Annotated in this window: 58 protein-coding genes, 1 tRNA gene and 1 pseudogene (2 of these 60 only partly in view); 38 read left to right on the top strand and 22 right to left on the bottom strand. The window is 62.9% G+C overall.

The window, feature by feature from the left end:
• Positions 1 to 81, top strand: the 3' portion of a protein-coding gene (nadC, locus tag D8W71_RS18510; RefSeq protein WP_121115463.1) for a carboxylating nicotinate-nucleotide diphosphorylase. The gene continues 786 nt to the left of window position 1, outside the view; 81 of the gene's 867 nt are visible here — the last part of the coding sequence; the start codon falls outside the window, past its left edge; it ends in the stop codon at positions 79 to 81.
• 28 nt (positions 82 to 109) lie between these two features.
• Positions 110 to 487: an RNA-binding S4 domain-containing protein gene (locus D8W71_RS18505; protein WP_121115460.1), complete on the top strand. Its 378-nt coding sequence runs from the start codon at positions 110 to 112 to the stop codon at positions 485 to 487.
• A gap of 8 nt (positions 488 to 495) precedes the next feature.
• Here the strand turns inward: D8W71_RS18505 and D8W71_RS18500 are convergent, their stop codons facing one another.
• Entirely contained in the window at positions 496 to 1524 is a 1029-nt protein-coding gene (locus tag D8W71_RS18500; protein ID WP_121115458.1) for a LysR family transcriptional regulator, read from the bottom strand.
• 80 nt (positions 1525 to 1604) lie between these two features.
• Here D8W71_RS18500 and D8W71_RS18495 point away from each other — a divergent pair, with 80 nt between their 5' ends.
• Complete coding sequence (locus tag D8W71_RS18495; protein ID WP_121115456.1) at positions 1605 to 2015, top strand: DUF5997 family protein; 411 nt, start codon at positions 1605 to 1607, stop codon at positions 2013 to 2015.
• A gap of 69 nt (positions 2016 to 2084) precedes the next feature.
• Here D8W71_RS18495 and D8W71_RS18490 read toward each other — a convergent pair whose 3' ends face one another.
• The 3 genes from D8W71_RS18490 to rhtB are packed head-to-tail and all read right to left on the bottom strand — an operon-like array spanning position 2085 to position 3288.
• Positions 2085 to 2471 carry a YchJ family protein gene (locus tag D8W71_RS18490; RefSeq protein WP_121115454.1) on the bottom strand — a complete coding sequence of 129 codons (387 nt, stop codon included), beginning with the start codon at positions 2469 to 2471 and terminating at the stop codon, positions 2085 to 2087.
• Positions 2468 to 2629, bottom strand: coding sequence for a hypothetical protein (locus D8W71_RS27650; RefSeq protein WP_201265122.1), 162 nt, complete (start codon positions 2627 to 2629; stop codon positions 2468 to 2470). The genes D8W71_RS18490 and D8W71_RS27650 overlap by 4 nt, the downstream gene beginning before the upstream one ends.
• A 29-nt stretch (positions 2630 to 2658) precedes the next feature.
• Positions 2659 to 3288: a homoserine/homoserine lactone efflux protein gene (rhtB, locus tag D8W71_RS18485; protein WP_121115452.1), complete on the bottom strand. Its 630-nt coding sequence runs from the start codon at positions 3286 to 3288 to the stop codon at positions 2659 to 2661.
• A gap of 69 nt (positions 3289 to 3357) precedes the next feature.
• Here rhtB and D8W71_RS18480 point away from each other — a divergent pair, with 69 nt between their 5' ends.
• From D8W71_RS18480 to hisI, 11 genes are all read left to right on the top strand, one after another.
• Entirely contained in the window at positions 3358 to 3825 is a 468-nt protein-coding gene (locus D8W71_RS18480; protein WP_121115450.1) for an SRPBCC family protein, read from the top strand.
• 116 nt (positions 3826 to 3941) lie between these two features.
• Positions 3942 to 5282: a histidinol dehydrogenase gene (gene hisD, locus D8W71_RS18475; protein ID WP_121115448.1), complete on the top strand. Its 1341-nt coding sequence runs from the start codon at positions 3942 to 3944 to the stop codon at positions 5280 to 5282.
• Positions 5279 to 6421 (top strand): histidinol-phosphate transaminase, encoded by a 1143-nt coding sequence (locus D8W71_RS18470; RefSeq protein WP_121115446.1) that lies wholly within the window; start codon positions 5279 to 5281, stop codon positions 6419 to 6421. Before hisD ends, D8W71_RS18470 begins: the two co-directional genes overlap by 4 nt.
• Complete coding sequence (hisB, locus tag D8W71_RS18465; protein WP_121115444.1) at positions 6418 to 7041, top strand: imidazoleglycerol-phosphate dehydratase HisB; 624 nt, start codon at positions 6418 to 6420, stop codon at positions 7039 to 7041. Before D8W71_RS18470 ends, hisB begins: the two co-directional genes overlap by 4 nt.
• A gap of 55 nt (positions 7042 to 7096) precedes the next feature.
• The gene (locus tag D8W71_RS18460) at positions 7097 to 8209 is read left to right on the top strand and encodes an MFS transporter (RefSeq protein WP_121115442.1); all 1113 of its coding nucleotides are present in this window, start codon (positions 7097 to 7099) and stop codon (positions 8207 to 8209) included.
• A 10-nt stretch (positions 8210 to 8219) separates the two neighbouring features.
• Positions 8220 to 8849, top strand: a complete 630-nt coding sequence (hisH, locus tag D8W71_RS18455; RefSeq protein WP_121115440.1) for an imidazole glycerol phosphate synthase subunit HisH — start codon at positions 8220 to 8222, stop codon at positions 8847 to 8849.
• A gap of 10 nt (positions 8850 to 8859) precedes the next feature.
• Positions 8860 to 9096 carry a hypothetical protein gene (locus D8W71_RS18450; RefSeq protein ID WP_121115438.1) on the top strand — a complete coding sequence of 79 codons (237 nt, stop codon included), beginning with the start codon at positions 8860 to 8862 and terminating at the stop codon, positions 9094 to 9096.
• A gap of 39 nt (positions 9097 to 9135) precedes the next feature.
• The gene (priA, locus tag D8W71_RS18445) at positions 9136 to 9870 is read left to right on the top strand and encodes a bifunctional 1-(5-phosphoribosyl)-5-((5-phosphoribosylamino)methylideneamino)imidazole-4-carboxamide isomerase/phosphoribosylanthranilate isomerase PriA (protein ID WP_121115436.1); all 735 of its coding nucleotides are present in this window, start codon (positions 9136 to 9138) and stop codon (positions 9868 to 9870) included.
• Positions 9871 to 9877: 7 nt separating this feature from the next.
• A complete protein-coding gene (locus tag D8W71_RS18440; RefSeq protein ID WP_121115434.1) occupies positions 9878 to 10708 on the top strand; it encodes an inositol monophosphatase family protein in 831 nt (276 codons plus the stop codon).
• Positions 10705 to 11478, top strand: coding sequence for an imidazole glycerol phosphate synthase subunit HisF (gene hisF / locus D8W71_RS18435; RefSeq protein WP_121115432.1), 774 nt, complete (start codon positions 10705 to 10707; stop codon positions 11476 to 11478). The genes D8W71_RS18440 and hisF overlap by 4 nt, the downstream gene beginning before the upstream one ends.
• Before the next feature lie 38 nt (positions 11479 to 11516).
• Complete coding sequence (hisI, locus tag D8W71_RS18430) at positions 11517 to 11855, top strand: phosphoribosyl-AMP cyclohydrolase (protein ID WP_121115430.1); 339 nt, start codon at positions 11517 to 11519, stop codon at positions 11853 to 11855.
• Between the two features lie 37 nt (positions 11856 to 11892).
• Here hisI and D8W71_RS18425 read toward each other — a convergent pair whose 3' ends face one another.
• Both D8W71_RS18425 and D8W71_RS18420 read right to left on the bottom strand, forming a co-directional pair.
• Positions 11893 to 12390, bottom strand: coding sequence for a MarR family winged helix-turn-helix transcriptional regulator (locus D8W71_RS18425; RefSeq protein ID WP_121115428.1), 498 nt, complete (start codon positions 12388 to 12390; stop codon positions 11893 to 11895).
• 111 nt (positions 12391 to 12501) lie between these two features.
• The gene (locus tag D8W71_RS18420; RefSeq protein ID WP_121115426.1) at positions 12502 to 12966 is read right to left on the bottom strand and encodes a peroxiredoxin; all 465 of its coding nucleotides are present in this window, start codon (positions 12964 to 12966) and stop codon (positions 12502 to 12504) included.
• 79 nt (positions 12967 to 13045) lie between these two features.
• Between D8W71_RS18420 and D8W71_RS18415 the strand changes: the two genes are divergently transcribed.
• The 12 genes from D8W71_RS18415 to D8W71_RS18360 all read left to right on the top strand — a co-directional run bounded on the left by D8W71_RS18415 (position 13046) and on the right by D8W71_RS18360 (position 29995).
• Complete coding sequence (locus D8W71_RS18415) at positions 13046 to 14611, top strand: anthranilate synthase component I (RefSeq protein WP_121115424.1); 1566 nt, start codon at positions 13046 to 13048, stop codon at positions 14609 to 14611.
• A 95-nt stretch (positions 14612 to 14706) separates the two neighbouring features.
• The gene (locus D8W71_RS18410; RefSeq protein WP_236077498.1) at positions 14707 to 15282 is read left to right on the top strand and encodes a TIGR02234 family membrane protein; all 576 of its coding nucleotides are present in this window, start codon (positions 14707 to 14709) and stop codon (positions 15280 to 15282) included.
• 79 nt (positions 15283 to 15361) lie between these two features.
• Complete coding sequence (gene trpC, locus D8W71_RS18405) at positions 15362 to 16171, top strand: indole-3-glycerol phosphate synthase TrpC (protein WP_121115420.1); 810 nt, start codon at positions 15362 to 15364, stop codon at positions 16169 to 16171.
• 76 nt (positions 16172 to 16247) lie between these two features.
• Positions 16248 to 17606, top strand: a complete 1359-nt coding sequence (trpB, locus tag D8W71_RS18400; protein ID WP_121115418.1) for a tryptophan synthase subunit beta — start codon at positions 16248 to 16250, stop codon at positions 17604 to 17606.
• A complete protein-coding gene (gene trpA, locus D8W71_RS18395) occupies positions 17603 to 18406 on the top strand; it encodes a tryptophan synthase subunit alpha (protein ID WP_121115416.1) in 804 nt (267 codons plus the stop codon). Before trpB ends, trpA begins: the two co-directional genes overlap by 4 nt.
• Positions 18406 to 19470: a prolipoprotein diacylglyceryl transferase gene (gene lgt / locus D8W71_RS18390; protein WP_236078072.1), complete on the top strand. Its 1065-nt coding sequence runs from the start codon at positions 18406 to 18408 to the stop codon at positions 19468 to 19470. Before trpA ends, lgt begins: the two co-directional genes overlap by 1 nt.
• A complete protein-coding gene (locus D8W71_RS18385; protein ID WP_236077497.1) occupies positions 19463 to 20221 on the top strand; it encodes a TM2 domain-containing protein in 759 nt (252 codons plus the stop codon). Before lgt ends, D8W71_RS18385 begins: the two co-directional genes overlap by 8 nt.
• Before the next feature lie 69 nt (positions 20222 to 20290).
• Positions 20291 to 21166 carry a TM2 domain-containing protein gene (locus D8W71_RS18380; protein ID WP_121115413.1) on the top strand — a complete coding sequence of 292 codons (876 nt, stop codon included), beginning with the start codon at positions 20291 to 20293 and terminating at the stop codon, positions 21164 to 21166.
• Between the two features lie 273 nt (positions 21167 to 21439).
• On the top strand, positions 21440 to 26023 hold the full coding sequence (gene gltB / locus D8W71_RS18375) for a glutamate synthase large subunit (RefSeq protein WP_121119509.1): 4584 nt from the start codon (positions 21440 to 21442) through the stop codon (positions 26021 to 26023).
• The gene (locus D8W71_RS18370; RefSeq protein WP_121115411.1) at positions 26016 to 27521 is read left to right on the top strand and encodes a glutamate synthase subunit beta; all 1506 of its coding nucleotides are present in this window, start codon (positions 26016 to 26018) and stop codon (positions 27519 to 27521) included. The genes gltB and D8W71_RS18370 overlap by 8 nt, the downstream gene beginning before the upstream one ends.
• Before the next feature lie 137 nt (positions 27522 to 27658).
• The gene (pyk, locus tag D8W71_RS18365; RefSeq protein ID WP_121115409.1) at positions 27659 to 29077 is read left to right on the top strand and encodes a pyruvate kinase; all 1419 of its coding nucleotides are present in this window, start codon (positions 27659 to 27661) and stop codon (positions 29075 to 29077) included.
• Positions 29078 to 29995, top strand: a complete 918-nt coding sequence (locus D8W71_RS18360) for an acyl-CoA thioesterase (protein WP_121115407.1) — start codon at positions 29078 to 29080, stop codon at positions 29993 to 29995. It begins immediately after the preceding gene.
• A gap of 82 nt (positions 29996 to 30077) precedes the next feature.
• On the opposite strand, the gene D8W71_RS18355 is transcribed toward D8W71_RS18360, so the two are convergent.
• The gene (locus D8W71_RS18355) at positions 30078 to 31034 is read right to left on the bottom strand and encodes an alpha/beta hydrolase (RefSeq protein WP_236077496.1); all 957 of its coding nucleotides are present in this window, start codon (positions 31032 to 31034) and stop codon (positions 30078 to 30080) included.
• 128 nt (positions 31035 to 31162) lie between these two features.
• Here D8W71_RS18355 and D8W71_RS18350 point away from each other — a divergent pair.
• Positions 31163 to 32116 (top strand): annotated as a pseudogene (locus tag D8W71_RS18350) (glycosyltransferase 87 family protein); the annotation flags it as partial.
• A gap of 285 nt (positions 32117 to 32401) precedes the next feature.
• Here the strand turns inward: D8W71_RS18350 and D8W71_RS18345 are convergent.
• Positions 32402 to 32842, bottom strand: a complete 441-nt coding sequence (locus tag D8W71_RS18345; RefSeq protein WP_328588833.1) for a DNA-deoxyinosine glycosylase — start codon at positions 32840 to 32842, stop codon at positions 32402 to 32404.
• 153 nt (positions 32843 to 32995) lie between these two features.
• Here D8W71_RS18345 and D8W71_RS18340 point away from each other — a divergent pair, with 153 nt between their 5' ends.
• Positions 32996 to 33181: a hypothetical protein gene (locus tag D8W71_RS18340; RefSeq protein WP_153275396.1), complete on the top strand. Its 186-nt coding sequence runs from the start codon at positions 32996 to 32998 to the stop codon at positions 33179 to 33181.
• On the opposite strand, the gene D8W71_RS18335 is transcribed toward D8W71_RS18340, so the two are convergent.
• Complete coding sequence (locus D8W71_RS18335; RefSeq protein ID WP_121115399.1) at positions 33178 to 33657, bottom strand: anthrone oxygenase family protein; 480 nt, start codon at positions 33655 to 33657, stop codon at positions 33178 to 33180. The genes D8W71_RS18340 and D8W71_RS18335 overlap by 4 nt on opposite strands.
• Positions 33654 to 34541 carry an NAD(P)H-binding protein gene (locus tag D8W71_RS18330; protein ID WP_121115397.1) on the bottom strand — a complete coding sequence of 296 codons (888 nt, stop codon included), beginning with the start codon at positions 34539 to 34541 and terminating at the stop codon, positions 33654 to 33656. The genes D8W71_RS18335 and D8W71_RS18330 overlap by 4 nt, the downstream gene beginning before the upstream one ends.
• Positions 34542 to 34655: 114 nt before the next feature.
• Here D8W71_RS18330 and D8W71_RS18325 point away from each other — a divergent pair, with 114 nt between their 5' ends.
• A complete protein-coding gene (locus D8W71_RS18325) occupies positions 34656 to 35630 on the top strand; it encodes an AraC family transcriptional regulator (protein WP_121115395.1) in 975 nt (324 codons plus the stop codon).
• Between the two features lie 5 nt (positions 35631 to 35635).
• On the opposite strand, the gene D8W71_RS18320 is transcribed toward D8W71_RS18325, so the two are convergent.
• The 3 genes from D8W71_RS18320 to D8W71_RS18310 all read right to left on the bottom strand — a co-directional run bounded on the left by D8W71_RS18320 (position 35636) and on the right by D8W71_RS18310 (position 36691).
• Positions 35636 to 36364: an AAA family ATPase gene (locus D8W71_RS18320; RefSeq protein WP_121115393.1), complete on the bottom strand. Its 729-nt coding sequence runs from the start codon at positions 36362 to 36364 to the stop codon at positions 35636 to 35638.
• Between the two features lie 4 nt (positions 36365 to 36368).
• The gene (locus D8W71_RS18315; protein WP_121119507.1) at positions 36369 to 36548 is read right to left on the bottom strand and encodes a hypothetical protein; all 180 of its coding nucleotides are present in this window, start codon (positions 36546 to 36548) and stop codon (positions 36369 to 36371) included.
• A 66-nt stretch (positions 36549 to 36614) separates the two neighbouring features.
• Positions 36615 to 36691: transfer RNA gene (locus tag D8W71_RS18310), tRNA-Leu, on the bottom strand.
• 158 nt (positions 36692 to 36849) lie between these two features.
• On the opposite strand from D8W71_RS18310, the gene D8W71_RS18305 reads away from it, so the two are divergent.
• Together D8W71_RS18305 and D8W71_RS18300 are read left to right on the top strand one after the other, a co-directional pair.
• Complete coding sequence (locus D8W71_RS18305) at positions 36850 to 37467, top strand: ANTAR domain-containing response regulator (RefSeq protein ID WP_121115391.1); 618 nt, start codon at positions 36850 to 36852, stop codon at positions 37465 to 37467.
• A gap of 172 nt (positions 37468 to 37639) precedes the next feature.
• Positions 37640 to 38980, top strand: a complete 1341-nt coding sequence (locus D8W71_RS18300; protein WP_121115389.1) for an ABC transporter substrate-binding protein — start codon at positions 37640 to 37642, stop codon at positions 38978 to 38980.
• A 327-nt stretch (positions 38981 to 39307) separates the two neighbouring features.
• Here the strand turns inward: D8W71_RS18300 and D8W71_RS18295 are convergent, their stop codons facing one another.
• From D8W71_RS18295 to D8W71_RS18280, 4 genes are read right to left on the bottom strand one after another with little or no spacing between them, the layout of a single operon-like run.
• Positions 39308 to 40117: an ABC transporter ATP-binding protein gene (locus D8W71_RS18295; protein WP_121115386.1), complete on the bottom strand. Its 810-nt coding sequence runs from the start codon at positions 40115 to 40117 to the stop codon at positions 39308 to 39310.
• Positions 40114 to 41166, bottom strand: a complete 1053-nt coding sequence (locus tag D8W71_RS18290) for an ABC transporter ATP-binding protein (protein WP_121115384.1) — start codon at positions 41164 to 41166, stop codon at positions 40114 to 40116. Before D8W71_RS18290 ends, D8W71_RS18295 begins: the two co-directional genes overlap by 4 nt.
• Positions 41159 to 42148: a branched-chain amino acid ABC transporter permease gene (locus D8W71_RS18285; protein ID WP_121119505.1), complete on the bottom strand. Its 990-nt coding sequence runs from the start codon at positions 42146 to 42148 to the stop codon at positions 41159 to 41161. Before D8W71_RS18285 ends, D8W71_RS18290 begins: the two co-directional genes overlap by 8 nt.
• 5 nt (positions 42149 to 42153) lie before the next feature.
• Positions 42154 to 43446: an ABC transporter permease subunit gene (locus D8W71_RS18280; RefSeq protein ID WP_121115382.1), complete on the bottom strand. Its 1293-nt coding sequence runs from the start codon at positions 43444 to 43446 to the stop codon at positions 42154 to 42156.
• A 296-nt stretch (positions 43447 to 43742) separates the two neighbouring features.
• Between D8W71_RS18280 and polA the strand changes: the two genes are divergently transcribed.
• Positions 43743 to 46484 carry a DNA polymerase I gene (polA, locus tag D8W71_RS18275; protein WP_121119503.1) on the top strand — a complete coding sequence of 914 codons (2742 nt, stop codon included), beginning with the start codon at positions 43743 to 43745 and terminating at the stop codon, positions 46482 to 46484.
• A gap of 63 nt (positions 46485 to 46547) precedes the next feature.
• On the opposite strand, the gene trxA is transcribed toward polA, so the two are convergent.
• The 3 genes from trxA to D8W71_RS18260 form a co-directional block, all read right to left on the bottom strand.
• On the bottom strand, positions 46548 to 46925 hold the full coding sequence (gene trxA, locus D8W71_RS18270) for a thioredoxin (RefSeq protein ID WP_121115380.1): 378 nt from the start codon (positions 46923 to 46925) through the stop codon (positions 46548 to 46550).
• 71 nt (positions 46926 to 46996) lie between these two features.
• Positions 46997 to 47995, bottom strand: coding sequence for a helix-turn-helix domain-containing protein (locus D8W71_RS18265; protein ID WP_121115378.1), 999 nt, complete (start codon positions 47993 to 47995; stop codon positions 46997 to 46999).
• 203 nt (positions 47996 to 48198) lie between these two features.
• Positions 48199 to 48714 carry a 2'-5' RNA ligase family protein gene (locus tag D8W71_RS18260; RefSeq protein ID WP_121115376.1) on the bottom strand — a complete coding sequence of 172 codons (516 nt, stop codon included), beginning with the start codon at positions 48712 to 48714 and terminating at the stop codon, positions 48199 to 48201.
• Positions 48715 to 48722: 8 nt separating this feature from the next.
• Here D8W71_RS18260 and D8W71_RS18255 point away from each other — a divergent pair, with 8 nt between their 5' ends.
• The 4 genes from D8W71_RS18255 to D8W71_RS18240 all read left to right on the top strand — a co-directional run bounded on the left by D8W71_RS18255 (position 48723) and on the right by D8W71_RS18240 (position 52664).
• A complete protein-coding gene (locus D8W71_RS18255) occupies positions 48723 to 49823 on the top strand; it encodes an isocitrate/isopropylmalate dehydrogenase family protein (protein WP_201265121.1) in 1101 nt (366 codons plus the stop codon).
• 165 nt (positions 49824 to 49988) lie between these two features.
• The gene (locus D8W71_RS18250; RefSeq protein WP_121115374.1) at positions 49989 to 50912 is read left to right on the top strand and encodes an ABC transporter substrate-binding protein; all 924 of its coding nucleotides are present in this window, start codon (positions 49989 to 49991) and stop codon (positions 50910 to 50912) included.
• A gap of 37 nt (positions 50913 to 50949) precedes the next feature.
• Complete coding sequence (locus D8W71_RS18245; RefSeq protein WP_121115372.1) at positions 50950 to 51906, top strand: amino acid ABC transporter permease; 957 nt, start codon at positions 50950 to 50952, stop codon at positions 51904 to 51906.
• Positions 51907 to 51911: 5 nt separating this feature from the next.
• The gene (locus tag D8W71_RS18240; RefSeq protein WP_121115370.1) at positions 51912 to 52664 is read left to right on the top strand and encodes an amino acid ABC transporter ATP-binding protein; all 753 of its coding nucleotides are present in this window, start codon (positions 51912 to 51914) and stop codon (positions 52662 to 52664) included.
• Here the strand turns inward: D8W71_RS18240 and D8W71_RS18235 are convergent.
• Positions 52661 to 53506 (bottom strand): class I SAM-dependent methyltransferase, encoded by an 846-nt coding sequence (locus D8W71_RS18235; protein ID WP_236077495.1) that lies wholly within the window; start codon positions 53504 to 53506, stop codon positions 52661 to 52663. The two genes, D8W71_RS18240 and D8W71_RS18235, sit on opposite strands and share 4 nt — an antisense overlap.
• Positions 53507 to 53814: 308 nt before the next feature.
• Between D8W71_RS18235 and rpsA the strand changes: the two genes are divergently transcribed.
• Positions 53815 to 55293, top strand: a complete 1479-nt coding sequence (gene rpsA / locus D8W71_RS18230; protein WP_121115366.1) for a 30S ribosomal protein S1 — start codon at positions 53815 to 53817, stop codon at positions 55291 to 55293.
• Positions 55294 to 55608: 315 nt separating this feature from the next.
• Here the strand turns inward: rpsA and D8W71_RS18225 are convergent, their stop codons facing one another.
• Complete coding sequence (locus D8W71_RS18225) at positions 55609 to 55776, bottom strand: hypothetical protein (protein ID WP_442971984.1); 168 nt, start codon at positions 55774 to 55776, stop codon at positions 55609 to 55611.
• 171 nt (positions 55777 to 55947) lie between these two features.
• Between D8W71_RS18225 and coaE the strand changes: the two genes are divergently transcribed.
• Positions 55948 to 56467: the beginning of a dephospho-CoA kinase gene (coaE, locus tag D8W71_RS18220; protein ID WP_121115362.1), read on the top strand. Its footprint extends 698 nt past the window's final position; 520 of the gene's 1218 nt are visible here — the first part of the coding sequence; the start codon lies at positions 55948 to 55950; its stop codon lies off the right edge, out of view.

Here is a 56467-nt window from a genome sequence, read left to right as displayed (position 1 = left end):
GCGAAGACCGGGGTCGACTTTCTAGCGGTGGGTGGTCTCACCCACTCCGTGACCGTCCTCGACCTCGGTCTGGACATGTAGCTACCTCGTTCTTGTAGATTCGTTGACGATGTCCGAAATACAGAGCGTTCGACTCGACAGCTGGATCTGGGCCGTTCGGCTGTTCAAGACCCGCTCCGCAGCCGCAGCCGCGTGCCGAGCGGGGCACGTTCGCGTCAACGGCACTCCGTCGAAGGCAGGTCAGCGGATCGGGTCGGACGACGAGATCAGGTTGAGGGTCGACGGGCTCGAGAAGATCGTCGTCGTCACCCGTGTCGTCGCAAAGCGCGTGGGGGCCCCGGTTGCTGCCGAGTGCATGATCGACCGAAGTCCACCGCCACCTCCGAAGGAAGTCCTCGCATCTGCGCCTCGTCGAGACCGCGGTGCGGGCAGACCGACGAAACGCGAGCGCCGCGATCTCGACAAACTCCGGGGGCTCGGAATCTGAACGACCGATCAGCGTTTCGGTCTCTTGCCGCGGGCGGGTGCGGCTCGCCGTGACTTTGCGGCGGGGGCGCCTTGTCGAGCTTTCGTCGCTGCGGGCTTCTTGACGGTGGGCTTCTTGACGGTGGGTTTCTTTGCGGTGGCTGCCTTCTCCGTTCCGGACCCTCGCGAGCTTCGGACCGAGCGGCCACGGACTATACCGACGAACTCCTCGACGTTCTCGGTCGTCGCGCCGGTGGGCCACGCGATGGCGACGGGGGATCCCGCAACACCGTCGACCGGACGGTAGACGAGATCCTTGCGCGCGTGGAGGCGCGCTATCGACTGCGGAACGATGGCGAGCCCGAGGCCTGCCGCAACGTACTCGATCAACTCGTCGTTCGTCGCGATCGGCGGTACGGGAAGCCGAGTGCCATCGGCCACTTCGGTGGCGATCTCGAACCATTCGGGGACTGTGTCTGCGTCGTTGAGAAGGTGCTCGTCGGCGAGATCCGCGATGGAAATTCGTTCGAACGCTGCGACCGCGTGGTCTTTCGGAACGACGACGACCGGAACCTCCTCGTACAGACCGATCACGCTGAGTCCGTTCGGGTCCACCGGCATGCGGACGAACGCGACGTCGACGATCCCGTCGTCCAAGATCGTCGATTGTGAGTCGATCGTGGACGGAACGAGCTCCAGTGCAACGTCGGGAAATCGCTCGGCCCAAATCCTCGTCCACTTGGTCGGCGTGACGCCTTCGGTGTATCCCACGGTCAACGTTGCCTGCTTCGACGCGAGCAGGGCCGCCTCCTCGGCGCGCAGGCGATCGTCCTCGTCGACGAGTTCGCGTGCGGTGACGAGGAAAACGGCGCCCTCCTGCGTCAGCCGAGTCGGCGAGGCCCCCGGAACGAACAACGAATGTCCGAGTCGATCCTCGAGGTCGATGACTGCAGCGCTCAACTTCGTGCGCGCAATGTTCAAGGACTTGGCGGCCCGTGCGAAGTGCAGTTCCTCCGCCACAGCGATGTACCAGCGGAGGGTCTGTACGTCGAAGTTCACGAGATCAACAGTAGGGGACGCTGCCGATCGCCTCACGACGGTGGCATCGGGTGTCCGGAGGGGACGATAGGGTGTGAAGAGTGAGCCCGGAGAATAAGCAGCAGAACATGAAGCCCCTGACCGCGGCGAACAAGCTCGGTATCTACCTTCCCGCAGCTCCCGACGAGTTCCAGACCGGCTCGGTGAGCAGGGCCGAGCTCGACGCCCTGCGCAGCGACCCACCTGCGTGGTTGGTGGAGCTGCAGACAGACGGGCCCTTCCCCAAGGACGTCATCGCCCGCAAGCTCGGGGTGTCCATTGCGGGCCTGGCGCGAGCAGGTGTTACCGACGCTTTGACGACGGAGCAGATCGAGGCCCTGCTCGCGGACATGCCCGAGTGGCTGACGAAGGAACGCCGCACTCAGGAGGAGGTCCGCGCCGAAGCCGAGCGAATCAAGGCAAAGGACGAGGCACGGCGCGCCGCGACCAACCGGCCGCAGAAGCTTCGATAGATCACCGACTTCGAGAAGTCACCGAAGTCGAGAAGTCACCGAAGTCGAGAAGTCACCGAAGTCGAGAGGTCACCGAAGTCCGACGACACCGTCGACGTAGAACCACTTGCCGTCGTCTCGGACGAACCGGCTGCGCTCGCGAAGCGAACCGTTACCGTCCGGGTGGCGGTAGAACGCGCTGAATTCCACGATGCCTTCCCTGTCCAGCAAACCCCCGGCGCTGCTGTAGTGGAAATCGAGGCGATACCACCGTTGGTCAGGGTCGAGTTCGACCACCTCCGGCGCGGTTGTCCGATGCCAGCTTGCGAGAAGATGGGCCGCGTTGCCTACGCTGAACGCACTGTATCGCGATCGCATGAGGTGTTCGGCGGTCGGTGCGATCACTCGGCCTTCGATGACGGGTTCGCAGCAGACCTCGAAGGGAACGCCTCGCAGGCACGGGCACGCCACGCTCATTCGTCGACGACCTCGACGTCGTACGTTCCGAGTTCGTGCTCGTCGCGATGGCCTTCGTCGCGGATCCAGGTGTTGGCCTCGAGCAGCGTGTCGAAGGTCCCCAGCGCGACGCTTTCGGTCGCGTCTTCCGGTTTCATCAGCACTCGATACTTCCTCATCTGCACGTCCTCATGGTCTCGTGGCTTCGTCAGATCGGCTGGGCGCGGCGAACGGTCGCCAGGAAGGCAGCGGCGAAGAAGAACAGGCCCGCGAACGTCCTGTTCATCACTACCTGTTGCCTGTGAGACCGCATCACCTTCAGCACGCGCGAGGCGAGAGAGGTGTATCCGGTCATCACCAGCATGTCCACGGCCACCATGGTCGCAGCAATGATCAGGTATTGCGGCAGAAGCGCGGTGGACGGATCGACGAACTGGGGAAGTATCGCGAGCATGAAGACGACTGCCTTCGGATTGCTCGCGTTCACCAAGAACCCCCGACCGAGCATCGCCAGGCCCCGATCGGCTACCGGCGGGGTCTGCGCCACCTCTGTCGGCGCTGCGCGCCACTGCCGGATTCCGAGGTACACCAGGTACGCGACGCCGAACCACTTGATCACCGAGAATGCGACCGAGGACTGCGCGAGCACCGCTCCCAGACCGACTGCGACGATACCGATTTGCAGCAGTAGGCCGATCTGCAGACCGAAGATGTTCCAGTATCCGCGCCGGAGACCGTAGCGGAGACCGGTCGACATCGACGCGATGGCACCTGCCCCGGGCGACAAACTGATGACGACGGCCGCACCGACGAAGGCCAACCACACATGCACGTTCACGTCGTTATTGAACAACGAGCGACCGGTTGCGCGCGAATGGTTACCGCCGATGCGGGTATAGGACCTCCTATGACTTCGATCAGATCAATAGACAAGGGCGACCGGATCGTCGCACGACAGACCGAGGTCGAGGCACCTGCGGACGAACTGTTCGCCATGGTCTCGGACCCCCATCGCCATGGCGAGCTGGATGGGTCCGGCACGGTCAAGGACACGGTGAAGGGTCCGAAGCGGCTGGAGAAGGGGTCGAAGTTCTCGGTCGGCATGAAGCAGTACGGAGTTCCGTACCGCATTACCAGCACGGTCACCGAATTCATCGACAGCGACACAACCAAGATCATCGAGTGGCAGCACCCGATGGGACACACGTGGCGATGGGAGCTGGAAGAAAAGGAGCCCGGCCGAACCACCGTGACCGAGATGTTTCAGTACGGCACGGCCAAGGTGCCCAAGATACTCGAGGTGCTGAAGATGCCGCAGCAGAACGCCAGGGGAATCTCGTCGACTTTGGAGAAACTGGCGCGCAGGTATTCGTAAGGGCGCCGTGGGCTCGATTCGGCGCCGGTGGGACGTGCGGTGAAATCCGATTGTCGTCCCCACTATCCTGGTGTTTCGAGAAGTAGACCGCTGTTCGCTCTGCCGAAGGGAAAACTATGCCTGCCCGTATCGAGCTCGCCCGCGTGGATCTGCGTGGTCGAACTCCATCCACCGCCGAACTTCGCGGCGCGCTCCCACGAGGTGGAGTGGATGTCGATGCGGTGCTGCATCAGGTTCGACCGGTTGTCGATGCGGTTCGAGACCGCGGAGTCGCGGCGGCGCAGGAGTTCTCCGAGAAGTTCGACGGAGTACGCCCCGAGCGAGTTCGGGTGCCGGCCGAGGCGCTGGTCCAGGCGCTCGACGAGCTGGATCCCGCGGTTCGCGTCGCGCTCGAGGTGGCTATCGAAAGAACCAGGCTCGTGCACGCTGACCAACGACGCACGGACACCACCACAGAGGTCGTGCCCGGTGGCGTCGTCACCGAGAGATGGGTTCCGGTCGAGCGCGTCGGGTTGTACGTACCGGGCGGAAATGCGGTGTATCCGTCCTCTGTAGTGATGAACGTCGTTCCGGCGCAGACTGCAGGCGTGGGGTCCCTCGTGGTCGCGTCGCCGCCGCAGAAGGCGTTCGGCGGACTTCCTCACCCGACCATTCTCGCCGCTGCAGAGCTGCTGGGGGTCGAGGAAGTGTGGGCGGTCGGCGGCGGCCAGGGTATTGCGTTGCTCACATACGGCGGAACCGACACCGACGGCGCCTTGCTCGAACCGGTCGATCTCATCACCGGTCCGGGGAACATCTACGTGACGGCGGCCAAGCGGCTGTGTCGTTCGCTGATCGGGATCGATTCCGAAGCCGGACCCACCGAGATCGCCATCCTGGCCGACTCGACGGCCGATCCGATCCATGTTGCGGCCGACATGATCAGCCAGGCCGAGCACGACGTCATGGCCGCCAGTGTTCTCGTGACGACTAGCGAGGATCTCGCGAATTCGGTCGAGCTCGCGCTGGAGGCCCAACTCGGCTTCACCAAACACGCGGATCGCGTCCGCGCAGCGTTGTCCGGGCAGCAGTCCGGCGTCGTACTCGTCGACGACGTCGATCAGGGGCTCGCGGTGGTCAACGCCTACGCAGCGGAGCACCTCGAGATCCAGACCGCCGACGCGTCCGCTGTAGCAGCTCGAGTCCGAAGTGCGGGAGCGGTATTCGTTGGCGCCTGGTCGCCTGTGAGCCTGGGCGATTACTGCGCCGGCTCGAACCATGTTCTGCCCACGGCGGGGTGTGCACGCCACTCGTCGGGTCTCAGTGTGCAGACGTTCCTCCGTGGGATCCACGTAGTCGACTACTCGGAGGCGGCGCTGAAAGACGTCGCCGGTCACGTGATCGCGCTGGCCAACGCCGAGGATCTTCCGGCGCACGGTGAAGCCGTTCGCCTTCGATTCGAAGGATTGAGTTCGTGAGCAAGGTTGTCGGGCAAGAGGTTTCCTTGGATTCTCTCCCGCTCCGGGACAGCTTGCGCGGAAAGTCCGCGTACGGCGCACCTCAGCTGACCGTCCCGGTGCAGCTCAACACCAACGAGAATCCGCACCCGCCGACGCAGGCTCTCATCGACGATGTCGCCGAGTCCGTCCGACGTGCGGCCGTACAGCTCCATCGGTATCCAGATCGCGACGCAGTCGAACTGCGAACTGCTCTGGCGCAGTACCTCACCGGCCAGACGGGATTCGCGGTCGACGTCAGCAACGTGTGGGCGGCCAACGGCTCCAACGAGATTCTGCAACAGCTGTTGCAGGCGTTCGGAGGTCCGGGACGAACATCGCTCGGCTTCGTCCCTTCCTATTCGATGCACCCGATCATTTCCTCGGGAACACAGACGGAATGGATCGACGCGCAGCGACGCGAGGATTTTTCGCTCGACATCGAGTACGCGGTCGAGTCGATCTCGCGTAGTGCACCCGACGTCGTATTCGTGACGAGTCCCAACAACCCGACCGGACACAGCATCGCGACCGAGGACCTGCGACGGATCCTGGACGTGGCGCCGGGCATCGTCGTACTCGACGAGGCCTACGCCGAGTTCTCTGCGCTCCCGAGTGCGATCGGCCTGATCGGGGAGTACCCGACCAAATTGGTGGTCAGCCGCACGATGAGCAAGGCGTTCGCGTTTGCAGGTGGTCGCCTCGGATATCTCGTGGCCGCGCCGGCGGTCGTCGACGCAATGTTCCTGGTGCGCTTGCCTTATCACCTCTCCGTCGTCACACAGGCAGCCGCGCTGGCGGCGCTTCGGCACGCGCCGGAGACGCTGGCAAGCGTCGCACAGCTCGCGGCCGAACGCGATCGCGTCAGTGCAGCACTGATCGAACTCGGATTCGACGTCATCCCCAGCGACGCCAATTTCGTTCTGTTCGGCAGATTTTCGAACGCAGCCGCGGCGTGGAAACGGTACCTCGACCACGGGGTGTTGATCCGAGACGTCGGCATCGACGGGTACCTGCGGACCACCATCGGCCTGACCGCCGAGAACGACAGATTTCTCGAAGTCAGTGCAGTGCTCGTGAACGACGAACTCGCAATTACGGAAGAACAGGCACAACGATGACGACCAACGCACCTCGTATCGCCCGCATCGAGCGCGCAACCAAGGAATCCGACATCACCGTCGAGCTCAACCTCGACGGCACCGGCGTCGTGGACATCTCGACGGGTGTGCCGTTCTACGACCATATGCTCACTGCTCTCGGCACGCATGCTCGTTTCGACCTGACGGTTCATGCGAAGGGCGACATCGAGATCGACGCGCACCACACGGTCGAGGACACCGCGATCGTGCTCGGGCAGGCACTCGGACAGGCCCTCGGAGACAAGTCGGGTATCACCAGGTTCGGTGATGCGTTCATTCCGATGGACGAGACCCAAGTACACGCGTCGGTCGACGTCTCGGGCCGTCCGTACTGCGTGCACACAGGAGAGCCGGACTACATGGTGCATTCCATCATCGGCGGCTATCCGGGCGTGCCCTACGCGACGGTCATCAATCGCCACGTCTTCGAGTCGCTGGCGATGAACGCACGTATCGCGCTGCATGTTCGGGTGTTGTACGGACGCGATCAACACCACATCACCGAAGCGGAGTTCAAAGCGGTCGCGCGGGCTCTTCGGCAGGCTGTCGAGTACGACCCCCGCGTCAGCGGTATTCCGTCCACCAAGGGCAGTCTGTGACTTCTCCTTGACGTCGTCGAGGTCGCTGCTGTCGATCAGAGGATTGCCCGCCGCGATGGCAATGGGTGCTGCGGCCTTCGGTGGATGGGGTCTGCTTCTGCCTGTCGTTCCTCTGGCGGTGTCGAGGGCGGGCAGCTCCGACGCTGTTGCCGGTGCCAGCACGGCGATCTTCATGGCGACCACAGTTCTGACGCAGCTGTTCGTGCCGTCGTTACTCGTCCGATTCGGGCATCGTGCGGTACTGGCCGCCGGATGTCTTTTCCTCGGACTACCCGCGGCGCTGTTCGCATTGTCGGTCGCCGCCGGGCCGGTGCTGTCGGTATCAGCTGTGCGAGGTGTCGGCTTCGGGATGCTCACCGTGGCGGGCGCTGCCCTGGTCGCCGAACTGGCGCCGCCGGAGCAACTCGGTCGCGCGACCGGTGCTCAGGGCATCGCGGTCGCGTTGTCGCAGATGATCACGCTCCCAGCGGGGCTGGTGTTGTTCGCGTTGTCGCCTGCGCTCGTGTTCGTCGTCGGCGGCGTGATCCCGTTGATCGGCTTGATCGCGATAGCTTTCCTGCCGGCCATTCATCCGGTGGCACCTCCACGGCGGAAATCGGCCGACAGTCGTTCGGCGGCACGCGCATTCATCATTCCTTGTCTTGCAATCGCGGCGGCGTCCGCGTCGTTCGGCGGATTGTCGAGTCTTCTGCCGATCGCTGAACCCGGCCGCGAATCCCTGATCGGATTCGCGCTTGCGATCGTCAGCGGGTCGATGCTGATAGGACGCTACGGTGCCGGTGCCATTGCCGACAGGGTGGGAATCGGCCGCGCTCTGGCACCAGCGCTACTCATGGTGTTCGGTGGTGTTTCGCTGTTCGCATTCGCGGTCGCAGGTTCCAATCCGGCTCTGTTGTTCCTCGCTGCGGCCGCATTGTTCGGCGTCGGCTACGGCGCTACACAGAACGACAGCCTCGTCATGACATTCCGAGTCGCCGGTCCAGCGAGGTACAGCCAGGCGAGCGCCGCATGGAACATCGGCTTCGACGCCGGCACCGGGACCGGCGCCATGGCCCTCGGGGTAATCGTCGGAACAGTCGGTTACGCCTCGGGATTCGCGATGGCCGCCGCCGTTGCTCTGGTGATGGCCATGGTGGTCGCAATCGATCGCGTCCGCTCGGCCGGATAGACTGTCGCCCATGAAGTCTGTGGCACTGCTCGATTACGGCTCGGGCAATCTGCACTCCGCGAAACGTGCCCTCGATCGCGTGGGAGCCGACGTCACCGTTACCGCCGACCCCAAGATCGCACTTGCAGCCGACGGCCTGGTGGTTCCAGGCGTCGGTGCGTTCGCCGCATGCATGGAGGGTCTGCTCGCGGTCAAAGGCGAGCGCATCATCGGCCAACGGTTGGCAGGCGGTCGTCCTGTTCTCGGCATCTGCGTCGGAATGCAGATCATGTTCGATCGTGGTGTCGAGTTCGGCGTCGAAGCCGACGGGTGCGGCGAGTGGCCGGGAACGGTCGAGCGTTTGCAGGCCGACGTACTTCCGCACATGGGGTGGAACACCGTGCGCGCAGCGCCTTCGAGCGTGCTCTTCGATGGAATCGACGCCGATACACGGTTCTACTTCGTGCATTCCTACGCCACCCAGAAGTGGGAGATGGACGTCGGCGATACCATCGCACCTCCGCTGTTGACCTGGGCTGATCACGGTGGGGACTTTCTGGCGGCGGTGGAGAACGGTCCGTTGTCCGCAACGCAGTTCCACCCCGAGAAGTCCGGTGACGCCGGCGCGGCACTGCTCGAGAACTGGATCGACTCGTTGTGAACCCCTCGCGGTGACGGATCGAGAATTCTCGTTCGCGCGGCTTGCCGTCGTCTCTCTCGGCAGCGCGACGGTGGTCCTGGTGGTGACGACGGTGATCGTGGCCGTGGTTCGTCCCGGCGCAGGTGTCGGTTTGGGCATCGTTGCCGTGGGAATCGCTGGGGCGATCACCGTGATGGGAGTCGTGTCAACGCGAATGACACGACGTGGTCTCGGTGACGAACGCAACGACGGTGGCGCCGGACCCTGAGCGCCGCCGGCCAGCTCGGTGGCAGTAGCATAAGCGCACGTGAGCCTGGTCTTATTGCCTGCTGTCGATGTCGCAGGTGGCGAAGCTGTCCGTCTCGTTCAAGGAGAGGCGGGGAGTGAAACGAAATACGGATCTCCGCGCGATGCAGCCCTCGCGTGGCAGAACGACGGTGCCGAGTGGGTACACCTGGTAGATCTCGATGCTGCGTTCGGACGCGGGTCCAATCGTGAACTCCTTGCGGATGTCGTCGGTGAATTGGACGTGAAAGTCGAATTGTCCGGCGGGATCCGTGACGACGAGTCGTTGCGTGCCGCGCTCGCAACCGGATGTGCACGAGTGAATCTCGGCACCGCTGCTCTCGAAGACCCCGAATGGTGCTCACGCGCCATCGGCGAATTCGGGGACCGCGTGGCCGTGGGGCTCGATGTGCTGATCGTCGAGGGCCAGAACCGTCTTCGCGGACGTGGATGGGTGAGCGACGGTGGCGAACTGTGGGACGTGCTCGAACGGCTAGAACGCGACGGCTGCTCGCGCTACGTCGTCACCGACGTCACCAAGGACGGAACCCTGACCGGACCGAATCTGGACCTCTTGCGGCAGATGTGCGAGAAGACCGACAAGCCGGTGATTGCTTCGGGCGGCGTGTCCACCATCGACGACCTCCGCGCGATTGCTGGACTTGTCGACGCCGGCGTCGAGGGCTCGATCGTCGGCAAGGCTCTGTATGCGGGGCGATTCACGCTGCCGGACGCGCTCGCAGCAGTGTCGAAATAGCGACCGAATGAGTCTGCCGGAGGATCCGCAGCGGCTGCTCCAAATTGCCAGCCGCCTGCTCGACGGTGTTCACGATAGGTTCGTCGCGGGCGTAGGTGCACCGAGTGCAGTGCAGAAGGGTCCCGACGATTTCGCCACGGCCGTGGATCTCGAACTCGAGAAGCGCCTGAGCAGCGAGCTGCTCGCGCAGACCGGCATCCCTGTGCACGGTGAAGAATTCGGTGGACCCGAACTGGATTCGGGTCCGGTATGGGTCCTCGATCCCATCGACGGGACGTTCAACTACTCTGCCGGACTGCCCTCGGCGGGAACACTGTTGGCTCTTCTCGACGACGGTGTCCCGGTGCTGGGGTTGACGTGGCTGCCGCTTGTCGGGCAGCGGTTCTCGGCCGTAGTCGGTGGACCGGTTCATCTCGGTGGGCAACCGCTGCCGAGATTGACCGACCGCGCGCTCTCGGACTCGATGATCGGTTTCGGTGCCTTCAACATCGCGAGCCGAGGACGAACGCCAGGGCTGTACAGGGTGCGGATCCTCGAAGAGTTGTCGAGAGTGTCCTCACGCCTGCGAATGCACGGTGCCACCGGCGTCGACCTGGCTTACACGGCCAGTGGTGTTCTCGGTGGTTGTGTCGTGTTCGGACACCAGGCTTGGGACAACGCCGCGGGTGCGCTTCTGGTTCAGGCCGCCGGCGGGGTCGTGACCGACCTGACGGGTGAGCCGTGGACCATCGCGTCGCGGTCGGTGCTCGCAGCGTCGCCAGGTGTGCACGAGGAATTGCTGAACGTGATCACCGAGCTCGGCGATCCCGCCGATTTCCTGGAAGGACGAGTCCGATGACTGTCGCCGTACGTGTCATCCCATGCCTCGACGTCGATGCCGGCCGGGTCGTGAAGGGCGTCAACTTCGAAAATCTGCGCGATGCCGGTGATCCGGTCGCGCTGGCCGCGGCGTACGACGCACAGGGCGCCGACGAATTGACGTTCCTCGATGTAACGGCGTCGACCTCCGATCGAGGCACGATGCTCGACGTCGTGAGCCGAACTGCCGAGCAGGTGTTTATTCCGTTGACCGTCGGTGGGGGAGTGCGGACGGTGGAAGATGTCGATCGGTTGTTACGCGCGGGCGCGGACAAGGTCAGCGTCAACACGGCAGCAATTGCGCGGCCCGAACTGCTCCGCGAACTCAGTGAACGGTTCGGATCGCAGTGCATCGTTCTGTCGGTGGACGCGCGAACCGTGCCCGACGGCCAACAGGACACGGTGTCGGGGTGGGAGGTCACCACACACGGTGGCAAGCGCGGGACCGGAATCGACGCGGTCGAGTGGGCACGGCGGGGCGCCGAACTCGGCGTCGGCGAGATCCTGCTGAATTCGATGGATGCCGACGGTACGAAGGCAGGTTTCGACCTGCCGATGATCGCGGCGGTCCGGGCCGCCGTCCACGTTCCGGTCATTGCGAGTGGCGGCGCAGGCGTCGTCGAGCACTTTCCGCCTGCAGTTACCGCCGGCGCCGATGCCGTACTGGCAGCGAGCGTCTTCCACTTCGGTGATCTCACCATCGCTCAGGTCAAAGACGCGATGCGCGCCGACGGCATCGTCGTCCGCTGAACTGGCCCCGCCCGAACACGAGAGGTAAAACGGACGTCATGAGTCTGGATCCAGGCATCGCAGCCCGTCTCAAACGTAACGAGGCGGGTCTTGTCAGCGCCGTCGCCCAGGAGCGGTCGTCCGGGGATGTGTTGATGGTGGCATGGATGGACGACGAGGCGTTGGCCCGGACACTGGAGACCAGGAAGGGCACCTACTACTCGCGTTCACGCCAGGAATACTGGGTCAAGGGTGAGACCTCGGGACACACGCAGTACGTCCACGAGGTTCGGCTGGACTGCGACGGCGACACCGTGCTGCTCGTCGTCGACCAGGAGGGCGGGGCCTGCCACACCGGTGATCACACGTGCTTCGACGCCGATGTCCTGTTGAGCTGAACGCTTCAGGCTTTGCCTGTGCCCTCGGCAATTCCCCTCAGGCTTTGCCTGTGCCCTCGGCAATGCCCTTGTCCAGTTGGGTCAGCATCACCGAGCTCAATGCTGCGAGCCGAGCCACCTCGGTCTCGTCCAGTCCTTCGAAGAGCAGAGCTTGGACGGTCTCGACGTGTCCTGGAGCAGCTTCGACGACCTTCTCCATTCCGGTGTCGGTGAGGACGGCGTACGAGCCGCGGCTGCCCTCGATGCTCTCGCGGCGGACCCATCCGATCTTTTCCAGCTTGGTCACCACGTGCGAGAGCCGGGAGAGCGACGCGTTGGCGAATTTCGCCAGGTCTCGGAGCTGAAGGCGGCGGTCGGGGGCTTCGGAAAGTCCGGACAGCACGAAGTAGTCGAAGTGCGTCAGCGATGAGTCACGCTGAAGCTGCGTGTCGAGGGCAGCAGGTAGCCGAGTGAGAATGGCGACGAGAGATCGCCATGCCGCCTGCTCGTTGTCCGTGAGCCAGTGGGTTACGGGTTGTTCTGCCGACTCGTCCATTGCGGGGGAGCCTTCCTTTCGAGCACACACACTGTTGGTTGTAGTCACCACATGCTTGTGCCGTCCAGTGTTTCATTTCGAGTCACCTTCGCGCGCATCCCCCGCGCAGATTCACGTTGTCGAACGACCGCGCAAGAATTTCAGCGCATGATCGGCATGCGCCTCGAACCTGAACTCACTGTTGAAGACTTCGAGGACAGTGCGGTCGGAGTCGATGACGAATGTCGACCGCTTGACTGGCGACAGTTTGCCGAGCAGTCCGCGTTTGACGCCGAACTGTGCAGCGACGGCGGCATCGGTGTCCGACAGAAGTGGATAGTCGAAGGACTTCACGTCCGCGAACTCGGCCTGCTTTGTGACGTCGTCGGTGCTGATTCCGGCGCGGGACGCGCCGACCTCGGCGAATTCCGACGCAAGATCGCGGAAGTGGCACGCCTCGACGGTGCAGCCCGGAGTGAGGGCACCTGGGTAGAAGAAGAGCACGAGCGGGCCGTTCTGCAGCAAGCTGTCGAGCGAGCGGGGGGTGCCGGTCTGATCGGGCAAGGTGAAGTTGTCGACGCGATCGCCTGGTTTCATTCCTCGGAGGCTACCGGTCGGTAAGTATCAAGACCACCGCGCGCAGTGCCACACGTGAGGCACCTGGGATGATGAGCCCATGCATGGCGAGACAACCACCCTGCCCGGAGCAACGTCGAGCGGCGACTCGGAATTCACCACCAGCCGCGAAGTATTCAGAGCACTTGCCGCGGAGCACCGCGTCGTCCCTGTCGTTCGCAAGGTGCTTGCGGATTCCGAGACACCGTTGTCCGCGTACCGGAAGCTCGGTGGCGATCGTCCCGGGACGTTCCTGCTGGAGTCGGCCGAGAACGGACGGTCCTGGTCCAGATGGTCGTTCATCGGAGCCGGCACGCCGGCCGCACTGACGACTCACGACGGTGAGGCGATCTGGCGGGGCAACGTGCCGGCAGGAGTGCCGACCGGTGGCAATCCACTCGACGTGTTGGGCCGCACTCTGGAGCTGCTGCGCTCCGAGCGGCTGCCGGACCTGCCCCCTCTTACCGGGGGAATGGTCGGCTACATGGGTTACGACGCTGTTCGCCGCATCGAGACGTTGCCGGAGCACGCCCAGGACGACCTCCAGGTCCCCGAGATGGTGATGTTGTTGGCCACCGATCTCGCCGCCGTCGACCACCACGAAGGCGCCATCACGCTCATCGCCAATGCCGTCAACTGGGACGGCACGGACGACCGTGTCGACGAGGCGTACGACGACGCAGTACGCAGGCTCGACCGGATGTGCTCCGATCTGGCGGCACCTGCTGCTTCGACTGTCTCCACGATGACCAAACCGACCCCGAAGTATCGCCGTCAGCGCACCTCCGAAGGATTCGGCGCGGACGTCGATCGACTCGTCGAAGAGATCGAGGCGGGCGAGGCGTTTCAGGTTGTTCTGTCGCAGCGTTTCGAGATGGACACCGACGCGTCTCCGTTGGACGTCTACCGAATGCTCCGTGCATCGAACCCGAGTCCGTACATGTACCTGCTGCATGTTCCGGGCCCCGACGGGGAAACTGCGTTCTCCATCGTGGGGTCGAGCCCAGAAGCCCTGGTGACGGTCGTCGACGGTGTCGCGAAAACCCATCCGATCGCTGGTACGCGATGGAGAGGTACCTCGGAAGAAGAGGACGTTCTGCTCGAGAAGGACCTTCTCGCGGACGAAAAAGAGAATGCCGAGCATCTGATGCTGGTCGATCTCGGCCGAAACGATCTCGGGCGGGTCTGTACACCGGGGACGGTCAGGGTCAGCGACTACCGGCACATCGAGCGGTACAGCCATGTGATGCACCTGGTGTCGACCGTCACAGGAACGCTGGCGGAGGGCAAACACGCGCTGGACGCGGTCAAGGCATGCTTTCCCGCGGGCACGCTGTCGGGCGCTCCGAAGGTTCGAGCGATGGAACTGATCGACGAACTGGAGCCGACTAGGCGCGGTGTGTACGGCGGAATCGTCGGGTATCTCGATTTTTCCGGCGACGCCGACACTGCCATTGCCATCAGGACGGCGTTGATGAAGGACGGCACTGCCTACGTTCAAGCCGGTGCGGGCGTGGTTGCCGATTCGGTGGCCGAATACGAGGACACAGAAGCCAGGAACAAGGCGATGGCCGTTCTCGGAGCAGTGGCCGCCGCCGAATCTCTGCGCACGGTCGGCGACCGGTGACCACCGACGCGCCGCCCGCTCGCCGATCGCGAAGTAGCGCAGTCGGTGTGGCTTTGCTACTCGGAGGCGCGGTGTGTCTGTGGGGAAGTAGCCGAATGACATGGGTCGGAGTCACGTCTTCCGACGGCCTCGGCGAGGAGCGCTCGGTCGATCTCGTGGGGAGTTCGTGGGCGGCTGCATCGACGCCGCTCGCGCTGGCATTGGTGGCCGCCGTGGCGGCGTCCTTCGCAGTGCGGGGATGGGCGTCTCGTGTGCTCGCCGTGCTCGTCGGACTCGTGGCGGTAGGAGCCGGTGTTCCTGCGGTACAGGCGTTGTGGGGCGAGGTGTCGTACGTGAAGGCGGCCGAACTCGCGGAGTTGCCGGGCAGGGCCGAAGTCGTGGCGACGCAGACCTATGTCCTGCCTGCAATCCTCGCCCTGATCGGCTCGGTGTGCGCACTGGCCGCCGCCGTGGTGCTGGTGCGGAAACCAACCGCGCGGAAGGTACTGTCTTCCAAATACGACGCACCAGCTACGCGTCGCGACGAAGTCGTCCGACGTACCAGGACCGCGTCGGAGCGTGCCGAGGAAAACGGTGAGGGGGACGACTTGACCGAGCGAATGCTGTGGGACGCACTCGATGCGGGAGAGGACCCCACCGACCCGTCGGGCACCCGAAAATCAGAAGACTGAAACCGCCCACTACGCTAGGGCAAGACCTGAAATGAGTTTTCTCACATCAGGTCACCGATGGGAAAGGACTCGGGTCACCATGACAGTTCTCGATTCGATTCTGGACGGTGTGCGAGCCGACGTCGCTGCGCGCGAAGCGCTGATCGACTTCGCGACGGTGAAGGCCGCCGCCGCGAAAGCGTCCGCACCGCTCAATGCAACCGCAGCACTCCACGAGGACGGCATCGGCGTCATCGCCGAGGTCAAGCGAGCGAGTCCGTCCAAGGGTGCACTTGCCGAGATCGGTGATCCGGCCACTTTGGCCCAGGCGTACGAGCAGGGCGGTGCTCGAATCATCAGCGTTCTCACCGAGGAGCGACGCTTCAACGGATCGCTCGCCGATCTCGATGCCGTCCGCAAGGCCGTGAGCATCCCGGTTCTGCGCAAGGACTTCATCGTCGGGCCGTACCAGATTCACGAAGCGCGAGCACATGGCGCGGACGTCATTCTGCTGATCGTCGCAGCCCTCGAGCAGCACGCGCTTGCGTCGCTGCTCGACCGGACCGAATCGTTGGGGATGACGGCGTTGGTGGAGGTGCATACCGAAGCCGAGGCCGATCGCGCCCTCGAAGCCGGTGCGAGCGTGATCGGAATCAACGCCCGCAACCTCAAGACTCTGGAAATCGACCGAGACAGCTTCGGCCGTATCGCTCCGGGTCTGCCCAGCGAAGTGATTCGCGTAGCCGAATCCGGTGTACGTGGAACCGCTGACCTACTGGCCTACGCCGGAGCAGGCGCTGACGCCGTTCTGGTCGGTGAGGGCCTGGTCACCAGTGGTGACCCCCGAACTGCAGTATCCGATCTGGTCACAGCAGGAACGCACCCGTCCTGCCCCAAACCTGCACGCTGAACCAGCCAGCTCCACCGCTCGGCGTAGAGACGGCCCCGATGGACCTCGTCGAGGGCTGCTGGGGCAGACTGGTCGGGTGAGCAGCGAGCTATCGAGTCCCCGTTTCAAGGGCGGCGATCTACCTCAGTCCAGCTTCGGACTGACCGATCGCAGTCAACACGATCCCGATGTCGGCGGCCATTTCGGTGTGTACGGCGGCCGGTTCGTGCCCGAGGCGCTGATGGGCGTGATCGAAGAAGTCACCGCCGAGTACGACAAGGTGCGCGGGGACAACGAATTCCTCTCCGAACTCGATCGCCTCCAGCGCGACTACACCGGCCGACCTTCCCCGGTGTTCGAAGCTACGCGACTGTCGGAGTACGCGGGTGGTGCGCGAATCCTGCTCAAGCGAGAAGACCTCAACCACACCGGTTCTCACAAGATCAACAATGTCCTCGGGCAGGTCCTGTTGGCCAAGCGAATGGGTAAGACGCGAATTATCGCCGAGACCGGTGCGGGTCAGCATGGAGTCGCGACCGCAACGGCCTGCGCGCTGCTGGGTCTCGAGTGTGTCGTCTACATGGGCGAGGTGGACACCGAACGCCAGGCGCTGAACGTTGCTCGTATGCGTTTGCTCGGGTCTTCCGTCGTCGCAGTGAAATCCGGTTCGCGCACGCTCAAGGATGCGATCAACGAAGCTCTCCGCGATTGGGTCGCACACGCCGACAACACTTACTACTGTTTCGGTACCGTCGCAGGCCCGCATCCCTTCCCAGCCATGGTGCGCGATTTCCAGCGGATCATCGGACTCGAAGCGCGCCAACAGGTTCAAGCATCGACCGGTCGTCTCCCCGATGCGATCGCAGCGTGTGTCGGCGGCGGATCGAACGCCATCGGCATCTTCCACGCGTTCATCGACGATCCGTCGGTGCGATTGATCGGGTTCGAAGCCGCAGGCGACGGCGTCGACACAGGTCGGCATGCAGCGACCATCAGCGGCGGTTCGCCGGGAACGCTGCACGGAACCTACTCGTACTTGCTGCAGGACGAGGACGGCCAAACGGTCGAATCTCATTCGATATCAGCCGGTTTGGACTATCCGGGCGTCGGACCGGAACATTCCTACCTCAACGACATCGGTCGCGCCGAGTACCGGGGAATCACCGACACCGAGGCGATGGACGCGTTCCGCCTGCTGAGCCGGACCGAGGGCATCATCCCGGCCATCGAGTCGGCACACGCCATCGCGGGTGCGTTGAAGCTGGGGCAAGAGCTGGGCGCCGGCGCCATCATCCTCGTCAACCTCTCGGGTCGCGGCGACAAGGATGTGGACACTGCAGCCGAGTGGTTCGGACTCGTGGACGGGGACGGTGAGGCGCACGTCGACGCCGTCGAAGGCGATCCGGACAAGGACGACAGCGAGCAGACCGAGACCGAGAGGGTGGAACAGGCATGACCGAGCGACGTTCCAGGCTCGCCGCGACGTTCGAGGCCTGCCGGGCCGAGAACCGTGCGGCACTCGTCGGGTACCTACCTGCCGGATTCCCCACGGTCTCGAAATCGGTCGAGGTGTTCGAGACCATGGTGTCGAACGGGTGCGACATAGTCGAGGTCGGAATTCCCTATTCCGATCCGGTGATGGACGGACCGACCATCCAGGCTGCGGCCGATACCGCCCTTCGCGCAGGCGCGCGGGTGAAGGACGTCTTCACCGTCGTCGAGAAGGTGTCCGCCGCAGGCGGCAAGGCAGTGGTCATGACCTACTGGAACCTTGTCATGCGCTATGGAGTCGACGCGTTCGCACGCGACCTCGCGGGTGCAGGCGGTCTCGGCATCATCACCCCCGACCTCATTCCAGACGAAGCGGGAGAGTGGATCACGGCGTCGGACGAGCACGACCTCGACCGAATTTTTCTCGTGGCACCGTCCTCGACGGAAGAACGCATCGCCAGTACCGTCGCCGCGAGTCGCGGATTCGTCTATGCCGCATCGACAATGGGCGTCACCGGTGCGCGGGACGCTGTCTCTTCCGCTGCCCCCGAGTTGACCGCTCGCATTCGTCGGCACTCCGACATTCCGGTGGGAGTCGGCCTCGGCGTTCGGTCGGGTGCCCAGGCTGCCGAGATTGCTCGGTACGCCGACGCGGTCATCGTGGGTTCGGCGCTGGTCAGTGCAGTCGACACAGGTCTGGACGCTGTTGCGAAGCTGACGCAAGAGCTCGCCGACGGCGTCCGATCCGCTAACGTGGCGTCGTGATCCCCGGAGTCTCGTCGTCGTCCGCTGTTCTCGCATACATTCCAAGCCCTCCTCAGGGCGTCTGGTACGTCGGTCCTATCGCTCTTCGCGCGTATGCGCTGTTCATCATCGTCGGCATTGTCGTGGCCATCGTGTGGGGCGACCGGCGATGGGTTTCGCGCGGTGGTACCAAAGGTACGGTCCTCGACGTCGCGGTCTGGGCAGTTCCGTTCGGCTTGCTCGGTGGACGTCTGTATCACGTGGCAACCGACTGGAGCACCTACTTCGGACCGGGCGGTGACCCGATCCGCGCTCTGAAGGTGTGGGAGGGCGGCCTCGGTATCTGGGGTGCTGTGCTGCTGGGCGGTGTCGGGGCCTGGATAGCATGCCGACGACGCGGAATTCCGTTGCCCGCGTTCGGAGATGCCGTCGGCCCGCCCATTCTGCTGGCTCAGGCTATCGGCCGAATCGGCAACTACTTCAATCAAGAGTTGTACGGCCGGGACACAACCGTTGCGTGGGGCCTCGAAATCTACGAGCGGGTTAACGACGCCGGACGCATCGATCCGCTTGCCGGCGTGTCGTCCGGAGTCCTGGAGAAGGTCGTTCATCCGACTTTCCTGTACGAACTTCTGTGGAGTCTCGCTGTCGTCGTCTTGCTTGTGATCGTCGATCGCAAGTTCACAATCGGCCACGGCCGATTGTTCGCGCTCTACGTCGCTGGATACTGCGCGGGCAGATTCTGGGTCGAGCTGCTTCGCGACGACTACGCCACGCACATCGCAGGCATCCGCGTCAACAGCTTTACATCCGCCATCGTGTTCGTGCTCGCTGTTCTCTACTTCGTGCTGGCGACGAAGGGCCGCGAGGATCCGGCTTCGCTCGTGTCGACGGACGCACACGGTGCCCCAGGCGAAGCAGGTGAGGCCGGGATCTCCGGCGAGCATTCGACCTCGGTCGCGGACACCGACTCTGCGGTCGAGAAGGACGCTGCAGTCGAGAAGGACGCCGTAGCCGAGAAGGACGCTGTAGCCGAGAAGGACACGGCGTCGGAAGCAGGCAAGAAGGACTCCGCCGGTGGTTGATTTCGAGAAGAAGCCTGAGGACGGCGAGAACACGGGCCGGGCGAACGACTACAACCCCACCGAGAGCTACCCGATACCGGGCAATCCGATCGAGGTTCAGCCGACGCAGGCCTACCCGACGGCGTTCGGCGCAAACCCCGAGTATCCTCCACCCCCGCCGTATCCCGAGGCAACGCAGCCCGAGATGGGCAATCCGCCACAGTGGCAGAATCCCGGCGGCGAGCATCCAGGGGCGTACTACCCAGCTCCTGCTCAGTATCCACCTCCTGCTCAGTATCCGCCCGCTGCGCAGTTTCCCCCTGATGCGCAGTTTCCCCCTGCCGAGCAGTATCCAGCCGCTGGGCAGTATCCAGCCGTGCCCCACTTCCCGACTGCTGCGAACTACGGAAATCAGCCGACTTATCTGCCACCGCAGCCGTACTACTCCTATCCGGTCGGCTATCAGGGTGTCGGGCCCGATGCACCGTTCGGTCGCGATCCGATCACGGGTGAGCCGTTGTCGGACAAGTCCAAGGTTGCCGCTGGGCTCCTCCAGATTTTACTGGGCGGATTCGGTGCTGGACGGTTCTACATCGGCAGCAACGGCGTTGCAGTCGCGCAGTTGCTGCTGCTGATCTTCGGATGGTTGACGGTTGTTCTCGGCATCGGGGTGTTGGTGCTGCTCGGGCTCGGTGTCTGGGTGCTCGTCGATGGCATTGTGATGCTCGTCGGCAACGCCAAGGACGGCAACGGGCGCAGACTTCGGAATTGAGCGGTCCGCGGTGGCACACTGTTCGAGTCTCCTGACTTTCCAATCGACCCACTAGCCAAGGAGCGCGCGGTGAGCGAGCCCGACAAGAGTTCCGAGTCCGACAGCAGTTCCGAGTCCGAGCGCTCACAGATGCCGCCGGAGTTCGGTTCCGCATTCGACTACGACGCGACTGCCGAAGCGTCGCTGTCCGAGCCGCCTGCGACGTCCGAGACGGGGCCGGTGACCGGTGCGGTCGGTTCGGGATCGGGCTCGGGTCCCGGATGGGATGTCCACTCCGGGGTCGGCAACGGTCCTGGATGGGGCGAAGCGCCGAGCTATCCGCCACCGAGTGCGCCGGAGAATCCGTCGACACCTCAGTCGCCGATCAGTTTCGAGAAGCAGTCCCCTGGCGATCCGTACGGGCAGCCGTCTCCGGAGCCCTACCCGCCTGCGGGTGGGTACGGCGCAGGGCCGGTGTACGGACCGCCGGACCCGAACTACTCGCAACCGGGGCAGTACGACCAGCAGACTCAGGGCTACCCACCGCCACCACCCGAGTCCTGGCCGCAGGGCTACCCCGGCCAACCCCAGGGCTTTCCCGGTCAGCCTCAGGGCCCTGGGTTCGCGGGTTACGGCCAGCAAGGTTATGGGCCACCGCAGGGATATCCCGTTGGGGGATACCCGGGCTCGCCGTACGGGGTCGACCCGACTGCGCCGTACGGGCGCCATCCCGTCACCGGTGAACCCTTGTCCGACAAATCGAAGCTGACCGGCGGTCTGCTCGGCATTCTGCTCGGTCCTTTCGGGGCAGGCCGGTTCTATCTGAATCAACCCGGAATCGCTGTCGCGCAGATCGCGGTGACGTGGTTGACGTGTGGAATCGGCGGAATCTGGCCGCTCATCGACGGGATCATGATGCTCACCGGCAGCGTTCGAGACGAGCACGGTCGCCCGCTTCGCGACTGACATCGACACTCGAAGTCGACAGAGAAACCTGGTGGTTTCGGTGGTTGTCAAGAGCTACGGTAAGCTTCGAGCATTCGGCCGAGAGGCCGAATTCCTTCGCGGGCCAGAGCTGTCCCGGTAGACCCGTTCAGTGAAACACGAGCTTCTCGTCGAGCAGTACGTCGACATAGGAGCCGATCGCTAGCGGAGTTGCCGAGAAATGCGTGAGTGACCGCCGACGACCGGTACCGCGCGCTCCCTGGCCTCTCCCTGGCCGAGAGGGAGGTGGCGGAATTGCTGTTCTCACAGTTGCCTGCAGGACAGGGGCTCTACGACCCGGTCCACGAAAAGGACTCGTGCGGAGTCGCGATGATCGCGGATATCGCCGGGCGCAGGTCGCACAGCATCGTCGCCGACGGCGTCCTCGCTCTGGAGAATCTCGAGCATCGCGGTGCCGCCGGTGCCGAGCCCAACAGTGGAGACGGGGCTGGGATTCTGATCCAGCTCCCGGTCGAGTTACTTGCTTCGCTCATCGATGTCGAGCTGCCGTCTCCCTCAGAGGACGGTTCGAACACCTTTGCGGCTGGAATGTGCTTCCTCCCGCAGGGTGTACGCGAACGAGCGGCCGCGGTTGCCCGAGTCGAAGAGATCGCTACCGAGGAGGGTCTGGAGGTGCTCGGCTGGTCCGAGGTTCGAGTCGATCCGGACAAGGCCGATATCGGTGTGACCGCACTCGGATGCATGCCGCACATGGCGTACCTCTTCGTCGCAGCTCCGGAGCACGGCGGCAAGCGCCCTGGGGGGCTCGCGCTGGATCGACTCGTATATCCCCTGCGCAAGCGCGCCGAACGCGTGACGCCCGAGATCGAGCAGGCGGGCACCGGACTGTACTTTCCGTCGCTGTCCTCGCGAACGATGGTCTTCAAGGGCATGCTCACCACGATGCAGCTGCCGCTGTACTTCCCGGATCTTCGGGATCCGTTGTGCAAGAGTGCAATTTCGATCGTGCACAGTCGGTTTTCGACCAATACGTTTCCGTCGTGGCCTCTTGCGCACCCGCATCGGTACGTTGCACACAACGGCGAGATCAACACCGTCAAAGGAAATCGAAACCGGATGCGTGCGCGTGAGGCAATGCTCGCGTCCAATCTGATTCCCGGTGACCTGCAGCGTCTGTACCCCATCTGCAACCCCGACGGTTCCGACTCGGTCTCGCTCGACGAGGTTCTCGAGCTGCTGCACCTCGGAGGGCGCAGCGTTCCGCATGTGGTGATGATGATGGTTCCCGAACCCTGGGAGAATCACCGCAGCATGGACCCCGAGGTCCGCGCGTTCTATCAGTTCCACGCGTCGATCATGGAAGCGTGGGACGGCCCGGCGTGCGTGACGTTCACCGACGGTTCCTACGTCGGAGCTGTGTTGGACCGCAACGGACTTCGGCCCGGCAGGTGGTGGCAGACCGCCGACGGTCGGATGATTCTCGCCAGCGAAGCGGGTGTTCTGGACGTGCCGCAATCCGAGGTCGTGGCGAAGGGCCGCCTCGAGCCGGGCAAGATGTTCCTGATCGATACTGCGGCCGGGCGCGTGATCGAAAACGACGAGATCAAGTCTCGACTGGCCCGCGAGCACCCGTACCAGGAGTGGCTGCACGCCGGTCTGCTCGAGCTCAAGAGCCTGCCGGAGCGCGCGCACATTCAGTACAACCACGACTCGGTCGTGCGTCGACAAGTCGCCTTCGGGTACACCGAGGAAGATCTGCGGGTGGTTTTGACGCCGATGGCAGCGTCCGGCGGAGAACCGTTGGGTTCCATGGGAACCGACACCCCGCCTGCCGTGCTCTCGCAACGGTCCAAGGCCCTCTACGACTACTTCATCGAATTGTTCGCTCAGGTCACCAACCCCCCTCTCGACTCGATTCGGGAGGAGATCGTCACGTCGTTGGCGCGCGTCATGGGGCCCGAACACAATCTGTTGGAGCCGACGGCAGCGTCCTGCCGTCAGATCGTGCTTCCGTGGCCCGTCCTCGACAACGACGAGCTGAACAAGATCATCCACATCAATCACGACGGTGATCATCCCGGCCTGTCGGCGACGGTGCTGCGCGGACTGTACGAGGTGGAACGAGGCGGCGAAGGGCTGGCAGAGGCAGTCGAAGAACTGCGGCGTCGGGCCAGCGATGCTATCGCCGCGGGATTCCGGACGTTGATCATCTCCGACCGCGACTCCGACCACACCTACGCTCCCATTCCATCGCTGTTGGCTACAGCCGCCGTGCACCACCACCTCGTCCGGACGAAAGAACGCACCAAGGTGGCGCTCGTCGTCGAATCGGGAGATGCGCGCGAGGTACACCACCTGGCGCTGCTCATCGGATTCGGCGCCGCTGCGGTGAATCCGTACTTGGCCATGGAGTCGATCGAAGATCTCGTCGCCGAAGGCGAGCTCACCGGGGTCGAATCCTCGGCGGCGGTTCGAAACTACCTGTACGGGCTCGGCAAAGGTGTGCTCAAGGTGATGTCCAAGATGGGTATCTCGACGGTCGGGTCGTACACTGGCGCGCAAGTTTTCGAGGCAGTCGGCCTGGACAAGGAGGTCGTGCGCGAGTACTTCAAGGGAACCGCGAGCACACTTGGCGGCGTCGGACTCGACGTGCTGGCCGAGGAAGTGAAACTGCGTCACCGACGGGCATACCCCGAGAATCCGACCGATCGCGTGCACCGGCGACTCGACATCGGAGGTGAGTACCAGTTCCGCCGCGAGGGCGAACTGCATCTCTTCACGCCGGAGACCGTGTTCCTCCTGCAGCACGCGACCCGTACCGGTCGCTACGACGTGTTTCAGAAGTACAGCAGCGAAGTCGACCGGCTGGCCCGAGAAGGCGGTGCGTTGCGCGGTCTCTTCGAGTTCAAAGAAGGTCTGCGTCAGCCGATTCCGCTCGACGAGGTCGAACCCGCCGAGTCCATCGTCACGCGCTTCAACACCGGCGCCATGAGCTATGGATCGATTTCGGCGGAAGCACACGAGACGATGGCCGTTGCGATGAACAATCTCGGTGGTCGTTCGAATTCGGGGGAGGGCGGCGAGGACACCGACCGGTTGTACGACAAGGGACGGCGGAGCGCGGTCAAGCAGGTCGCCAGTGGGCGATTCGGCGTGACGAGTGACTACCTCGTCAATGCAACCGACATTCAGATCAAGATGGCGCAAGGTGCCAAGCCCGGCGAGGGTGGTCAGCTTCCCGGCTACAAGGTATATCCGTGGGTCGCGAAGACCAGGCACTCGACTCCGGGAGTCGGTCTAATCTCGCCACCACCGCATCACGACATCTACTCCATCGAGGATCTTGCTCAGCTGATCCACGATTTGAAGAACGCCAACGAGAATGCTCGCGTCCACGTCAAGCTCGTCAGTTCCGTGGGGGTCGGAACCGTCGCCACCGGTGTCAGCAAGGCGCACGCCGACGTCGTCTTGATCTCGGGCTACGACGGCGGTACCGGGGCGGCCCCGCTGACCTCGCTCAAGCACGCGGGTGCGCCGTGGGAGATCGGGCTCGCCGATGCTCAGCAGACGTTGGTACTCAACGGTCTTCGCGACAGGATCACCGTGCAGTGCGACGGTGGGCTTCGGACCGGCCGCGACGTCATCGTCGCTGCGCTGCTCGGCGCCGAGGAGTTCGGGTTCTCTACCGCGCCGCTGATCGTGTCGGGGTGCATCATGATGCGCGTGTGCCATCTCGACACGTGCCCCGTCGGTGTGGCCACCCAGAACCCGGAACTTCGCAAGCGGTTCACCGGCAAGCCCGAGTTCGTCGAGGACTTCTTCAAGTTCGTCGCCGAGGATGTCCGCAAGTACCTGGCGCAGTTGGGGTTCCGCAGCATAGACGAGGCGGTCGGGCACGCAGACGCACTGGAAACGGCCGCCGGTATCGCGCACTGGAAGAGCAAGGGTCTCGACCTGTCGCCGATCTTCGCGATGCCGAAGGACCAGCACGGTGCGCCGATGACGCAGCGCAGGCGACTGCGTGGCCAGGACCACGGTCTCGACCTCGCGCTGGACCGCACGCTGATCCAGCTGTCGGAAGGCGCCTTGGAGGACGCGCACCCGGTCAAGCTCGAGCTACCGGTACGCAACGTCAACCGGACCGTCGGAACGCTCCTCGGCTCCGAGGTCACCAGGCGGTACGGAGGCGCCGGGTTACCGGACGACACCATCCGAATCGAACTCACCGGTTCCGCAGGCCAATCCCTCGGTGCATTCCTGCCGGCGGGTATTACGATCGACCTGATCGGTGACACCAACGACTATGTGGGCAAGGGCCTTTCGGGTGGACGCGTTGTGGTGCGCCCAGCTCCCGACGCCACGTTCGTGGCAGAGGACAACGTCATCGCCGGGAACACGATCCTCTACGGTGCGACGGCAGGCGAAGTGTTCCTTCGCGGGCGCGTCGGCGAGCGGTTCGCGGTGCGCAATTCGGGCGCTACGGCGGTCAACGAGGGTGTGGGTGATCACGCGTTCGAGTACATGACCGGTGGCCGCGTCATCGTGTTGGGGCCGACAGGGCGCAACATGGCGGCAGGTATGTCCGGGGGTATCGCCTACGTGCTCGGTTTGGACGAGAACAACGTCAACACCGCCATGGTTGCGCTGCAGACTCCGAACCCCGACGACCTGGCCTGGCTGCGTGACACCGTCGAGAAGCACTGGGAGTGGACCGGATCTGCGGTCGCCGCGTCCTTGCTCGCCGACTGGCCGCGCCGCTCGGCTCTGTTCACCAAAATCATGCCGGTCGACTACCAGCGCGTGCTGGAGGCGACCTCGATGGCGCGCGCCGAAGGGCGCGACGTCGACTCTGCGATCATGGAGGCTGCACGTGGCTGATCCACGAGGATTTCTGAACGTCGTCAAGCGAGAGGCCGAAAAGCGACCGATCGCCGAACGAGTCATGGATTGGAACGAGGTCTACTCGCACCAGCCGGCGCAGCAGCGTGCGTCCGAAGTATCCGACCAGGCCCGTCGGTGCATGGATTGCGGTATTCCGTTCTGCCACTCGGGAACCGCAGGGTGCCCGCTCGGCAACTTGATCCCGGAGTGGAACGACCTGGTCCGCCGAGATCGGTGGGACGCAGCGAGTGATCGTTTGCACGCGACGAACAACTTCCCCGAGTTCACCGGTCGGGTCTGTCCCGCGCCGTGCGAGTCCGCCTGCGTGCTCTCCATTTCCGAGGCCGAAACCGGCGGTAGCGTCACCATCAAACGGGTCGAGCAGACCATTGCGGATCTCGCCTGGGAGAGCGGGAGCATCGTTCCGCAGCCACCGACGATCAGCACGGGCAAGTCGGTCGCCGTGGTCGGCTCCGGTCCCGCCGGATTGGCTGCGGCGCAACAGCTCACACGCGCCGGTCACGACGTGACGGTATACGAGCGGGACGACCGACTGGGCGGACTGCTGCGATACGGCATCCCGGAATTCAAGCTCGAGAAGTCCGTGCTGGACCAGCGCCTCATGCAGATGCGAGCAGAGGGAACACATTTCGTCACCGACTGCGAGGTGGGTGTCGACTTCACCGTCGAGCAATTGCGCGCGAAGTACGACGCGGTGATTCTCGCCGTCGGAGCGCTACGAGCTCGGGACAACACCGAGGTGGTGGGCCGGGAGCTGGACGGAATTCACCTCGCGATGGAACATCTCGTGCCCTCGAACAAGGAGTGCGAGGGCGACGGTCCGACGTCCATCGACGCCAAGGGCAAGCACGTGGTCATCATCGGTGGCGGTGACACCGGTGCGGACTGCCTGGGAACGGCCCATCGCCAGGGCGCGGCGTCCGTGACACAGCTCGACTACAACCAGGCGCTTCCCGAAGCACGGGACGACTCGACGTCACCGTGGCCGTCGTGGCCACTCGTACTGAGGACGTCACCGGCGCATGCCGAGGGCGGCGTCATTCGTCACCAGGTCGCCGTTCAGCGGTTTCTGGGCGACGAGAACGGGCGCGTTCGGGCGATGGTTCTGGCAGAGGTCGAGGTGCAGCGGGACACGAACGGGCGGCGAATCATCACCCCTATCGGTGAAGAAGTCGAGCTTCCGTGTGATCTGGCGTTGTTCGCGATCGGTTTCGACGGTGTCGAGCACGGTCCTCTTCTGGACGACTACGGACTGTCCCTGTCGCGTCGAGGTTCGCTTTCGTGCGGATCCGACTGGCAGACCAGTGCACCGGGAGTATTCGTGTGTGGGGACGCGCATCGCGGGGCCTCGCTCGTTGTCTGGGCGATCGCCGAGGGCCGTTCGGCAGCGCACGGCGTCGACGCGTTTCTCACCGGCCGATCGGATCTCCCGTCGCCAGTTCACCCGAACTCTTTGCCTCTCGCCGTGGTGTGACGCACGTCCGTGTGATCGCGCAGGCTTTACCGATCCAGGTGCTCTCAGCTGTGGCAACGTGCGACTACCCGCCAGTAGTATTTTCTTGGGGACCTCTGCCGTGCGGAGTTTGAGCGGTACCGACTACGCTCGTGTCCGTGAGCCGACGTACGAAGATCGTTTGCACCCTTGGACCTGCGACCGCCAGCAGTGAGCGAATCCGTGAACTCGTAGAGAGTGGAATGGATGTCGCCAGACTGAACTTCAGCCACGGTGATCACCCAGATCACCAGGCCAACTACGAATGGGTCCGCGAGGCGTCGAACGCCACCGGTAAAGCAGTCGGCATTCTCGCCGACCTGCAGGGCCCCAAGATTCGCCTCGGTCGTTTCGCCGAGGGCAAGACCACCTGGGCCGCCGGTGAACTGGTGCGCATCACCGTCGAGGAATGCGAGGGGACACACGATCGTGTGTCCACCACCTACAAAGAACTTGCCCAGGACGCCAAGGAAGGCGACCGCCTTCTCGTCGACGACGGCAAGGTAGGCCTCGTGGTCACCGGCGTCGAAGGCAACGACGTTCTGTGTCGTGTCACCGAGGGTGGCCCGGTGAGCAACAACAAGGGCGTGTCGCTACCCGGCATGGACGTCTCGGTTCCCGCGTTGTCCGAGAAGGACATTGCCGATCTCGAGTTCGCGCTTGCGCTCGGTGTCGACTTCATCGCGCTGTCGTTCGTGCGCTCGCCGGCCGATGTCGAACTCGTCCACGCGATCATGGATCGTGTCGGACGCCGCGTCCCGGTCATCGCGAAGCTCGAAAAGCCCGAAGCCGTCGACAATCTCGAAGCTATCGTTCTCGCGTTCGACGCGGTGATGGTCGCTCGCGGTGACCTCGGCGTCGAGTTGCCGCTCGAGCAGGTCCCGCTGGTGCAGAAGCGTGCGATCCAGATCGCCCGTGCCAACGCCAAGCCCGTCATCGTCGCCACGCAGATGCTCGAGTCCATGATCGAGAACTCGCGACCCACCCGCGCCGAGGCCTCCGACGTCGCCAACGCGGTGCTCGACGGAACCGACGCTGTCATGCTCTCCGGAGAGACGTCGGTCGGCAAGTACGTGATGGAAACCGTGCGCACGATGGCGCGAATCGTCGAGACGGTGGAGACCGAAGGCGATCCCGTTCCGCCTCTCACCCACGTTCCGCGCACCAAGCGCGGCGTCATCTCCTACGCCGCGCGCGATATCGGTGAGCGTCTCGACGCCAAGGCGCTGGTCGCCTTCACTCAGTCCGGTGACACCGTGCGGCGCCTCGCTCGTCTGCACACGTCGCTGCCGCTGCTCGCGTTCACCTCGATCCCCGAGGTCCGTTCGCAGCTGGCACTGAGCTGGGGAACCGAGACGTTCCTGGTTCCCGATGTCGCCACGACGGATGCGATGGTGCTCGAGGTCGACAAGGCTTTGCTGGAACTCGGTCGGTACAACAAGAGCGATCAGGTCGTGATCGTGGCCGGTGCCCCTCCCGGCACAGTAGGCTCGACCAACTTGATCCATGTGCACCGAATTGGGGAAGAGGACCGGTAAGTGACCGATGCGGGGGGAACGGGTGCAACTACTGCGCCCAGTAGTACCGAAGTGAAGACGGACCTGGAGACGCTCCTCGAGCTGTTGGCGCTCGAGGAGATCGGCGAGGACAAGTTCCTGGGGGTGCATCCTCGCCAGGTCGGAAGCCGGACCTTCGGTGGCCAGATGGTTGCGCAGGCACTCATCGCGGCGGGTAGAACCGTCACCGGCACCACCCGCGACGTCCATGCCATCAACGCACACTTTATCCGCGGCGGTGACGTGAAGAAGCCGATCGAGTACCACGTCGACCGTCACCGTGACGGCCGCGCGTTCGCGAACCGCCAAGTCACCGCTTATCAGGACGGCAACGAGATCTTCGTGATGCTCGCGGCTTTCCAGGATTTCGGAAAGGGCCTCGAGCACAGCGTCGAGTTGCCCGATGTGCCGTACCCGGACGCTCTCCCGCCGCTCGGAGACCACTTCGTCGGCTACGAGGACCGTCTGCAGATGTTCGTCGATGCACTCAAGCCCATCGACATGCGGTACGCCAACGACCCCGCGTGGATCATGCAAGGCACAGGGGAGAAGCTGAACCACAACCGCGTGTGGATGAAAGCCGACGGCGAGCTGCCCGACGACCCGATATTTCACGCAGCCACGATGGGGTACGCGTCGGACACCACGGTGCTCGATTCCATCATCACCACCCACGGGTTGTCCTGGGGATTCGATCGAATCGTTGCCGCGACGGTCAACCATTCCATCTGGTTCCACCGCCCGTTCCGGTTCGACGACTGGGCTCTCTACGCGACGGAATCTCCGGTCGCCGCTGGTTCTCGTGGTCTGGCGACCGGACGGTTCTTCTCGATGGACGGGTTGCTGTTGGCAACGGTCGTGCAGGAAGGCCTCATCCGGCATTTCCCCAAGCGGCCCTAGCCCTCAGAAGTCCTGGCCCTCAGAAGTCCTGGCCCTGAGAAGTCCCAGCCCCGAGAAGTCCTAGCGCTGAGAAGTCGTCGGTTCAGGCAACGATCGCTGGCCCGAGGGTGGTTGTCCATGCCTCGCGCAGCTGATCTTCGAACAGCGGCCACGTATGTGCGCCGGTGCCACGCATCGATATCGTTGCGGGAACACCGCTTCGGTGCAGTGCGTCCACGAACAGCGATGTGCAGTAGTTGACGAGGGCTTCGACGGCGATTCCACCGAACGGCGGCACAGCTCCTACCGGAATTCGGTCCACCGGGCCGGGCCTCCCGGCGGATGCGCTCACGTAGACGGCGGTTCCGCGGAGCTTCTCCACGTTCACTGCTGGATCGTGATCACGCCACGCCGGGCTTCCGGGAGGTCCCCACATGTTGAACGGATTGTTCAGCCCTCCGGCGATCATCGCCGAGATGCCTATCGTGGCGAGCGGATTGGACGGAGCTGGGCAACCGCTCAACGAGGCTGCCGCATCGAATCTTTCGGGTGATTGGGCGGCGAGATCGAGGGCGGGTCCGCCGCTCATCGACAGTCCCGCGACGCCCGCGCGTCCAGTGGATCCGAACGTCTGCTCGATCGCACGCGGTAGTTCTTCGGTCAGGTATGTCTGCCACTTGTATTCGCCGAGAACGGGATCAGGCCGTTGCCAGTCGGTGTAGAAGCTGAAACGCCCGCCGATCGGCATTGCTACCGTGACGTTCTTGTCGGCGAAGAATTCGGCGATAGACGAGTTGTTGAGCCAGCCCACGCCGTCCTCGTTGCCCAAAGCTCCATTGAGCAGATAGAGGGTCGGCAGAATTCCACCGGCTGCCGGCCGAAGAATGTCGTTGGAGATCACCTTGTTCATCGAGGGGGAGTAGACGTCCAGTATCGAGTGGGTATCGGTCACCGCACGGTTGTCGACGACGCGCACGCCATTCGCGTCCTGCGCGGTTGCAGGCATGCCCACAGCCAGGGGTAGCGAGACGATCGCCACGAACCCGGCAATCATCACCATTTGTAACATCCGCCACTTTTGTCCCACTGGCCACATTCTTCGATCGTGACACGGAAAACTCTGCCGCCTGCTAACGATCGGGTTGCGAAACGGCACGGTTGGTTCGTGCCTCCCGTGACTTTCGGCGCATGCACCCTAGCGTCGAGCCCATGACCAGTGCTGAATCGCGGTCGAGACCGTCGGAGTGGAAGGTGCATGGACTCACCTGGGTCATCGGTGCAGTCGCGACCGCGATCATTGCACTTATGGCGCACGAGTCCTTGCTCGGATTCCGAAGCCTGTATGGGCTCTTCGGGAATGGTGTGGATGCGATCGTCTACCGGTACGGTGGCGCGACCGTTCTCGATACTGAATCTCTGTACTCGTTCACACTCTTCGAGTCCGCCCTTCCGTTCACCTATCCGCCGTTCGCGGCGCTACTGTTCGTCCCTCTGGCAGCCCTGTCGGTCCCGCTGACAATCGTCGCCGTGGCACTGGCGAATGCAGCGTTGCTCTATCTTGCGGTGCTGCTCAGCTGGCGGATGCTGGGATATCGAGGAGCTGCAACCCACGTCGTGAGCATCTGCATGGCAGTAGCGATGACGTGGCTCGAACCGGTGCGTATGACGATGTGGCTCGGGCAGATCAATCTGCTACTCCTGGTGGCGGTTCTGTGGGATCTGGGCAGGCCGGAGGGCAGTCGCCTTCGTGGATTCGGCGTCGGGATTGCAGCCGGTCTCAAGTTGACCCCAGCGTTTTTCGTGCTGCATGCGCTGGCGCAGCGCCAGTGGTCGACCGTCAGAACCGCCTGCATTTCGTTCGGCGCAACCGTCGTTCTCGGTTTCCTACGGGTGTTCAACGACGCCACGACGTTCTGGACGTCGGCGATATTTCAGTCCGACCGAGTCGGTCTCCTTCGATCACCGGCCAATCAGTCGATCCACGGCATGTTGGCGCGAATGTGGTCGAACGGTGCTCCGCCATTCGCGCTGTGGATCTGCTGTGCAGTCGTGATCGGAGGTCTCGGTCTGTGGGCGGCATCGGTGGCTCAACGCCGCGGACAGCAATTGCTCTCGCTCACCGTCTGTGGTCTGACGACCCCCATGGTGTCTCCGTTTTCCTGGGGACATCATTGGGTCTGGTGTGTGCCGTTGACCGTCCTAGTGGTGCACCACGCCTCCCGGGCGTGCTGGCTGATTCGGCTAGTTGTTCCGGCAACGGTGCTGGTGCCGTTCGCCGCGTGGTTCTACACAACATCGGACGGTGTGGCAGTCATAGGGACGTTCATGCAGCGTGCGTCAGGTCCGGTGGCTGTGCTCGCGGGTAATGCCTATCCGCTGGTGTTTGCTGCGGTCCTGTTGGCAGTCGGTGCGAAACTCGGTGCCAGTTCACGCGTCAGCGCACACGATGGATCGCCACGACTCGAGTTTGCGTTCGAACGACATCGACGCGAACGCGGGGCTGGTGGACGGGAGTCGGACGAAGTCGATCTGCGAGACAGCCTGAGTGGGACGCACATATCGCCGAAAGCTGCTCTCAGCCTTGGCGCCGTTGAAGAAAATTCGCTCGATGGACGCGTGCGCCGCGATCAGCGACGCGAAGTCGTTGGTCTCGATCGTGGACTCGACGATCGCCGAGTCGAGGCTCCCGTGCCGAGTACACAGCTTCAACACATCCCACACGGCGATGCCGCTGCGTAGGAGTATCTCGGTTCGTTCCTCGTACGGAACCGACGGGCCAGCGCCGAACAATTCGCCCATGATCGGCCAGAACGCATTTCGAGGATGCGCGTAGTACTGGTGTGCTGCCAATGACGCGACTCCAGGCATCGATCCAAGAATCAACGTGTGAGCCGAGGTGCCGATGATCGGGGCGAAACTGTGCACCGTCGTCATCGGTTCAGCGTCTCATTGCCGTGGAAGCGCGTGCGCAGTGGGCCGAAACGCATGCGCGGTGGACCCAGAGAGGCAGAGAATGGAAACATGTTGGATCCACGCGTACTCGACACCCATGAACTCGATGCCGAACTTGCGGCTCTCCGGCGAGGCCGTGACGCCTCGATGGACGAAGGTGCACAGGGGACCGATCTCGCGGCGACAGACGTCCTCATCGAAAGATTCGAGGAGGAAATTCGTCGACGCCACCAAGATCCGCCCGTCGACATCTAGCGCCTGGCCGCGACGGTGAGCGCGACGCACGCCAGTGCGGCAGCCGCGCTTCTGGCGTGATTCCATCGAGTCCATTCGGGGAGATAGTTCGACCATAGGTCGGTTCCCGCCGGGCTGTTCGGGTCTACCGCGGCGAGCGAATCGTTAAGTGGGACGTTGACCGCCATCGTCACCACGACACACCCGATCACGTACATCAGCGCGCCTGCCACGATCAGTACCCGCGTCGGAGCGCCGGATACCAGCGCCCCGACGGCCGCTGTGACTGCTGCACCTGCGCTTCCGAGGAATGCAGTCAGGAATACCGGCGACACGATGACGACGTTGATCTGTTGCATCGTCGATATCGCATCCGATGCCGGCCGACTCCTGAGCGCAGGCATCACGCTGATCGAGAACGCAAAAAGTACACCTGCTGTGAGACCGCACCCCACCGCTGCAACCGTCGTGGCGATCGACGTAATCCGGTCGATCACAGCGCACGCTCGTGATGAGTGCGGAGTGAGGACGCGAAGTCTTCGATACGCGTCGGCGTGGTGTTCGCGACGGTTCGCGGCACGCCATCGGTCAATTCTCCGCTGTTGAACGCTCTGGTCATGTCGACGTAGTGCCGTGCGTAGTCCAAGGAGAACCCGAGTTCGGTGAAGGCATCGATCATGGCGTCGTACGCGAGCTGGACGTATGACGGGTCGTCGATTCCGAGGCGGTCCCCGAGTATGGCCGTCGCCTCGTCGTAGCTGAGGTCGCGTTCACCGAGTAGGTCGACGCCGACGTGTCCAGTCCACTGTCGATCCGTCAGCATCCGAGCTGCCGCGGCAGCGACATCAGCGGTCGCGATCATGGGAATCGGGACGTCGGCCTCCACCGAATCCACATGACTGCCAGACTCCTCGAGCTGTTCCACGGCGACGAGCAGGTTTTCGAAGAACGACACAGGTCGCAATAACGCGACGCGCGCCGACAACTTGGCCAACCGCAGTTCCTGACGATGCAACGCGCCGATCACGCCCGGGGCGTCGGGTCGGTCCGCACCCAGGCTGCTCAAAGCGACGACGGTCGGAACGGCACTTGCCGTCAGGGCTTCGGCAATCGATTCACCCAGTCGATCTTGTTCTGCGCCATAGTATTCGGCGAACGGATTGCTCGGAACCATGGCAAACACCGCGTCGCTGTCGCGAAGAGTCTCGGTGAGCCATGGGGTATCGGCGACGTTTCCGACGCGGATGTCCGCCCCGCGTTCGCCGAGGTTGTTCAGCGATTCCGCGGTCCGGCCGAGGACGCGAACGTAGCGTCCGGCGTCGAGCAGCGTTGTGGCAATCTTGCTTCCCACCTGCCCCGACGCTCCGATGATCGTGATCATGTCGATCGTCCTTTCGTTGGTGTGCGTCCAGCTTTGCAGCGCATCGCCGGACGATCTATGGCCATTGGTCGCAGTTCTATGCTTATTCGTCCAGCGCTGCCGTATTCTCGGTTCATGCGCGGAGTCGACCCATGGACATCGGAGGATCCTCTGGGCGAGGCGCTGCACTTTCTTCGAATGACGGGAGCGTTCTACTGCCGCTCCGAGTTGTCGGAGCCGTGGGGGCTGACGATGCCCGAGATGGCAGATTGCCTGTGGTTCCACGTAGTCACGCGCGGACGGTGTCTGCTGTCGGTTCCAGGATCGACGCCGAGATACCTGACGCCTGGCGAATTCGCCTTGGTGCCTCATGGTTTGGGACATGTCCTGTCGAGCGACCGTGAAGCGGCACAGACGGCGCCGGTCGTCTGGGGTCTACCGCACGAGTATGTGTCGGATCGCTACGCGGTGGTTCGACACGGTGAAGACGGACCACCGGCGACGATGATCTGCGGCGCAGTCAGACTCGATCACCCGTCGGCCGTGCAGCTCATCGGGTCCCTACCACCTCTGATCGTCGTGGAATCCGTACCTGCTGCACGCCTGTCGTGGATGCACAGCACATTGGGCCTCATCGCGGACGAGGCCAAATACCTCAGGCCTGGGGGAGAGGCCGTCATCACGCGGTTGTCGGACATCCTCGTCATTCAAGCGCTTCGCTGGTGGATAGAGCACGATCCCGCTGCGCAAATCGGTTGGCTTGGAGCGCTGCAGGATTCAGCGGTCGGACCGGCGTTGGCGCGAATGCACCGTGACCCGGATAAGCCATGGACTGTGGCATCGTTGGCGGCCGAGGTCGCGATGTCACGATCAGCATTTTCTGCTCGGTTCACCTCGATGGTCGGTGAGTCTCCGATGCGGTATCTGGCCAGGTGGCGAATGAGAGCGGCGCACGACGCCTTGAGATCGGCCGACGTCACTGTCGCCGAACTCGCAAAGAGAAGTGGGTATCAGTCCGAGGCGGCGTTTGCTCGAGCTTTCAAGCGCATGCTCGGAGTGTCGCCTGGAAGTGTGCGGAGACGAGTCGAGATGTCTGCGATCGGGGCCTGACGACGTCAGTCGATTAGGTGCCGGAGGTACGACGCCGGATCGTCGAGATATCGTCTCCAGTGCGTAACGAGTTGCAGTTCTTCCCACGGCGTTCTCTGCATTCCGTTGTCGCCGACTTCGACGATGTCGGCGCCGGGCAGTGACGCAAGGATCGGCGAATGTGTGGCGCACACGATCTGGGAACCGGACTCGGACAACTCGTCCATCAACGCCACGAGGTGAAGGCATGCGGTGAAAGACAGCGCAGATTCCGGCTCGTCCAGCACATAGAAGCCTGGGTCCCGAAACATGGCGCGAAAGACGGCCAGAAATCCCTCGCCGTGGCTCATCTCGGCGGTGTCCTCGTCCCAGTAACCGGGGACTCCGCCGAGCTTCTCGGTCATCTCGAACGCTGTTTCGGCGCGGAGAAAGAAACCCTTTTTCTGAAGTCTCGGACCGCGCAGCATCCGAGACCCGCGCGGCGTCATCTCGAGTTCGATGACCTCGCCCAACGGTGTCAGAACCGTCTCCGACCGTGGTGGACGCGACGCCCGGCCACCTCTCGAATCGAGTTGGAACCCTTCGGCAATCGCCTCGACGATCGTTGATTTTCCCGATCCGTTGTCCCCGACGAGCATTGTCACCGGAGCGTTGAACTCCAAGCCGTCGGTGATCAGCTGGTCAACCGCGGGAATGGTGAAAGGCCAGTCATCGGTGCGATTCTCGGGATCTACGTACGCGCGCTCGACGAACATCGAATCAGTCGGTCACCGGGCGATCTTCGTATCCCGTGACGTGTTCGGTGTTCACACTGCACTGGTAGAAGACCCATTTGATGTCCGAGGAGTCCGAAGCATCCCCGAACCGGTGAGTGACACGCTGCGCGCACAAAGTGCCTGCGCCGGTGTCGTGGCAACGAAGATTGCTTGGTATGTACATGACCCCACTGTAGGCGTCCACCGGAGAACCGGTTTACCAGAATTTGGGGTTGGACGGGAGCGTTCCTGGTGCCCTCGGTGAGACTCGAACTCACACTGCACGGGTTTTGAATCCGTTTCCTCTGCCAATTGGGATACGAGGGCTGGCGTTGTCTTGCGGTTCACTAACTTAGACGATGCGCCGATCGGGTCGACCACCGGTACCCTTCAAGTGCTCTGAGCGTCCGGCGGAGTCTGCGTGCGCCCGCTGGACGTGCGAGTATTTCTGCAGGTCGATGACTTGTACAAGGAGACTGGTATCAATGAACGCTCCTGTTGCGCAGGAGGGCGGCAAGCCCGCTCTTCGTGTTGTGGTGGCCGAGGACGAATCGCTCATTCGCCTGGATTTGGTGGAGATGTTGCGTGAAGAGGGCTACGAGGTCGTCGGCGAGGCGGCGGACGGTCAGCAGGCCGTGGACCTCGCCGTGGAGTTGCGTCCCGATCTAGTGATCATGGACGTCAAGATGCCCCGACGCGACGGCATCGATGCGGCGTCGGAGATTGCCGAGAAGCGCATTGCCCCAGTCGTCATATTGACGGCGTTCAGTCAGCGTGAGCTCGTGGAAAGAGCGCGCGACGCGGGAGCAATGGCCTACCTCGTAAAGCCCTTCTCGAAGGCTGATCTGATGCCGGCCGTCGAATTGGCAGCGAGCAGGTACACCGAAATTTCCACACTCGAGAACGAGATCGCGGACCTGCAGGAGCGGCTGGAGACCCGCAAGCTCATCGAGCGAGCCAAGGGCAAGTTGATGGAGTCCCAGTCCCTCACAGAGCCGCAGGCGTTCAAGTGGATTCAGCGCGCGGCCATGGATCGACGGACGACGATGAAGGCTGTCGCGGACGTCATCATCGAGACTCTCGACACGCCCACAGAGGGCTGACTTTCGGTCTTCACGCTACGACGATGTAAATCTTCGGGCTTGCAGGTCACAGTCAGGTCACGAGCCGTCTTCTCGACCGTCGCGGATCGATTCGGACAGCTAGCGTCTGTTCCACACATGGGGCGCATTTCTCACGTGTGCTTCATCTTTTGATCGATCAAGGAGACCCTAGATGGCAAAACGGACCTACGTCCGCACGGCTGCGGTGCTGGGTGCTGCGTCATTGGCACTGTTCGGCTGTTCTTCGAGCGACGATTCCAGCTCGAGTGACAGTTCCAGCTCCGCCAGCGGTGGAAATTCGGCACCAGCAGAAGAGACCGTGACGACTGATTGCACGCCCGCCCAGGCGACAGCAGGTGCAACTCCGGTTACGACTCCGCTGGTCGTCGGAACGTTGCTACCGGCCACAGGCAGCCTCGCCTTCCTCGGACCCCCCGAGGTCGCCGGTGTACAGCTTGCAGTCAACGAGGTCAACGAAGCCGGTGGCGTTCTGGGACAGCCCGTTCAGCTGATCCAGGGCGATTCCGGTGACACGACGACGGACACGGCCAACACGACCGTCGACCGTCTGCTCGCAGGCGGTGCAGACGTGATCGTCGGCGCAGCGTCGTCCTCGGTGTCGCTCAAGGTGATCGACAAGATCGCCAGTGCAGGCGTCGTACAGTTCTCTCCGGCCAACACCTCGGATCAGTTCGTCTGCTACCCGGACAAGGGCCAGTACTTCCGTACGGCACCGACCGACGTTCTGCAGGCGCAGGCTCTGTCGCAGCTGATCGCCGAGGACGGTGCGCAGCGTGTGTCCATCCTGGCGCTCAACGACCCGTACGGCACCGGCCTCGCCGCCAACACCGTCACGAACTTGGAAGAGGCGGGCATCGCGTCCGACCAGATCCAGAAGATCATTTACGACCCCAACGCACAGTCGTTCAACGCCGAGGTCGACGACGTGAACAACTTCGCCCCTGATGCAGTGGCGATCATCGGCTTCGAGGAGTCGGCCAAGATCATCACCCGTATGCATGAGGTGGGCATCGGACCGTCCGACGGCACTCTCGTCTACGGCGTCGACGGCAACATGGGCAACGCACTCGGTGAGTCCGTTGCTGCAGGGCTGCTGGACACGATGCGTGGCACCACGCCGCTCACCGACGTCGGCACGGCCTTCCAGGACCGCCTCAAGACCGTCGACCCGGCTCTGGTGGACTTCAATTATGCCGGTGAGTCCTACGACGCAGTGGTCATCTCCGCACTCGCTGCGGAGCAGGCCAAGTCGACTGCAGGCACCGACATCGCTGCCAACATCAACAGCGTCACCAAGGATGGCGAGAAGTGCACCACGTATGCACAGTGCCTTCCCCTCGTCCAGGCCGGAACCGACATCGACTACGACGGAGTCACCGGTGCGCTGAACTTCAGCGACGCGGGTGAGCCGGCAACCGGTTCGTACGGCAACCTGGTCTTCGGACCGGACAACAAGCTCACCACGGACAAGTACATCGTCGTCGGCGAGTGATGTTCCAGTACTGAGTATCTAGGCCCAGAGCCCCGGTCCGAGCCCTCGGATCGGGGCTTTGGTCTGTCCCGGGCTGCCGAGGTGACCGAATGAGTCATTTGCTCGCATTCCGGGGCTCCCGAGGTGACCGAATGAGACATTCGCACACTCTGAGTGACCGAGACAGTCATTCGCTCACCCGACGAGACCGAATGAGACATTCGCACACTCTGAGTGACCGAGACAGCCGTTCGCTCACCCGAGGTGACCGAATGAGACATTCGGTCACCCCCCGGCAGCACGAAACCCGGGCCCGATGAGCGGACCCGGGTTTCGAGGGGATCGAAACTACTTCTTTTCTTTGCTTCCCGCCAAGGTACCCAGGTACAGCTCGATGACCTTTGGGTCGTTCATCAGTGCAGGTCCGGTGTCGGTGTACGCGTTACGACCCTGGTCGAGGACGTAGCCGCGATCGCAGATCTGGAGGCACCGACGTGCGTTCTGCTCGACCATGATGATCGAGACTCCCGTTGCGTTGATCTTCTTGCAGCGGATGAACACCTCGTCTTGGAACATGGGGGACAGGCCGGCCGACGGCTCGTCGAGCAGAAGGACCGACGGCTCCATCATCAATGCCCGACCCATGGCAACCATCTGACGTTCGCCGCCGGACAGTGCGCCTGCCTTGACCTTCTTGCGCTCGCCCAGCAGTGGAAAGAGTTCGCTGACGAAGTCGAATCTTTCCTGAAACTTCTTCGGTCGCAGATAGATTCCCATCTCGAGGTTCTCTTCGATGGTGAGTGAGGGAAACACGTTCTGAGTCTGCGGAACGTAGCCGACACCCTTGGTGACGAGTACGTGCGCCTCGGCCGAGGTGATGTTGTCTCCGCGAAGCTTCACCGATCCCTCGCGCACGGGAATCAGGCCGAACAAGGTCTTGAGCAAGGTCGACTTGCCGGCACCGTTCGGGCCGATGATGCCGACGATCTCTCCGTCCTTGAGGAAGAAGTTGCACTCGTTGAGAATGTTGACGCCCGGGATGTAGCCCGCCACGAGGTTGTCTGCTCGCACGAGCGCGCCCTCGGCGAGACGTGCGTGTTCGCCTGCGGTTGCGGCGAATTCGGCAGGCGTCAGCTTGGTTGTACTCGGTTCGCTCATTTGCCGTCTTCTTCCTTGGCGTGCTTGCCGGCCGTCGGCGCGACATCCGCGGGTGCGACGAACTCCGGTTCGGACAGGTTGCCGCCTGCCTGGAGTTCTTCGGCCTCGGCTTGTTCCAATGCCTGAGCCAATTCGGCAGTGGCGCCGACGGGGTTGCCGTTCTCGTCGAATTCGAGTGCCTGGTCGTGGTGGCTACCGAGGTAGGCATCGACGACGGCGCCGTTGTTGGACAGGTCCTCCGGCGTCGACTCGGCTATCACGCTTCCCTGCGCCATGACGACGACCCAGTCGCTGATGTCGCGGATGACGTCCATGTCGTGTTCGACGAACACCACCGTCATTCCGTCGTCGCGCAGTGACTTGATGTGTCCCAGAAGGCTCTGCGTCAGAGCAGGATTGACGCCTGCCATCGGCTCGTCGAGCATGACGACCGCAGGGTCGGTCATCAGCGCACGTGCCATTTCGAGCAGCTTGCGCTGCCCTCCGGACATCGAACCGGCGAGGTCATCGGCCTTCGCATCGAGTTTGAACCGTGCGAGTAGCTCGTACGCCCTCTCGGTGATCTCCTTTTCCTGCTTCTTCCAGGTCCACGGCATCAACGTGTTGACGATTCGCTCGCCGCGCTGCCCCGTGGCGCCGAGACGCACGTTGTCGAGCACCGTCAGTTTTGACAGGGCCTTGGTCAGCTGAAACGTCCGCACCACGCCCTTGCGCGCCACCTGATGCGGATGCATCTTGCCCAGGGATTGACCGTCCATCGACCATGTGCCGGTGTCGGGCCGATCGAAGCCGGTCAGCAGATTGAACAGTGTCGTTTTGCCCGCACCGTTCGGGCCGATCAGCCCGGTAATGCATCCCCGCTGAAATTCGAGGTGTGCGACGTCGACTGCTTTGAGGCCGCCGAACGTTCGGGAGACGCCGTCGACGACGAGTGTTGCGTCCGGCTTGGGGGCACCCGGTGTCTGAGGGACGCCGGCAAAGAGCGTTGATCGCTGCTCCGCGCTGAGGGGCCGCCTCGCATCGGGCCCTGCGTGTGGCGTTCTAGGCATTGAGTTGGACCTCTCGCTTGTTGCCGAGAATACCCTGCGGTCTGAAGACCATCAGAACGGCGATGAGTATGCCCAAGAGCACGAATCGCGTTGCACCGACCTGCTGTTCACTGAGGTTGAGCAGCGGGTCGGGGCCGGAGATGGCCTGGCGAAGGAGGGCGTCGGGGATGGATAGCAGGAACCAGAACAGCATGGCGCCCAGGACCGGCCCGAACACCGTTGCCGCGCCACCGAGGATCAGAGCGCCGAAGGCGAAGAACGTCTGTGCCGTCGAGTAGAAGTCGGGGTTGATCGACTTCGTCTGCAAGGCGTTGAAGACGCCGCCCATACCGCCGATGACACCACCGAGCACGAGGGCCTGCATCTTGTAGACGAAGACGTTTTTGCCCAGCGACCGCGCTGCATCCTCGTCTTCACGAACTGCTTTGAGGACGCGTCCCCACGGACTGTGTGTCAGGAGATAAATCAAGCCGCACAGCAGCAGAACCAGCGTCCAGCCGACCACCATCGCCCACAGGTCGTCGCCGTAGAACTTGACGCCGAGGAAGGCATATTGCTTGCCTGAGTCGAACGGGCTGAGCGAGGTGAACGGATCTGCGAACCCGAAGATGCCGTTGGTGGATTTGGTCACCGGATCTGTCGCGGTGGATCGGAAGACGAGTCTGAGGATCTCCGAGGCTGCAATTGTGACGATGGCGAGATAGTCCGCGCGTAGTCGAAGCGTCGGAATTCCGAGTACCAACGCGAGAAGACCTGCCGCGCCCAGTCCGACGAGGATGCCGACCCAGAGCGGCTGCTGGTAGGTGATGGTCATGATGCCGACGCCGTAACCGCCGAGCAGTGCGAAGCCGATCTGACCGAAGTTGAGAAGTCCGGCGTAACCGAAGTGAAGGTTCAGGCCGATGGCCAGAAGAGCGTAGAAAATGGCCGACGGCCCGATCAGCTGAGCGAGCGAGACTTGGAGTGCTCCGAGAATATCCATACCGGTCACCCGATCCTTTGCCGCGAGCCGAGTATGCCCTGAGGCCTGACGACGAGGATGAGAATCAAGACGAGCAGTCCTCCGATGTATTTGAGATCGGGATTGATGATCATCGTCGACCACTGGACGAGGAGTCCGACGATGACGCAGCCGAGGAGAGCTCCGTAGGCGGTTCCCAGGCCGCCCAATGTGATTCCGGCGAACATAAGGAGGAGCAGTTTGAAGCCCATCTCCCATTGGACGCGCCCGCCGAGTTCGGAAAGGCCGAACAGGACGCCGCCAAGTGCCGCTAGGCCACCGCCCATGCACCAGACGAAGGTCACGACGCGTTCGACGTTGATGCCGGACGACGCGGCCAGGTCTCGGTTGTCGGCGACGGCCCGCATTGCCTTGCCGATGCGAGTGCGTTGCAACATCAGCGCGACGCCCACCAGCACGACGATGCTGATGACGATGCAGGCGAGGTTGACGTTGGTGATGGCCAGTGGGCCCCACTCGTTCTGGGTCTGTGCCTGGTAGTCGTCGAACGGCTCGGCACGGTCGGAGAAGAAGATGAGGATGAGATAGCGGAACGCGATAGCCAGGCCGATGGAGACCACCAGCTGAGCGATCAGGCCTGTCTTACGTTTTCGCAGAGGGCGCCAGATGAGGGAGTTGTTCAGCCATCCGATGGCGACGCCGACGATGATCGCCAGGATCGTTGCCCAGATCAACTGAATGCCCATACTGACGTTGAACACCCATGCTGCGACTGCGCCGAGTGTGACCAGCTCGCCATGGGCGAAGTTGGTCAGGCCGGTCGTGCCGAAGATGAGGCTCAGGCCGACTGCGGCGAGGGCAATGACGAGCCCGAAACGCAGACCGTCGACGGTCGTCCTGATGAACTTCTCGTAGAAAGGCACTTCAGTAGCAGTACGGGCTTCGCCGAACGAGAAGATGACGGTGTTGGCGCGTCCGGCTGCCACGTCGCGCTGCACCTCGCCCTGGACGTTGACTCCGTCGGGCAGGGTCTCGGGGTCTACGCCGAACGTGTAGGAGCCGGGGGACAATTCGAGCGTCCACCGGCCACCGTCGGCCGAGGTTGTCCTGCCGACTTCCTCGCCGGAGGCATCTTTGGCGGTGACGTCGACATCGGCGAGCCGTTCACCGCCGTTGTTGAGGCTGCCGCTGACGGACACTGCATCAGCCGGCGGTGACTCCGACGTCGATGCAGCTGGTGGGGGAGTTGGGGTCGGTTCCTGCGCTAGAGCAGTTCCGCCGAACGTCACTGCTGCTATGGATCCGAGAATCGCCAACATGAGGGTCTGTCTCAAAAGGCGGAGCGAGATTCGGCTGGTGAACCGAATTCGAGTCTTCCTTCGGGTCCATCGAACATTTGGAGCCACGCACGTCCTCCGGACGGTTGTCGGGGTGAGCCCATGGCAGGGCTCGGCTACTTGCAATTGTCGGACTCTAACTGTTGGAAGCGCACGAAACCGGCGTCTGGAATTTCTGGGAAGTTTCATTTGTGTTTCGAACTTCGCGAGCAGGCAAATTGCCCGAGATCCGCATCCACGCCAGCAGCTGTCGGACCCTCTACCTAGACTGGACGACCGTGAGCCCTGTAACCGACGCCAGTCCTGCCTCCGCTCCCACGACCGGCAAATCTGCTGATGCGTCGCCGCCGACGCTGTTGCTGATCGACGGTCACTCCATCGCGTTCCGAGCCTTCTTCGCGCTGCCGGTGGACAACTTCAAGACGACGAGTGGTCAGTCGACCAACGCTGTCTACGGGTTCACGTCCATGTTGATCAACTTGCTGCGCGACGAGAAGCCGACGCACATCGCCGCGGCGTTCGATGTGTCCCGCCAAACGTTCAGAGCCGAGCGGTTTCCCGAGTACAAAGCCAATCGCAGCAAGACGCCGGACGAATTCGCCGGCCAGGTCGACATCACCAAGGATGTCCTCGGTGCAATGGGCATCCCGGTCATGGCAGAGGCTGGGTTCGAGGCGGACGACATCATCGCGACGCTGGTGACCCAGGCCGAGGTGCTTGGCTACCGCGTCCTCGTCGTCACCGGCGACAGGGATTCGTTGCAGTTGGTCACCGAGAACGTGACAGTCCTTTACCCGAAGAAGGGCGTTTCGGAGCTCACCCGTTTCACCCCGGAAGAGGTAACCAGCAAATACGGCCTGACACCGTCGCAGTATCCGGACTTCGCCGCGTTGCGCGGCGACCCAAGCGACAACCTGCCTGGCATCCCAGGAGTCGGCGAGAAGACCGCCACCAAGTGGATCGTGGAGTACGGGTCGCTCGAGGAACTCGTCAACAATGTGGACAAGGTGAAAGGCAAGGTCGGAGATGCCCTCCGCGCCAACCTGTCCTCCGTAGTGCTCAATCGTGAACTCACCGAGATGGTTCGCGACGTCCCGCTTCCCTACACGCCGGATCAGCTCGAGCTGGCACCGTGGGATCGCGAGAAAATCCACGCGTTGTTCGACGATCTCGAATTCAGGGTTCTGCGCGACCGGCTGTTCGAGACGCTGTCCTCGGTGGAGCCCGAGGCGGAGGAGGGTTTCGACGTCAAGGGTGGGACCGTACCGGTGGGGGAGCTCGCCGAGTGGCTGAAGGCCCATGCGTCGACGGGCGAGCGCCACGGGCTCTCCGTCGTCGGCCCACGCCGTCCGTTCGACAGCGACGCGGTGTCCGTTGCGATCGCCGCATCCGACGGCGAGGGCGGATTCGTCACCACGAGTGCTCTCGACGAGTCCGATGAGCAAGCGCTCGCCGCGTGGTTGGCCGACCCCGCCCAGCCGAAAGCTCTGCACGAGGCCAAGTGGGCCATCCACGCGCTCCGCGGTAGGGGGTGGACTCTGAATGGACTGACGAGTGATACCGCCCTCGCAGCGTATCTGGTTCGGCCGGGACAACGCAGCTTCAATCTCGATGATTTGTCGTTGCGCTACCTCAAACGCGAACTCCGAGCCGAGGATTCGGTGGAAGGGCAGCTGTCGCTCCTCGATACCGAGGACGTGGCCGAGGCTGCAGTCGCCGAGGGTGAAATTCTGCGGGCTCAAGCCATTCTGGACCTCGCAGCAGCACTCGACGCCGAGTTGGACAGCATCGAGTCGACGTCGTTGCTCTCGGACATGGAACTTCCGCTTCTGACGGTCCTGGCAGACCTCGAGGCGACGGGTATCGCCGTCGGCCGAGATCACCTGGAGGAATTACAGAGTGGGTTCGCCGATCAGGTCGGTGACGCAGCCAACGCGGCGTACGAGGTCATCGGCAAGCAGATCAACCTCGGATCGCCGAAGCAGCTGCAGGTCGTGTTGTTCGACGAGCTCGACATGCCGAAAACCAAGAAGACCAAGACCGGTTACACCACCGATGCCGATGCGCTTCAAAGCATGTTCGAAAAGACCGAGCATCCATTCCTGAAGTTCCTTCTCGATCACCGCGACGCGACCCGGATGAAGGTGACTGTCGACGGTTTGCTCAAGTCCGTCGCCGACGACGGTCGCATTCACACGACGTTCAATCAGACCGTCGCTGCGACGGGCCGTCTGTCCTCCACCGAACCCAATCTGCAGAACATCCCGGTGCGCAACGAGGCAGGCAGGCATATCCGCGACGGGTTCGTCGTGGGCGAGGGCTACGACGCGCTCCTCACCGCGGACTACAGCCAGATCGAGATGCGCATCATGGCCCATCTTTCCGGAGACGAAGGCCTGATCGAAGCGTTCAACACCGGTGAAGATCTGCACAGTTTCGTAGGAGCACGGGCGTTCGGTGTACCGATCGAGGAGGTCACACCGGAACTCCGCCGCCGAGTGAAGGCAATGTCCTACGGTCTCGCGTACGGGCTGAGTGCCTTCGGGCTCGCCGCGCAGCTCAAAATCTCGACCGACGAGGCAAAACAGCAAATGGAGGCGTACTTCTCGCGCTTCGGTGGAGTTCGCGACTACTTGCGAAATGCAGTGGAGGAGTCACGCAAGGTCGGCTACACCTCGACGCTCTATGGACGCCGTCGTTACCTGCCCGACCTCAACAGTGACAACCGTCAGCGTCGCGAGGTTGCAGAACGCGCTGCCCTGAACGCCCCGATACAAGGCACCGCGGCCGACATCATCAAGGTTGCGATGATCGACGTGCACCGCAGTCTGTCCGAGTCGAAATTGAAGTCCCGCATGCTCCTACAGGTCCACGACGAATTGGTCCTGGAAGTCGTGGAGTCCGAGCGTGAACAGGTCGAAGCACTCGTGCGCGAGAAAATGTCGTCTGCGATCTCGTTGTCCGTCCCGCTCGAGGTATCCGTCGGGACGGGCCGAAGCTGGGACAAAGCAGCGCACTAGACCCGCACATACGACGAGGGCCGATCACGTTCGCGATCGGCCCTCGTCGTATGTCGTGTCGAACTATTCGGAGTCTGCTCCGGCCTTCTGCTCTTCCAACTGCGCGCGTACTACGTCCATGTCCAAGGACTTGACCTGCCCGACGAGGTCTTCCAATGCTGCTGCCGGAAGGGCCCCTGGCTGCGCGAAGACGAGAATGCCCTCACGGAACGCCATGATCGTCGGGATGGACTGGATGTTCGCTGCCGCAGCGAGGCCCTGTTCGGCCTCGGTGTCGACCTTCGCGTGCACGACGTCGGGGTGAGCGTCGGAAGACTTCTCGAACGTCGGTGCGAACTGGCGGCACGGTCCACACCACGACGCCCAGAAGTCGACGAGAACTACGTCGTTGCCGCCGACGATGTCGTCGAAGTTCTGCTGAGTCAAAGTCTGTGTTGCCACGCCTGCCCTTTCGTCGATGTGTGCTTCTCTGGTCCTTTCAACGTACGACCGTCGAAAATTCTTCCCACGGGTTACACCGGCTGTGGCGCGGACCGGAATGTGCGGCGGTAGGAGTTGGGCGTCGTGCACCGCAATCGGACAAAATGCTGCCGCATCACGGCAGCGTTGCCGAAGCCGACTCGTTCGGAGATCACGTCCATCGACAGATCCGAGTTCTCGAGCAGCTGTTGGGCGGCAAGAACGCGTTGATCGTTGAGCCAGCGGGCAGGTGTCGTCCCCGTCTCGGCCTGGAATCGGCGGGCGAAGGTCCGCGCAGACATGTTCACCCGCGCGGACAAGGTCTGGACGGTGAGGTCGGTATCGAGGTGCTCGGTCATCCAGTCGAGTAGGGGAGCGAGCGTATCGACCTCCGTTGTCGGCAAAGGAGTTGTGACGAATTGGGCTTGACCTCCGTCTCGGTGCGGCGGTACCACCATGCGTCGGGCGATTCCGTTGGCGACCTTGCTGCCCTGCTCCTTGCGGACGATATGCAAGCAGAGGTCGATGCCAGCAGCGGTGCCAGCACTCGTCAGAACGTTGCCGTCGTCGACGTACAGCACGTTGCAGTCGACGTCCGCCAATGGGTATTCGGCCGCAAGACGATCCGAATGCCGCCAGTGCGTCGTGCAACGACGACCGTCGAGCAGACCGGCCTTGCCGAGGAGAAATGCGCCATTGCACAGGCTGGCTACCTTCGCGCCGCGGTCCACTGCTGCTCGCAGCTTCACCAGCAGTGGCTCGATGGCTGCGTCGTAGTCGGTGCCGCACACATAACTGCCGTCATCGGATCGATGCGTGCCGCCGGCCGGTATGACGATCAGATCGGCGTCGTCGAGTTGATCGAGGTCGTAGGGTACGTCGATCGTGAACCCGAACCGGGACCTGATCGGTTCCGCGACACCGGCTATGAGCGAAAAATCGTAGGTGGGAAGGCCTTCGTCGGATCGGTCGAAACCGAATACCTCGCAGGCAACCCCCATCTCGAACTGCTCGGTCAGCGGGAGTAGCGGAACGACCACGCGTTTCAACATTGTGCCAGTATGGCAGAAAAACGAGCAACTATGTCATATCTGCCACTGTTGCTGTCGAGCTGCTGGTTGCAGGCTTGTGAACATGACAATCACACTTTTCGTCCTGGTAGTTTTCGCCGCGATGTACTTGGCTCTTGCTTCCGGCTACGCGCCTGACACTCATGCGGAGGTGACCCAGTTCGGTGACTTCAGATTCTGACGCGTCACCGTACGAGCCACTCGCGCTTGTCCTCGCCGTCCCACCTGCGGAGCGCCGACGTCTCACCGACAAGATCGGACGGGCACGCGTGAAGCCGCAAGAACGCCTCGGCGAGTTCGACTCGCGTGAGTCTGCGGGCGAGCGTGACGTGCGGGGTCCATTTCCCCGATGTCGTGTGTGACCGGTAGCCGCCGGAATCCTCGGCCAGCTCCGACACGCGGGCGTGCAGCGTCAACAACTCCTTCGACGGGACCACAAGCCTCGCCAGAGTGGTGTGCTTGCCACGGAAAACCACGAATGCACCGAGCCTCACCGGAAATCGAACGCGCAGGAACTCCTGCTCGATGCGCGCGTCGAGCATCTCGAAGTCGTCGGCAACCGACAGAGTGATATGCGGACGATTCGACTCGCCTGTGTGTCGACCTTGGCTCGGGAGATCGGCGTCGATCAGCAGTTGCCATTCACGCCGGACGGCCACGTCGAGTGAATCGTCGAGGAGTAATTCCAGTGACTGGACCATAGTCAGTCATGATTGCTGATGTGGCACACGACGGAGTGAAGACGGTACGGATCGGGTCGATGCTCGGGGACGGAATCGGGCACGAAATCGTGCCCGCGACGATGCGCGTCGTCGACGAAGCGGTCGACGCCGAACACGGCCCGTCCATCGAGTGGGTCGAACTACCTCTCGGCGCGGACGCGATCGACACGCATGGGACCCCGATTCCGGAATCGACGCTCGAAGAACTGAAGTCGCTCGACACCTGGATACTCGGCCCGCACGACAGTGCGTCGTATCCAGAGCCGTTCCGATCGCAACTCACTCCGGGTGGCGTCGTACGCAAGACCTTCGACCTCTTCGCAAACATCAGGCCTGCCGCGGCCCATCCTGGCGTGAGAGCAGTATCGGCTTCGATGGACCTCGTCGTCGTCCGTGAGAACACAGAAGGCTTCTACGCAGATCGCAATATGTTCCTCGGCAGCGGCGAATTCATGCCGACGCCCGATGTTGCGCTTGCTGTCGGTGTGTTCACTCGTTCTGCGTGCGAGCGGATCGCACGCGAGGCATTCACGCTCGCCCAGGGTCGGCGGAAGCATGTGACCATCGTGCACAAGACGAACGTTTTGGCGATGACAACCGGGCTTTTCCGTGACGCATGCAGAACCGTCGCCGTCGATTTCCCGGACGTGGCCGTCGACGAAGAACACATCGATGCGCTCACCGCGCATCTTGTTCGGCGGGGCGGCGACTTCGACGTGATCGTCGCCGAAAACATGTTCGGCGACATCCTGTCCGACTTGGCCGGCGAGCTTTCGGGGTCACTCGGGATGGCACCGTCGCTCAATTCGTCGGAGAACAAAGCGATGGCTCAGGCCGCACATGGGTCGGCTCCCGACATCGCAGGCAAGAACCGTGCGAATCCGACGGCCCTGTTCCTGTCGGCGGCGATGATGCTGGAATGGCTCGCGGGCAACTCGGGCGATGCTCGGCTCACTGCTGCGGCGCACCGAATCAGACGCGCTGTCGATGGCGCGCTCGAGTCTGGAGTCGCAACAGCCGACCTCGGCGGGCGGGCGTCGACGAGTGAGTTCACCGAGACGGTGATCGCTAGAGCAAAGCGGGTGTGACCCGTCCGCGTCCAACACGGTTGGCGGCGAAATGACTTCTCCGGTCGGTAGCCCGCGTTACTGTTCGGTTACCCATACGGCGGGGGCGGCGTCGGTCGCTTATGTTCGTATGACTGACGGCACCGCACGCCGCGGTGCGTCGTGTCGATTTCTGGAGGCTCTGTCGTGTCTGCACGTTCCTGTTCGAAGCCCGTTCGTACCGCGCGAGTTCTGTTGGCGCTCACCGGAGCCGGCGCACTGTTCCTCTCGGGGTGCGCACAGAACACCGAAGACGGTGGTGCACCTGCCGCGGAGGAGACGACTGCGGTCGAGGTGAGCAAGGTCGACGACGTGGCCTCGACGCTCCCCGAGAAGAACGTCACGTCGGGCACCTTGATCGTCGGTGTCAACGTGCCGTATTCGCCCAACGAGTTCAAGGATTCGTCCGGCAAGATCATCGGCTTCGACGTCGACCTGATGAACGCCGTTGCCGGAGTTCTGGGTGTGACAGCACAGTACGAGGAAGCCGACTTCGATCGGATCATCCCCTCGGTTCAGGCGGGAAGTTACGACGTCGGGATGTCGTCGTTCACCGACACGAAAGAGCGCGAGCAGACCGTCGACTTCACCACCTACTTCAATGCAGGCACTCAGTGGGCGCAGCCGGCCGGCGGATCGGTCGATCCAACCGACGCGTGTGGCCTGAAGGTTGCGGTGCAGACCACCACAATCCAGGACCAGGAAGAGGTTCCAGCCAAGAGCGAGGCGTGTGTGGCGGCAGGCAAGCCCGCAATCGAGATCGTGAAGTTCGACAGTCAGGACGACGCGGTCAACGCTCTCGTCCTCGGACGCGTAGACGCGATGTCGGCAGATTCGCCGGTCACGGCCTATGCGATCAAGCAGACCGGGGACAAGCTAGAGGCGGCAGGCGACGTGTTCGATTCCGCTCCGTACGGATACCCGGTGGCCAAGGGGTCACCGCTCGCGCAGTCGCTCCAGAAGGCCGTTCAGTACCTGATCGACAACGGGCAGTACCAGACCATCGCCGAGAACTGGGGCGTCGAGGCAGGCGTGATCGAGCAGGCACAGATCAACGGGGCAGTCAACTGATCGCGCCCAACGTGCCAACTCGACGAAAGGATTTCGTGTGACGAGTTCGCCCTCGTTGGACAGCGGAACCGATCCCGCGCCGATCAAGGCAATTCCGCTGAAGCATCCCGGTCGTTGGGTTGCTGCCGTCGTCATTGTGGTTCTGTTCGGGCTCTTTGCATACGGCGCAGCGACCAATCCCGCGTACGGATGGGGCACGTACGGCCGCTACTTGTTCGACTCTCGGATCGGTACCGGCGTATGGATCACGGTGCAGCTCTTGGTGTATTCGATGGTCATCGCGATCATCTTGGGCGTTGCGGTCGCGGTCATGCGTCTGTCGCCCAACCCCGTCCTACGCAGTGCAGCGTGGGTCTACCTCTGGATCTTTCGTGGTACCCCTATCTACGTTCAGTTGACCTTCTGGGGTCTGTTCCCCGTGATCTACAAGAACGTCGCACTGGGGATCCCGTTCTCGGTCCAATTCGCCGAGTTCGATCTGCAATCTCTCTACTCGGCCTTTTGGTTCGCCGTGATCGGGCTGGCGTTGAACGAAGCTGCATACATGGCCGAGATCGTCCGCGCCGGTATCAATTCGGTCGGAGAAGGTCAGGTCGAAGCATCCACCGCGCTCGGGATGTCGTGGTCGCAGACCATGCGACGGACGGTGTTGCCACAGGCGATGCGCGTGATAATCCCGCCGACCGGCAACGAAGTAATCAGCATGCTGAAGACGACGTCGTTGGTGATCGCCGTGCCGTTCACCGGCGACGTCTACGGACGGGCCCGTGACATATCCGGGGTCAATTTCGAACCGGTCCCGCTTCTCCTGGTCGCGTCGACGTGGTACCTCCTGATCACGAGCATCCTGATGGTCGGTCAGTTCTATCTCGAGCGCTACTACTCGAAGGGGGTGTCTCGGAAGTTGACCAACAGGCAGCTTCAGGCGCTCGCCGACGCCCAGGGCGGCAAACCCTCGATCGTTCCGAGGTCGACGGAAGGGGGTCCGCTGTGAGTCCCATGGTGAAGGCCGAACAGGTGTGCAAGAACTTCGGCGCACTGGAAGTCCTCAAGGGTATTTCGCTTGAGATCGACAAGGGCCAGGTGCTGTGCATGGTCGGTCCGTCGGGCTCGGGAAAGTCGACGTTCCTGCGCTGCATCAACCACCTCGAACAGGTCAACGCTGGTCGGTTGTACGTCGACGACGAACTCGTCGGATACGAGGAGAAGAACGGCAAGCTCTACGAGCTGCATCCGAAGAAGGCGTCCAAGCAACGCCGCGACATCGGCATGGTCTTCCAGCACTTCAACCTGTTTCCGCATCGCACAGCGCTCGAGAACATTATCGAGGCGCCGACGCAGGTGAAAGGCATGAAGAAGAAGGACGCGACGGTGCGCGGCAAAGAACTGCTCGACCGGGTCGGACTCGGCGACAAGTCTGGTGCCTATCCGGCGCAGTTGTCCGGCGGGCAGCAGCAACGCGTCGCCATCGCCCGGGCTCTTGCCATGGATCCCAAGCTGATGCTGTTCGACGAGCCCACATCGGCGCTGGACCCGGAACTCGTCGGTGAAGTGCTCGGAGTCATGAAGGAGTTGGCGAAAGACGGAATGACGATGGTCGTCGTGACCCATGAGATGGGGTTCGCCCGCGAAGTCGCTGATCAGCTGGTGTTCATGGACGGCGGAGTAGTGGTCGAGTCGGGTGAACCCCGGTCCCTGCTCGCCAACCCGCAGCACGAACGCACCAAGCTGTTCCTCTCCAAACTCCTTTAGAGCGGTTTGCGGCTGGAAAAGATCGCGGTGCCGGGGAAGAGCTGCCCACGCAGCGGACTCCACTGTCCCCACTCGCGGTCGAGCCACTCCGGCCAGTCGGGCTCGATGATGTCACGCAGTTCGAGCCCGGCCGCGACGATTTCGCGGACGCGGTCACCGATAGTTCGATGATGCTCGACGTACGTAGGTTGACCGTCGGCACCGAACTCGACGTACGGCGTGCGATCGAAGTAGGGGATGGTCGCGGTAAGTCCGACAGGGCCCGGATCGTCGGGGAATATCCACCGCATCGGGTGATTGACCGCGAAGACCCAGAGACCGCCCGGCCGAAGCACGCGCGCAACTTCCGTCATGACGTTCGCAGAGTCTGCGACGAACGGGACTGCGCCGAATGCCGAGCACGCGATGTCGAAGCTCGCATCGGCGAACGGGAGTGACTCGGCACTTGCCTGGATCAGTGGAACGCGGTCGCCACCGGCCGTCATGGCGTCGAGACCCTTTCCAAGCATTCCCGACGATATGTCGAGGCCGACGGCGTGAGCGCCCTGCGCGCCCAGCCACCGAGCGCAGGGTGCCGAACCGCACCCGACCTCCAGGATGTCCTTCCCGGCGACGTCACCTAGCAGGTGGACGTCGCCTTCGTGCAGGCCTTCCGGACACCACACGAACTCGCCCTTCTCGGAGCCGACACCGAGGAAATCCCCGTGTGTGCGGTGGTACTCGTCGGCATCGGAGTCCCACCACGAGCGGCTCGCACGATCGCTCAACTCCGAACCGATCCGAGTTCGCCCTGGTACAACGGGAGTCTGGAGTGATTCGGAGGGGTCAGGGCTGTCGGTCACCCGAGACACGTTAGTCGGTGCCGATTGGGGTGCCTGTCGCGTTTGCCCAGCTGTGACCTGGTCGCGTACCCTGTTGGACGCGAGTGTGTTCATGCTGCGTCAGGGTCGGTCGAAACTACGGTTTCCGGTCGCCTCGAATGTCAGTGGGAACATCTTCGCGCTCGATGTGTTCTGACAGCTCGGACGCTTCTTGTTTCACGACCGGCATTTCTGGTCATAGAAGGTTCGCGTTCTGTTCAGAATCGAGTTTTACAGTCCGACCGAACATCCATCAACCGATACCCAACCCGTCCGGAGCAACTCAACACATGCCCTCAACCACAACCTCACCGCAGGTAGCCGTCAACGACATCGGCTCCGCAGAGGATTTTCTCGCCGCCATCGACGCAACGATCAAGTACTTCAACGATGGTGACATCGTCGAAGGCACCATCGTCAAGGTCGACCGCGACGAGGTTCTGCTCGACATCGGTTACAAGACCGAAGGCGTCATTCCTTCCCGCGAGCTCTCCATCAAGCACGACGTCGACCCCAATGAGGTCGTCTCCGTGGGAGATGAGATCGAAGCACTCGTCCTCACCAAAGAGGACAAGGAAGGCCGCCTGATCCTGTCCAAGAAGCGTGCTCAGTACGAGCGCGCGTGGGGCACGATCGAAGAGCTCAAGGAGAAGGACGAGGCCGTCAAGGGCACCGTCATCGAGGTCGTCAAGGGTGGACTCATCCTCGACATCGGTCTTCGTGGCTTCCTTCCCGCCTCGCTCGTCGAGATGCGTCGTGTTCGCGACCTCCAGCCGTACGTCGGCAAGGAGATCGAGGCCAAGATTATCGAGCTCGACAAGAACCGCAACAACGTGGTCCTGTCGCGCCGTGCATGGCTCGAGCAGACTCAGTCCGAGGTTCGCAGCGAATTCCTGCACCAGCTCCAGAAGGGCCAGGTCCGCAAGGGCGTCGTGTCCTCCATCGTCAACTTCGGTGCCTTCGTGGACCTGGGCGGCGTAGACGGACTCGTGCACGTTTCCGAGCTTTCCTGGAAGCACATCGATCACCCGTCCGAGGTTGTCGAGGTCGGCACCGAGGTCACCGTCGAGGTTCTCGACGTCGACCTGGACCGCGAGCGTGTTTCCCTGTCGCTCAAGGCAACTCAGGAAGATCCGTGGCGCCAGTTCGCTCGCACCCACGCGATCGGCCAGATCGTGCCCGGCAAGGTCACGAAGCTCGTTCCGTTCGGCGCCTTCGTGCGCGTCGAAGAGGGCATCGAGGGCCTCGTGCACATCTCCGAGCTGGCCGAGCGCCACGTGGAGGTTCCGGACCAGGTTGTCGGTGTCGGCGACGATGCACTCGTCAAGGTCATCGACATCGATCTCGAGCGTCGTCGTATCTCGCTGAGCCTCAAGCAGGCCAACGAGGACTACGCAGAAGAGTTCGATCCGTCCAAGTACGGAATGGCCGACTCGTACGACGATGCGGGCAACTACATCTTCCCCGAGGGCTTCGACTCCGAGACCAACGAATGGCTCGAAGGCTACGAGAAGCAGCGTGAAGAGTGGGAAGGCCGCTACGCCGAGGCAGAGCGTCGCCACAAGATGCACACCGCTCAGATGGAGAAGACGGCGAAGGACGAGGCTGCCGAAGCCGCCAACACCAACTACTCCTCCGAGTCGGGCCAGGCTCCCGCCGATGCAGAAGGCGACGCTCCCGTGGCGTCGGCTCCCGCGTCGACCGGTGGCTCGCTGGCCAGCGATGCGCAGCTCGCTGCACTTCGCGAGAAGCTGTCGGGCAACGCCTGATAGAAGATGTCTACCCGTAAGGGTATGACCGCAGCCCCGGCTCCTTTGTGGAGCCGGGGCTCACTTCTTTCTCGGGTACGCTGTTCGGCTATCTCCGCTGGACCGAATGTCTGTTCCGGTCACCTCATTTGAGCGAACGGCTCATTCGGTCACTCTGAGTGAGTGAATGTCTACTTCGGTCAGCTCAGAAGAGCGAACGGCTCATTCGGTCACCATGCAAGTGACCGAAACAGACGTTCGGTCCAGATCGAGCGCACAAAAATGGACCCGATCCGGAGGGATACGGGTCCATCGTCGTTCGTTCGACGGGTCGGCTCAACCTGCGACGGCGGGACTCCACTGAGCAACACTGCCCGTTCGCTTGCGCATGGAAGCGAAGCTGTGACGAGCTGGGCTGAGCAGATTCGTGAACCAATTACGCCGATGGTCGGCCAACGCCAAGGCAACCTCGGGAATCAGAATGACGTGCACTCCTAACTCCATGCCGAGACGGTGCCGACCCGGTTGGATCTGATTGCTTCGCATCGAAAGTCCTTTTCGCTAGCAGTGGGTCGGCAAATACTTATCTCGCACGACGAAGATAACGGACATCGGGCCGAACATGGTGTATTTGGGGCTGGTGTGCTTCGGCGTGTTGGATGAGAGACTGAGGCCATGTTGAGACTTGGCCTCACCGGAGGCATCGGAGCAGGAAAATCCACGGTGTCCAAAACCCTCACCGCATTAGGCGGAGTCCTGGTCGACGCGGACGTTATTGCGCGTGAAGTCGTCGAGCCGGGGACGGAAGGTCTGACGCAGTTGATCGACGCGTTCGGCGAGGACGTTCTGGCGGAGGATGGCAGTCTCGACCGAGCTGCGCTGGCTGCCAAAGCATTTCGTGACGATGAGTCCAGAGGGAAACTGAATTCCATCGTCCACCCACTCGTCGGAAAGCGAACCGCCGAGCTGATCGACGCAGCACCCGGCGACGCCGTCGTGATTCAAGACATTCCATTGTTGGTCGAGGGCAAGATGGGTGCTCTGTTCCAACTTGTCGCGGTGGTCTTCGCCGACGCAGAGGAACGAGTGGATCGATTGGTGAACCGAAGAGGCATGCCCGAGTCCGACGCCCGGGCGCGGATTGCTGCCCAGGCGACCGACGAAGCGCGACGAGCCGCGGCGGATGTCTGGATCG

The sequence above is a fragment of the Rhodococcus sp. P1Y genome (assembly GCF_003641205.1).
GTDB lineage: Bacteria > Actinomycetota > Actinomycetes > Mycobacteriales > Mycobacteriaceae > Rhodococcoides.
The sequence above is the reverse complement of the archived record's forward strand: the minus strand, read 5'-3'. Positions and strand labels throughout refer to the sequence as shown.

Excerpts from the sequence above, each read along its gene's own strand:
- D8W71_RS18295 (WP_121115386.1), bottom strand. The coding sequence starts at position 40,117 with ATGAGCGAACCGAGTACAACCAAGCTGACGCCTGCCGAATTCGCCGCA.
- D8W71_RS18355 (WP_236077496.1), bottom strand. The coding sequence starts at position 31,034 with ATGGTGATGATTGCCGGGTTCGTGGCGATCGTCTCGCTACCCCTGGCT.
- D8W71_RS18440 (WP_121115434.1), top strand. The coding sequence starts at position 9,878 with ATGAGTCTGCCGGAGGATCCGCAGCGGCTGCTCCAAATTGCCAGCCGC.
- D8W71_RS18415 (WP_121115424.1), top strand. The coding sequence starts at position 13,046 with ATGCATGGCGAGACAACCACCCTGCCCGGAGCAACGTCGAGCGGCGAC.
- hisB (WP_121115444.1), top strand. The coding sequence starts at position 6,418 with ATGACGACCAACGCACCTCGTATCGCCCGCATCGAGCGCGCAACCAAG.
- D8W71_RS18345 (WP_328588833.1), bottom strand. The coding sequence starts at position 32,842 with ATGCCTGGAGTCGCGTCATTGGCAGCACACCAGTACTACGCGCATCCT.
- D8W71_RS18265 (WP_121115378.1), bottom strand. The coding sequence starts at position 47,995 with ATGTTGAAACGCGTGGTCGTTCCGCTACTCCCGCTGACCGAGCAGTTC.
- D8W71_RS18225 (WP_442971984.1), bottom strand. The coding sequence starts at position 55,776 with ATGGAGTTAGGAGTGCACGTCATTCTGATTCCCGAGGTTGCCTTGGCG.
- hisH (WP_121115440.1), top strand. The coding sequence starts at position 8,220 with ATGAAGTCTGTGGCACTGCTCGATTACGGCTCGGGCAATCTGCACTCC.
- D8W71_RS18460 (WP_121115442.1), top strand. The coding sequence starts at position 7,097 with ATGGCAATGGGTGCTGCGGCCTTCGGTGGATGGGGTCTGCTTCTGCCT.
- D8W71_RS18260 (WP_121115376.1), bottom strand. The coding sequence starts at position 48,714 with ATGGTCCAGTCACTGGAATTACTCCTCGACGATTCACTCGACGTGGCC.
- D8W71_RS18285 (WP_121119505.1), bottom strand. The coding sequence starts at position 42,148 with ATGGATATTCTCGGAGCACTCCAAGTCTCGCTCGCTCAGCTGATCGGG.
- D8W71_RS18410 (WP_236077498.1), top strand. The coding sequence starts at position 14,707 with ATGACATGGGTCGGAGTCACGTCTTCCGACGGCCTCGGCGAGGAGCGC.
- D8W71_RS18420 (WP_121115426.1), bottom strand. The coding sequence starts at position 12,966 with ATGAAACCAGGCGATCGCGTCGACAACTTCACCTTGCCCGATCAGACC.
- D8W71_RS18315 (WP_121119507.1), bottom strand. The coding sequence starts at position 36,548 with ATGTACATACCAAGCAATCTTCGTTGCCACGACACCGGCGCAGGCACT.
- trpA (WP_121115416.1), top strand. The coding sequence starts at position 17,603 with ATGACCGAGCGACGTTCCAGGCTCGCCGCGACGTTCGAGGCCTGCCGG.
- D8W71_RS18330 (WP_121115397.1), bottom strand. The coding sequence starts at position 34,541 with ATGATCACGATCATCGGAGCGTCGGGGCAGGTGGGAAGCAAGATTGCC.
- D8W71_RS18505 (WP_121115460.1), top strand. The coding sequence starts at position 110 with ATGTCCGAAATACAGAGCGTTCGACTCGACAGCTGGATCTGGGCCGTT.
- D8W71_RS18305 (WP_121115391.1), top strand. The coding sequence starts at position 36,850 with ATGAACGCTCCTGTTGCGCAGGAGGGCGGCAAGCCCGCTCTTCGTGTT.
- D8W71_RS18300 (WP_121115389.1), top strand. The coding sequence starts at position 37,640 with ATGGCAAAACGGACCTACGTCCGCACGGCTGCGGTGCTGGGTGCTGCG.
- hisD (WP_121115448.1), top strand. The coding sequence starts at position 3,942 with ATGCCTGCCCGTATCGAGCTCGCCCGCGTGGATCTGCGTGGTCGAACT.
- D8W71_RS18280 (WP_121115382.1), bottom strand. The coding sequence starts at position 43,446 with ATGTTGGCGATTCTCGGATCCATAGCAGCAGTGACGTTCGGCGGAACT.
- rpsA (WP_121115366.1), top strand. The coding sequence starts at position 53,815 with ATGCCCTCAACCACAACCTCACCGCAGGTAGCCGTCAACGACATCGGC.
- hisI (WP_121115430.1), top strand. The coding sequence starts at position 11,517 with ATGAGTCTGGATCCAGGCATCGCAGCCCGTCTCAAACGTAACGAGGCG.
- D8W71_RS18325 (WP_121115395.1), top strand. The coding sequence starts at position 34,656 with ATGCGCGGAGTCGACCCATGGACATCGGAGGATCCTCTGGGCGAGGCG.
- D8W71_RS18340 (WP_153275396.1), top strand. The coding sequence starts at position 32,996 with ATGTTGGATCCACGCGTACTCGACACCCATGAACTCGATGCCGAACTT.
- D8W71_RS18480 (WP_121115450.1), top strand. The coding sequence starts at position 3,358 with ATGACTTCGATCAGATCAATAGACAAGGGCGACCGGATCGTCGCACGA.
- D8W71_RS18255 (WP_201265121.1), top strand. The coding sequence starts at position 48,723 with ATGATTGCTGATGTGGCACACGACGGAGTGAAGACGGTACGGATCGGG.
- D8W71_RS18425 (WP_121115428.1), bottom strand. The coding sequence starts at position 12,390 with ATGGACGAGTCGGCAGAACAACCCGTAACCCACTGGCTCACGGACAAC.
- D8W71_RS18320 (WP_121115393.1), bottom strand. The coding sequence starts at position 36,364 with ATGTTCGTCGAGCGCGCGTACGTAGATCCCGAGAATCGCACCGATGAC.
- hisF (WP_121115432.1), top strand. The coding sequence starts at position 10,705 with ATGACTGTCGCCGTACGTGTCATCCCATGCCTCGACGTCGATGCCGGC.
- trpC (WP_121115420.1), top strand. The coding sequence starts at position 15,362 with ATGACAGTTCTCGATTCGATTCTGGACGGTGTGCGAGCCGACGTCGCT.
- D8W71_RS18240 (WP_121115370.1), top strand. The coding sequence starts at position 51,912 with ATGGTGAAGGCCGAACAGGTGTGCAAGAACTTCGGCGCACTGGAAGTC.
- D8W71_RS27650 (WP_201265122.1), bottom strand. The coding sequence starts at position 2,629 with ATGAGGAAGTATCGAGTGCTGATGAAACCGGAAGACGCGACCGAAAGC.
- D8W71_RS18290 (WP_121115384.1), bottom strand. The coding sequence starts at position 41,166 with ATGCCTAGAACGCCACACGCAGGGCCCGATGCGAGGCGGCCCCTCAGC.
- D8W71_RS18490 (WP_121115454.1), bottom strand. The coding sequence starts at position 2,471 with ATGAGCGTGGCGTGCCCGTGCCTGCGAGGCGTTCCCTTCGAGGTCTGC.